At 72.0% G+C, this 56,640-nt stretch carries 48 protein-coding genes and 2 pseudogenes (2 of these 50 only partly in view); 25 read left to right on the top strand and 25 right to left on the bottom strand.

The genetic code is table 11. The features are described 5' to 3' along the window. A protein-coding gene (locus ABT232_RS10765) for a PhoX family protein (RefSeq protein ID WP_351838785.1) crosses the window boundary here: on the bottom strand, nt 1–295 show its 5' portion. The gene continues 1,775 nt to the left of window position 1, outside the view; the window shows 295 of its 2,070 coding nt (coding positions 1–295); its start codon is at nt 293–295; the stop codon falls past the left edge of the window. Between the two features lie 974 nt (nt 296–1,269). On the opposite strand from ABT232_RS10765, the gene ABT232_RS10760 reads away from it, so the two are divergent. From ABT232_RS10760 to ABT232_RS10750, 3 genes are all read left to right on the top strand, one after another. Further along, nucleotides 1,270–2,802: a VWA domain-containing protein gene (locus ABT232_RS10760; RefSeq protein WP_450871694.1), complete on the top strand. Its 1,533-nt coding sequence runs from the start codon at nt 1,270–1,272 to the stop codon at nt 2,800–2,802. Nucleotides 2,803–2,945: 143 nt separating this feature from the next. Next, nucleotides 2,946–4,673: a methionine--tRNA ligase gene (gene metG / locus ABT232_RS10755; RefSeq protein WP_351838781.1), complete on the top strand. Its 1,728-nt coding sequence runs from the start codon at nt 2,946–2,948 to the stop codon at nt 4,671–4,673. A 91-nt stretch (nt 4,674–4,764) separates the two neighbouring features. After that, entirely contained in the window at nt 4,765–5,130 is a 366-nt protein-coding gene (locus ABT232_RS10750; RefSeq protein WP_351838779.1) for a PH domain-containing protein, read from the top strand. An 85-nt stretch (nt 5,131–5,215) separates the two neighbouring features. Here ABT232_RS10750 and ABT232_RS10745 read toward each other — a convergent pair whose 3' ends face one another. Both ABT232_RS10745 and ABT232_RS10740 read right to left on the bottom strand, forming a co-directional pair. Further along, the gene (locus tag ABT232_RS10745) at nt 5,216–5,428 is read right to left on the bottom strand and encodes a DUF397 domain-containing protein (protein WP_351838777.1); all 213 of its coding nucleotides are present in this window, start codon (nt 5,426–5,428) and stop codon (nt 5,216–5,218) included. Further along, nucleotides 5,425–6,300: a helix-turn-helix domain-containing protein gene (locus ABT232_RS10740; protein ID WP_351838775.1), complete on the bottom strand. Its 876-nt coding sequence runs from the start codon at nt 6,298–6,300 to the stop codon at nt 5,425–5,427. Before ABT232_RS10740 ends, ABT232_RS10745 begins: the two co-directional genes overlap by 4 nt. Before the next feature lie 156 nt (nt 6,301–6,456). Between ABT232_RS10740 and ABT232_RS10735 the strand changes: the two are divergent. The 3 genes and pseudogenes from ABT232_RS10735 to ABT232_RS10725 all read left to right on the top strand — a co-directional run bounded on the left by ABT232_RS10735 (nt 6,457) and on the right by ABT232_RS10725 (nt 11,336). Further along, nucleotides 6,457–7,002 (top strand): annotated as a pseudogene (locus ABT232_RS10735) (ATP-binding protein). Nucleotides 7,003–7,150: 148 nt separating this feature from the next. Beyond that, nucleotides 7,151–8,107 carry a helix-turn-helix domain-containing protein gene (locus ABT232_RS10730; RefSeq protein WP_351838773.1) on the top strand — a complete coding sequence of 319 codons (957 nt, stop codon included), beginning with the start codon at nt 7,151–7,153 and terminating at the stop codon, nt 8,105–8,107. Between the two features lie 88 nt (nt 8,108–8,195). Continuing rightward, a complete protein-coding gene (locus tag ABT232_RS10725) occupies nt 8,196–11,336 on the top strand; it encodes an FG-GAP repeat domain-containing protein (RefSeq protein ID WP_351838772.1) in 3,141 nt (1,046 codons plus the stop codon). A gap of 30 nt (nt 11,337–11,366) precedes the next feature. On the opposite strand, the gene ABT232_RS10720 is transcribed toward ABT232_RS10725, so the two are convergent. Continuing rightward, on the bottom strand, nt 11,367–12,302 hold the full coding sequence (locus tag ABT232_RS10720; RefSeq protein ID WP_351838770.1) for an intradiol ring-cleavage dioxygenase: 936 nt from the start codon (nt 12,300–12,302) through the stop codon (nt 11,367–11,369). A 114-nt stretch (nt 12,303–12,416) separates the two neighbouring features. Then, the gene (gene aspS, locus ABT232_RS10715) at nt 12,417–14,180 is read right to left on the bottom strand and encodes an aspartate--tRNA ligase (protein ID WP_351838768.1); all 1,764 of its coding nucleotides are present in this window, start codon (nt 14,178–14,180) and stop codon (nt 12,417–12,419) included. A 149-nt stretch (nt 14,181–14,329) separates the two neighbouring features. On the opposite strand from aspS, the gene ABT232_RS10710 reads away from it, so the two are divergent. Then, nucleotides 14,330–16,504, top strand: a complete 2,175-nt coding sequence (locus tag ABT232_RS10710; protein WP_351838766.1) for a SpoIIE family protein phosphatase — start codon at nt 14,330–14,332, stop codon at nt 16,502–16,504. Here ABT232_RS10710 and ABT232_RS10705 read toward each other — a convergent pair. After that, entirely contained in the window at nt 16,453–17,520 is a 1,068-nt protein-coding gene (locus tag ABT232_RS10705; protein ID WP_351838765.1) for an AI-2E family transporter, read from the bottom strand. The two genes, ABT232_RS10710 and ABT232_RS10705, sit on opposite strands and share 52 nt — an antisense overlap. Nucleotides 17,521–17,665: 145 nt before the next feature. Here ABT232_RS10705 and ABT232_RS10700 point away from each other — a divergent pair, with 145 nt between their 5' ends. After that, the gene (locus tag ABT232_RS10700; RefSeq protein ID WP_351838764.1) at nt 17,666–18,643 is read left to right on the top strand and encodes a pirin family protein; all 978 of its coding nucleotides are present in this window, start codon (nt 17,666–17,668) and stop codon (nt 18,641–18,643) included. Nucleotides 18,644–18,722: 79 nt separating this feature from the next. Here the strand turns inward: ABT232_RS10700 and ABT232_RS10695 are convergent, their stop codons facing one another. Both ABT232_RS10695 and ABT232_RS10690 read right to left on the bottom strand, forming a co-directional pair. Beyond that, nucleotides 18,723–19,604: a BRO-N domain-containing protein gene (locus tag ABT232_RS10695; protein ID WP_351838762.1), complete on the bottom strand. Its 882-nt coding sequence runs from the start codon at nt 19,602–19,604 to the stop codon at nt 18,723–18,725. A 137-nt stretch (nt 19,605–19,741) separates the two neighbouring features. Then, complete coding sequence (locus ABT232_RS10690) at nt 19,742–20,212, bottom strand: SseB family protein (RefSeq protein WP_351838761.1); 471 nt, start codon at nt 20,210–20,212, stop codon at nt 19,742–19,744. Between the two features lie 161 nt (nt 20,213–20,373). Between ABT232_RS10690 and ABT232_RS10685 the strand changes: the two genes are divergently transcribed. The 4 genes from ABT232_RS10685 (at nt 20,374) to ABT232_RS10670 (ending at nt 24,221) form a co-directional block, all read left to right on the top strand. Then, complete coding sequence (locus ABT232_RS10685; RefSeq protein ID WP_351838759.1) at nt 20,374–22,200, top strand: acyl-CoA dehydrogenase; 1,827 nt, start codon at nt 20,374–20,376, stop codon at nt 22,198–22,200. Between the two features lie 125 nt (nt 22,201–22,325). Next, nucleotides 22,326–22,478 (top strand): hypothetical protein, encoded by a 153-nt coding sequence (locus ABT232_RS10680; protein ID WP_351838920.1) that lies wholly within the window; start codon nt 22,326–22,328, stop codon nt 22,476–22,478. Between the two features lie 73 nt (nt 22,479–22,551). Continuing rightward, a complete protein-coding gene (locus tag ABT232_RS10675; RefSeq protein WP_351838757.1) occupies nt 22,552–23,856 on the top strand; it encodes a M18 family aminopeptidase in 1,305 nt (434 codons plus the stop codon). 107 nt (nt 23,857–23,963) lie between these two features. After that, nucleotides 23,964–24,221, top strand: a complete 258-nt coding sequence (locus ABT232_RS10670) for a DUF6458 family protein (protein ID WP_351838755.1) — start codon at nt 23,964–23,966, stop codon at nt 24,219–24,221. A 32-nt stretch (nt 24,222–24,253) separates the two neighbouring features. Here ABT232_RS10670 and ABT232_RS10665 read toward each other — a convergent pair whose 3' ends face one another. Next, on the bottom strand, nt 24,254–26,116 hold the full coding sequence (locus ABT232_RS10665) for an NHL domain-containing thioredoxin family protein (RefSeq protein ID WP_351838753.1): 1,863 nt from the start codon (nt 26,114–26,116) through the stop codon (nt 24,254–24,256). A gap of 93 nt (nt 26,117–26,209) precedes the next feature. Between ABT232_RS10665 and ABT232_RS10660 the strand changes: the two genes are divergently transcribed. Then, entirely contained in the window at nt 26,210–26,929 is a 720-nt protein-coding gene (locus tag ABT232_RS10660) for a hypothetical protein (protein ID WP_351838751.1), read from the top strand. 12 nt (nt 26,930–26,941) lie between these two features. On the opposite strand, the gene ABT232_RS10655 is transcribed toward ABT232_RS10660, so the two are convergent. Beyond that, a complete protein-coding gene (locus ABT232_RS10655; RefSeq protein ID WP_351838749.1) occupies nt 26,942–27,337 on the bottom strand; it encodes a cupin domain-containing protein in 396 nt (131 codons plus the stop codon). A gap of 43 nt (nt 27,338–27,380) precedes the next feature. Here ABT232_RS10655 and ABT232_RS10650 point away from each other — a divergent pair, with 43 nt between their 5' ends. Both ABT232_RS10650 and ABT232_RS10645 read left to right on the top strand, forming a co-directional pair. Further along, nucleotides 27,381–28,382, top strand: coding sequence for a GlxA family transcriptional regulator (locus ABT232_RS10650; protein ID WP_351838747.1), 1,002 nt, complete (start codon nt 27,381–27,383; stop codon nt 28,380–28,382). Beyond that, complete coding sequence (locus ABT232_RS10645; RefSeq protein WP_351838746.1) at nt 28,379–28,873, top strand: LURP-one-related/scramblase family protein; 495 nt, start codon at nt 28,379–28,381, stop codon at nt 28,871–28,873. The genes ABT232_RS10650 and ABT232_RS10645 overlap by 4 nt, the downstream gene beginning before the upstream one ends. Nucleotides 28,874–28,946: 73 nt before the next feature. Here the strand turns inward: ABT232_RS10645 and ABT232_RS10640 are convergent, their stop codons facing one another. Further along, the gene (locus tag ABT232_RS10640; RefSeq protein ID WP_351838744.1) at nt 28,947–29,726 is read right to left on the bottom strand and encodes a carbon-nitrogen family hydrolase; all 780 of its coding nucleotides are present in this window, start codon (nt 29,724–29,726) and stop codon (nt 28,947–28,949) included. A 194-nt stretch (nt 29,727–29,920) separates the two neighbouring features. On the opposite strand from ABT232_RS10640, the gene ABT232_RS10635 reads away from it, so the two are divergent. Both ABT232_RS10635 and ABT232_RS10630 read left to right on the top strand, forming a co-directional pair. After that, the gene (locus ABT232_RS10635) at nt 29,921–30,745 is read left to right on the top strand and encodes a maleylpyruvate isomerase family mycothiol-dependent enzyme (RefSeq protein ID WP_351838742.1); all 825 of its coding nucleotides are present in this window, start codon (nt 29,921–29,923) and stop codon (nt 30,743–30,745) included. A 77-nt stretch (nt 30,746–30,822) separates the two neighbouring features. Continuing rightward, nucleotides 30,823–31,605 carry an SAM-dependent methyltransferase gene (locus ABT232_RS10630; RefSeq protein WP_351838904.1) on the top strand — a complete coding sequence of 261 codons (783 nt, stop codon included), beginning with the start codon at nt 30,823–30,825 and terminating at the stop codon, nt 31,603–31,605. An 11-nt stretch (nt 31,606–31,616) separates the two neighbouring features. Here ABT232_RS10630 and ABT232_RS10625 read toward each other — a convergent pair whose 3' ends face one another. After that, nucleotides 31,617–32,918 (bottom strand): MFS transporter, encoded by a 1,302-nt coding sequence (locus ABT232_RS10625; protein ID WP_351838740.1) that lies wholly within the window; start codon nt 32,916–32,918, stop codon nt 31,617–31,619. Then, on the bottom strand, nt 32,915–33,565 hold the full coding sequence (locus tag ABT232_RS10620) for a GntR family transcriptional regulator (RefSeq protein WP_351838738.1): 651 nt from the start codon (nt 33,563–33,565) through the stop codon (nt 32,915–32,917). The genes ABT232_RS10625 and ABT232_RS10620 overlap by 4 nt, the downstream gene beginning before the upstream one ends. Before the next feature lie 216 nt (nt 33,566–33,781). Between ABT232_RS10620 and ABT232_RS10615 the strand changes: the two genes are divergently transcribed. Continuing rightward, a complete protein-coding gene (locus ABT232_RS10615) occupies nt 33,782–34,699 on the top strand; it encodes a D-alanyl-D-alanine carboxypeptidase family protein (RefSeq protein ID WP_351838736.1) in 918 nt (305 codons plus the stop codon). Nucleotides 34,700–34,836: 137 nt separating this feature from the next. Here the strand turns inward: ABT232_RS10615 and ABT232_RS10610 are convergent, their stop codons facing one another. The 3 genes from ABT232_RS10610 to pdhA (ABT232_RS10600) are packed head-to-tail and all read right to left on the bottom strand — an operon-like array spanning nt 34,837 to nt 38,511. Continuing rightward, complete coding sequence (locus tag ABT232_RS10610; RefSeq protein ID WP_351838735.1) at nt 34,837–36,309, bottom strand: dihydrolipoamide acetyltransferase family protein; 1,473 nt, start codon at nt 36,307–36,309, stop codon at nt 34,837–34,839. A gap of 10 nt (nt 36,310–36,319) precedes the next feature. Further along, a complete protein-coding gene (locus tag ABT232_RS10605; protein ID WP_351838733.1) occupies nt 36,320–37,300 on the bottom strand; it encodes an alpha-ketoacid dehydrogenase subunit beta in 981 nt (326 codons plus the stop codon). A 2-nt stretch (nt 37,301–37,302) separates the two neighbouring features. Then, nucleotides 37,303–38,511 (bottom strand): pyruvate dehydrogenase (acetyl-transferring) E1 component subunit alpha, encoded by a 1,209-nt coding sequence (gene pdhA, locus ABT232_RS10600; protein WP_351838731.1) that lies wholly within the window; start codon nt 38,509–38,511, stop codon nt 37,303–37,305. Nucleotides 38,512–38,833: 322 nt separating this feature from the next. Between pdhA (ABT232_RS10600) and ABT232_RS10595 the strand changes: the two genes are divergently transcribed. Both ABT232_RS10595 and ABT232_RS10590 read left to right on the top strand, forming a co-directional pair. Next, nucleotides 38,834–39,493, top strand: a complete 660-nt coding sequence (locus tag ABT232_RS10595) for a response regulator (protein ID WP_351838728.1) — start codon at nt 38,834–38,836, stop codon at nt 39,491–39,493. 184 nt (nt 39,494–39,677) lie between these two features. Further along, nucleotides 39,678–40,694 carry a phosphotransferase gene (locus ABT232_RS10590; RefSeq protein ID WP_351838725.1) on the top strand — a complete coding sequence of 339 codons (1,017 nt, stop codon included), beginning with the start codon at nt 39,678–39,680 and terminating at the stop codon, nt 40,692–40,694. 49 nt (nt 40,695–40,743) lie between these two features. Here the strand turns inward: ABT232_RS10590 and ABT232_RS10585 are convergent, their stop codons facing one another. After that, a complete protein-coding gene (locus ABT232_RS10585; RefSeq protein WP_351838723.1) occupies nt 40,744–42,333 on the bottom strand; it encodes a protein kinase domain-containing protein in 1,590 nt (529 codons plus the stop codon). Between the two features lie 359 nt (nt 42,334–42,692). Here ABT232_RS10585 and ABT232_RS10580 point away from each other — a divergent pair, with 359 nt between their 5' ends. Beyond that, entirely contained in the window at nt 42,693–44,330 is a 1,638-nt protein-coding gene (locus ABT232_RS10580; protein ID WP_351838720.1) for a protein kinase domain-containing protein, read from the top strand. Nucleotides 44,331–44,393: 63 nt separating this feature from the next. Here the strand turns inward: ABT232_RS10580 and ABT232_RS10575 are convergent, their stop codons facing one another. Then, nucleotides 44,394–44,939 (bottom strand): bacterial proteasome activator family protein, encoded by a 546-nt coding sequence (locus ABT232_RS10575; protein ID WP_351838717.1) that lies wholly within the window; start codon nt 44,937–44,939, stop codon nt 44,394–44,396. 106 nt (nt 44,940–45,045) lie between these two features. Here ABT232_RS10575 and ABT232_RS10570 point away from each other — a divergent pair, with 106 nt between their 5' ends. Further along, the gene (locus tag ABT232_RS10570; RefSeq protein WP_351838715.1) at nt 45,046–45,708 is read left to right on the top strand and encodes a hypothetical protein; all 663 of its coding nucleotides are present in this window, start codon (nt 45,046–45,048) and stop codon (nt 45,706–45,708) included. Between the two features lie 36 nt (nt 45,709–45,744). On the opposite strand, the gene ABT232_RS10565 is transcribed toward ABT232_RS10570, so the two are convergent. Beyond that, nucleotides 45,745–46,725: an NAD(P)H-quinone oxidoreductase gene (locus tag ABT232_RS10565; protein WP_351838713.1), complete on the bottom strand. Its 981-nt coding sequence runs from the start codon at nt 46,723–46,725 to the stop codon at nt 45,745–45,747. 149 nt (nt 46,726–46,874) lie between these two features. Between ABT232_RS10565 and ABT232_RS10560 the strand changes: the two genes are divergently transcribed. Beyond that, nucleotides 46,875–47,873, top strand: a complete 999-nt coding sequence (locus tag ABT232_RS10560) for an ATP-binding cassette domain-containing protein (protein WP_351838711.1) — start codon at nt 46,875–46,877, stop codon at nt 47,871–47,873. Beyond that, on the top strand, nt 47,870–48,718 hold the full coding sequence (locus ABT232_RS10555; protein ID WP_351838708.1) for an ABC transporter permease: 849 nt from the start codon (nt 47,870–47,872) through the stop codon (nt 48,716–48,718). Before ABT232_RS10560 ends, ABT232_RS10555 begins: the two co-directional genes overlap by 4 nt. A 128-nt stretch (nt 48,719–48,846) precedes the next feature. Here the strand turns inward: ABT232_RS10555 and ABT232_RS10550 are convergent. Further along, nucleotides 48,847–49,569: pseudogene (locus tag ABT232_RS10550) on the bottom strand (potassium channel family protein); the annotation flags it as partial. A gap of 43 nt (nt 49,570–49,612) precedes the next feature. Here ABT232_RS10550 and ABT232_RS10545 point away from each other — a divergent pair. Further along, a complete protein-coding gene (locus tag ABT232_RS10545; RefSeq protein ID WP_351838706.1) occupies nt 49,613–50,728 on the top strand; it encodes a potassium channel family protein in 1,116 nt (371 codons plus the stop codon). Between the two features lie 73 nt (nt 50,729–50,801). On the opposite strand, the gene ABT232_RS10540 is transcribed toward ABT232_RS10545, so the two are convergent. From ABT232_RS10540 to pdhA (ABT232_RS10520), 5 genes are all read right to left on the bottom strand, one after another. After that, nucleotides 50,802–52,259: a molybdopterin molybdotransferase MoeA gene (locus ABT232_RS10540; RefSeq protein ID WP_351838703.1), complete on the bottom strand. Its 1,458-nt coding sequence runs from the start codon at nt 52,257–52,259 to the stop codon at nt 50,802–50,804. Beyond that, entirely contained in the window at nt 52,256–53,140 is an 885-nt protein-coding gene (locus ABT232_RS10535) for an NTP transferase domain-containing protein (RefSeq protein WP_351838700.1), read from the bottom strand. Before ABT232_RS10535 ends, ABT232_RS10540 begins: the two co-directional genes overlap by 4 nt. Nucleotides 53,141–53,266: 126 nt before the next feature. Next, nucleotides 53,267–54,709: a dihydrolipoamide acetyltransferase family protein gene (locus ABT232_RS10530; protein ID WP_351838698.1), complete on the bottom strand. Its 1,443-nt coding sequence runs from the start codon at nt 54,707–54,709 to the stop codon at nt 53,267–53,269. After that, nucleotides 54,709–55,713: an alpha-ketoacid dehydrogenase subunit beta gene (locus ABT232_RS10525; protein ID WP_351838696.1), complete on the bottom strand. Its 1,005-nt coding sequence runs from the start codon at nt 55,711–55,713 to the stop codon at nt 54,709–54,711. Before ABT232_RS10525 ends, ABT232_RS10530 begins: the two co-directional genes overlap by 1 nt. Next, a protein-coding gene (gene pdhA / locus ABT232_RS10520; protein WP_351838693.1) for a pyruvate dehydrogenase (acetyl-transferring) E1 component subunit alpha crosses the window boundary here: on the bottom strand, nt 55,710–56,640 show its 3' portion. 206 nt of this gene lie beyond the right edge of the window; only the last 931 of its 1,137 coding nucleotides appear in the window; the start codon falls outside the window, past its right edge; the stop codon is at nt 55,710–55,712. Before pdhA (ABT232_RS10520) ends, ABT232_RS10525 begins: the two co-directional genes overlap by 4 nt.

The raw sequence follows: 56,640 nt of genomic DNA, 5'->3' as shown, positions 1-56,640 counted from the left end.
CGCCCTTGCCCTTCGCGGCGGCCGAGGCGGCCGGGGCGGCGCTCGCCTGCGGGGCGCCGGCCACGCCCGCGGTCACGCCGACGGCGGCGGTCGCGGTCACCACGGCGGCGGCGCGCATCACGGAACGGCGGCTGAGCGCGGCGGCGATGACGTCGCCGACGTACGGGTTCGTGGTGGTGTTGGGCACCTCGTGGAAGCACGCGTCGCCACACCGGAACCGGCAGGTCAGCGCGGACCGGGCACCGGAGTGCGAGTCGGACGAGGTACTGATGATGGGCAGGCTGATGCGACGCACGTGATTCTTCTCCCCTGGCTTCCCCTTGATTCCAGCCACAGGGACGCTAGGAGCACGTTTGTGCGGGAGCGGGGCGAGCGCATGAACTCGGAGTGAACCCAGGGTGGCTGTGTAGCCCTTGACACCGCTCCGCCGCCCGTGTCAGACCCTCCCCAAGATCGCCACACGGGCCCGCTAACCTTACGTGTCCGTCCTGGCCAGGGATTTACGGGCTACAACTCACGCGAAGGGTTGCGCACATGGGCATTCTCAATCTCCTGCGAAGCGCATTCGGCCGAAACCGCAAGCCCCGCGAGGCCGAGCCGGAGACTGAGCCCCAGCTCCCCGCGCCGGACGCGACCACCACGGTCCCGGACCCCCGCCCGTCCGAGCCCACCCAGACACAAACCCCGACAATCCCGGACCCCCGCCCGTCCGAAACCGCGACAACCCCGGACGAACACGACCTCGTCGCCGCGGCGTTCGACAACGTGACGGTCCCGAAGCCGACGCGTTCGGTGGAGGGAGAGACGAAGGCCGAGCCTTCGGCGGAGCCGGTGGCTTCGGCTGCGGCGGAGGGGGAGGCGGAAGCTTCGACGGAGCCGGTGGCTGAGGCGAAGGCCTCGGCGGAGCCGGTGGCTGAGGCGGAGGCCCCGGCAGAGCCGGTGGCTGAAACAGAGCAGCAGGCGAAGACTTCGGCGGAGCCCGAGCCGGAGTCGGAGGCGAAGGCCGACGCTGAGCAGGAAGCCGCCGCTGAGGCGAAGGCCGAGGCCGAGGTGGAGCCCGAGCCGGAGGCTGAGCAGGAGCCCGCGGCTGAGGCGAAGGCCGATGCGACGGCGGAGCCGGTGGCTGAAACCGAGCCCAAGGCAGAGGCGGAGGCTTCGGTCGAGCCGGTGGCTGAAAGAGAGCCCCGAGCGGAAGCCGATGCGGCCGAGACTGCGGAGCCGGTGGCTCAGGCCGAGCCTGCCACCGAGCCCGAGGCGACGGCGGAGCCGGTGACTGAGCCGGAGACTGCCGCCGAGCTGGAGACTGCTGCCGAGTCGGAGACCGACGCTGAGACTGAGGCGCCGTCCGAGGCCGAGGCTGCGGAAACGCCGCAGGCAGAGGAGACCCCCGAGTCGGCGACGGACGTCGAGCCGGAGGCCGAGGCGACGGCGGAGGCCAAGGCGGAGCCCGTGGCTGAGGCGGAGGCGAAGGCCGACGTCGAGGCGGAGCCGGTGACTGAGACTGAGCCGAAGACCGACACCGAGGCCGAGGCGAAAGCCGACGTCGAGGCGGAGGCGGAGGCCAAGGTGGACGCGGCTGAGGCCGCGACTGACCCGAAGGCCGACGCTGAACCGGAGGCCGAGGCGGACGCCGAGGCTGAGCCCGTGGCCGAGGTTGAGCCCGAGGCCGACGCCGACGCCGAGGCGCAGCCCGAGGCGACGGCAGAGCCGGAGGCCGACGCCGAGGCGGAGCCGCAGGCGGACGCCACCCCCGAGCCGGCGGCCGCCGACGGCGAGCAAGCCCCGCAGGGGCCACCCGCACCCGACGACGAGACCCGCACGGGTGGTGCGGGTGGGAACACCGAGGCCGAAGGCGAAGCCGAGGCCGAGCCCACCCACCCGGCGGCAACGGAGCCCGAGGCCGAGTCCCACCCCGAGCCCAAAGCCGACCCCGAGCCCGCAACGGAGCCCGAGGCTGAAACCCACCCCGAGCCCCAGGCGGAGCCCGACGCTGAGACCCACCCCGAGCCCCAGGCGGAGCCCGACGCTGAGACCCACCCCGAGCCCCAGGCGGAGCCCGAGGCTGAAACCCACCCCGAGCCCCAGGCGGAGCCCGACGCTGAGACCCACCCCGAGCCCCAGGCGGAGCCCGAGGCGGAGCCCGCCCTCTCCCTCGCCGAGCTGAAGACCCGCGCCCCCAGCCTCACCACCGCCTACAAGGCCGCGACCACCACCCTCGAGAAGTCCGGCCTCGCCGGCACCCGAGCCAAGCTCCACCTCGTCCTCGACCGCTCCGCGAGCATGCGCCCGTACTACAAGGACGGTTCCGCCCAGGCCCTCGCCGAGCAGACCCTCGCCCTCGCGGCCCACCTCGACCCCGAGGCCACGGTCCACGTCACGTTCTTCTCCACGGAACTCGACGGCACCGGCGAGCTGACCCTCGCGGACCACGAGAACAAGATCGACGAGCTGCACGCCGGCCTCGGCCGGATGGGCCGTACCAGCTACCACGTGGCCGTGGAGGACGTCCTCGCGCACCACGACAAGACCGCCGGCGCCGACATCCCGGCCCTGGTGATCTTCCAGACGGACGGCGCGCCGGACGCGAAGACGCCCGCCACGCAGGCGCTGACCGAGGCCGCGCGGAGCCACCCGCACATCCACTTCGCCTTCGTCGCCTTCGGTGAGCACGACAACAAGGCGTTCGACTACCTCCGCAAGCTGAAGAGCGGCAACACGTCGTTCTTCCACGCGGGCCCGGCCCCGCGCGAGCTGACGGACGCCGAGCTGTACGAGGGCGTCCTGGAGAACTGGCGCCCGTAGGAACAGCACCCGCACCCGCGAAACCCACCGGCCGCCCCTTCCCACCCCGCAAAACGGGAAGCGGGCGGCCCACCCATGTCGGCTACGATTTCAAGGTTCGTAAGACCTGGGAACACAGAAGACCGACCTGGGAGCAGCCCCCGATGGCTCGACACCTCATCACCAGCGCCCTTCCGTACATCAACGGGATCAAGCACCTGGGCAACATGGTGGGGTCCATGCTCCCGGCGGACGTGTACTCCCGGTACCTCCGCCAGCGCGGCCACGACGTCCTCTACATCTGCGCGACCGACGAGCACGGCACCCCCGCCGAGCTGGCCGCGAAGGAGCAGGGCCTGCCGGTGGCGGACTTCTGCGCGCAGGCGCACGACGCGCAGAAGGCGGTGTACGACGGCTTCGCGCTGGCCTTCGACTACTTCGGCCGCAGCTCGTCCGCGCAGAACGTCGAGATCACCCAGCACTTCGCGCGCCGCCTGAACGAGAACGGCTTCATCGAGGAGCGCGCGATCCGTCAGGTGTACAGCCCGACGGACGGCCGTTTCCTCCCGGACCGCTATGTCGAGGGCACCTGCCCGCACTGCGGCTACGACAAGGCCCGCGGCGACCAGTGCGAGAACTGCACCCGGGTCCTCGACCCCACGGACCTGATCGACCCGCGCTCGGCGATCTCCGGCAGCACCGACCTGGAGGTGCGCGAGACCAAGCACCTCTTCCTGCTCCAGTCGAAGCTCCAGCACGAGGTCGAGGCGTGGGTGGCCCGCCACGAGGACGACTGGCCGCAGCTCGCCTCCTCGATCGCCCGCAAGTGGCTGAACGAGGGCCTGCACGACCGTGCGATCACCCGTGACCTGGACTGGGGTGTGCCGGTACCGGCGGACACCTGGCCGGAGCTGGCGGCCGAGGGCAAGGTCTTCTACGTCTGGTTCGACGCCCCGATCGAGTACATCGGCGCGACGAAGGAATGGTCGGACCAGGACCCGGAGAACCGCGACTGGAAGTCGTGGTGGTACGAGGCGGACTCCGGCGAGAACCCGGTCCGCTACACCGAGTTCATGGCGAAGGACAACGTCCCGTTCCACACGGTGATGTTCCCGGCCACCGAGCTGGGCGTGCGCGAGCCGTGGAAGAAGGTCGACTACGTCAAGGCCTTCAACTGGCTGACGTACTACGGCGGCAAGTTCTCCACCTCGCAGAAGCGCGGTGTCTTCACCGACCAGGCGCTGGAGATCCTGCCCGCGGACTACTGGCGCTACTTCCTGATCGCCAACGCCCCGGAGTCCGACGACTCGTCGTTCACCTGGGAGCACTTCACCGCCACGGTGAACAAGGACCTCGCCGACACCCTCGGCAACTTCGTCAACCGCGTGCTCTCCTTCTCCAAGAAGCGCTTCGGCGAGGAGGTCCCGGCGGGCGGCGAGCCCGGCGAGGCGGAGGCGCGGCTCGGCGAGGAGATCGCCCGCCTGCTCGCGGAGTACGAGCAGCAGATGGAGGCCCTCCAGTTCCGCAAGGCCGCCGCGGCGCTGCGCGCCCTGTGGTCCGCGGGCAACTCCTACCTGGAGGAGAAGGCCCCCTGGCTGGAGATCAAGACGAACAAGGACGGCGCGGCCCTCACGCTGCGTACGGCGATGAACCTGATCCACCTGTACGCGGTGGTCTCGGAGCCGTTCATCCCGTCCTCGTCGGCCGCGATGCGCGCCGCCTTCGACCTGGCGGACGACACCGCGTCCTGGGTCACCCCCGAGGAGGCCCGCGCGCTGACCGCCGTACCGGTCGGCACGCCGTTCACGGTGCCGCCGGTGCTGTTCGCCAAGCTGACGGACGACGACCTGGCCGCGTACAAGGAGCGCTTCGGCGGCGAGCCCGCGGCGTAGCACCCCTTTTCGGACCCCCCTCTCGCCAGGTATACCTGGCCAAGATCACATGAGTCCGTTCATGTGACGTTCGAGTGGGGGGTCCACTTTCATGGCACTTTTCGGCAACGCCCACAGCATCGACCCGGCGCAGGCCGCGCAGGACTACGCGCGACTGCTGGGCCAGGGGGAGCAGGTGCACGCCGCGTACCTGCTGATCCGCGACACCATCCTGTTCACCGACCGGCGTCTCATCCTGGTCGACAAGCAGGGCATCACCGGCAAGAAGGTCGAGTACCACTCGATCCCGTACCGCAGCATCACCCACTTCGCGGTGGAGACCGCCGGCACCTTCGACCTGGACGCCGAGCTGAAGATCTGGGTCTCGGGCAACTCGGTGCCGATCGAGAAGACCTTCACCAAGGGCGTGGACATCTACGAGGTGCAGGCCATCCTCACGCAGTTCGTGGCCCGCTAGTCCCGACGTCGGCGACGAGGCCGGCCGGGCCCAGCTGCCCGGCCGGCCACTGCCGGCCCCAGCGCCGGGGCATGTCAGTCGAGAGTCAGCGCCCGGACGCGTACGCCACGAAGTCCGCCCACGCCTCCGGCGCGAGGGCGAGGCGGGGGCCGATCTCCGGGTGCTTGGAGTCGCGGACGTGGATGGTGCCGGGGGTGGTGGCGACCTCGATGCAGGAGTTGCCGTCGCCGCTGCTGCTGTAGCTGCTCTTGAACCACGCCAGCGCGGAGCCGTCGCCGGAGGTGGGGTTGCCGCTCATGTTTCTCCAAGCATCTGCTCGATGAACGCCCGCGACTCTCGGGGCGTGAGCGCCTGGGCCCGGATCATGCTATAGCGCAGGTCAAGGATGCGGATCTGCTTCGGATCAGTCACCGGGCGACCGTTGAACGCTCCCTCGGAGCGCCCTACCGCCGCACCGTCAGGGAACTTCAGCACCTCGATGATCCCTCCCGTGCCGGGGTGTTCCTCGACGTCTGTCGGCATGACCTGGATCGACACATTCCGCAGATCCCCCAGCTCAAGCAAGCGTTCGAGCTGTCGACGCCACACCATTCTGCCCCCGACCGGCCGTCGGAGCGTCGACTCTTCCTGGACGAAGCTGAGCGTCGGCGCTGGCGACCGCTCGAAGATCGAACGGCGAGCCATGCGTGCGCCCACCATCCGCTCCGTCTCCTCGTCCGAGTAGGCCGGGAGCCACGCACCGAAGAGCGCCCGCATGTGCTCCTCGGTCTGCAGCAGACCCGCGACGTTGCTGTTCTCGTACACCCCGATCTCGACGGCCTTCGCCTCCATGTCCGCCAAGTCCCGCACCTTCTTCGGATACCGGACCTTCGCCACGTCCTCCTTCATCGCCGAGAGCAGCCCACCCGCCCCCAACACCTCGTCCGCCCTGTCCAGAAACTCCGGCCGGGGAATCCGCTTCCCACCCTCGATCTTGTAGACGAGGTCCTCGCCGTACCCCACGGCCTTGCCGAAGTCGCCGGCCCGCATTCCCACGGCCTCGCGCCGCAGCTTCACCTGCCGCCCCACGGTGGCCACGACGGCCACGCCCCACTCGTCGTCCGGGTCCACCTCCCAGCCCGGCTCGTCAGCCTCGGTCCTCAGCCGCCGAACCTCACCGTCCACCGACATGCGCGCCCCTCCGTCGTACCGTCTCGTCCCAGCCGCGCCCTACCCGTACGCACCGCCCCGACAAGCCCGGACACCACCGGACAAGCGCCGGACAGTCACCGTACGCAACCGCGACATCACTGCCCACGGTAGGCACTTCCGGCCACGCTGAGTGACGTGAATCCGAAACTCCCCCAACCCGACGGCACCATCCGCAACTTCAGCGTGCTGCTGTCCCCCACTCCCCGAGGAGCCCGCCTCGCCCGCCTGCTCGCCACGGAGCAACTGCGCACCTGAGGGCTGCCCTTGGACCCGGCGCAGCTCATCGTGGCCGAGCTGGCCAACAACGCCGCCACCCACGGCCGCGTCCCCGGCCGCAACTTCCGGCTCCTGCTCCACGTCGTCGGCCGGACCCTCCGCATCGAGGTGATGGACACGCGCGGTGACCGGCTTCCGCAGAGCCACCTCGCCACCCCGTGGGACGAGTCGGGCCGTGGTCTCACGCTCGTGGCCGCCCTGGCCCACCGCTGGGGAGTGGTCCCGGGCCTGCCGCCCCGCAAAACGGTCTGGGCCGAACTCACCCTCGCCACACCGCTGTCACCGGAGCATGACGGCCCATGCCCTGGCCGGACCTGCGCTCCCTATGCACTACCCACTGAGCAGAAAGGACCCCGCCAAGCCCCACCCCTCCCTCCCACCGGGCAGGCTCACTCCCGCGAGTGAATATGCCCAACTGGGCTCGATTTCGGCCCCGTTGCCTGCCTTACGCTCAGCGCCAGCAGCACTCCACAACCCCAGACATGCGACGGCCCCCGCCGGGAGTAGCGATCCCTGCGAGGGCCTGACCACCGAGGAAGTTAGGCCCTTCCTGATGGACACCGAGAACCGTAGCGCGCCCGCGCGCGCCCAGTCCCGTATCCCGGCGAAAAACCACCCCGACGGGCACCGCACCGCCGGCGTCGTCCACGACCATGTCCGCCACACCGAGAACTTCACGGTGATCGGCAACGACCTGGCCCAGCACCCCGAGCTGTCCCTGCTCGCCATCGGACTGGCCTGCTACATCCAGTCGGTGCGGCCGGGCACCGCCGTCGACATCAAGACCCTCGCCGCCCGCTTCCCCGAGGGCCCCACCCGCATCGCCGCCGCCCTGCGGGAACTCGAAGCCCACGGCTACCTGCGCCGCAGCCGCGAGCGCACCCCCACCGGCCGGATCGTCACCCGCACCGTTTCCTGCAACAGGCCCGGCCATCGAACCGCCGCCCGGGAAGCGCCCGCCCGCAGGTCCGCCGCCCGGCGCACGGCCCCGGAGGAGCCCGCGCCACGCAAACGCCTCCCCGCCGTCCCCCAGCCCTCGTACCCCGCCCCCGCCCTCCTCCAGACCGCCGTCGACGTCCTCGCCGGCCTCCGCCGCCACGACCCCCGCCTGCTCCTCTCCGCCGCCGACGCCGAGCACCTCGCCCCGGGTGTCGCCGCCTGGCTGGAACGCGACCTCACCCCCACCGCCGTACGCCACGCCCTGACCGCGAACCTGCCGGACGAGCCCCTGATCCGCCCGGCCGCCCTCCTCGCCCACCGCCTGACCGCCCAACTCCCGCCGCCACCGCCGTTCCGGCCACCGGCCTCACCGGCCCCCGAGCCACGTCACACCCTCCAGACCTGCGACGGCTGCGACCGCGCCTTCCGGGCGCCGTCCCCCGGCCGCTGCCGCGACTGCCGCATCGAGCCCAGCGAGACCGAGCACTCATCGAGTGAGAGGCAAGGCGCCGAGGAGGGCGTGGACGTCTACGAGGCGCAAGCCACCCTCACGCAGCGTGCGGCCCGCTAGCACTCCTGTTCGTACCAAGTGATCTCCCCCTGATAGCATCCGGCCACTTGTGCGAGGGCAGGAAGGCCCTCGCGGGGAGGGACCTCACGTGGGCAGACACGCCCTGGGACGCGGTGGCCTGACCGCCGCCGTCTCCTCGCTCGCCGTGGCCGTGGCGGCCGCGTCCGTCGTCGTCCTCACCGAGGGCGGCGACCAGGCCCGGGCGGCCACCACCGCCGCCCCGGCCACCACCCAGATCACGCTGACCGATCCCAGCTCGACCGTGCCGCGCACGGACCGCCCGCACGTGACCGGCGCGGACGGCTTCCTGCACCAGCAGTCCGGGATGCCGGGGCTGCTGTGGACGGACCATTCGGACGGCACCACCGTCACCGTGAGGAACGGCGACGGCAGCGTCTACGCGCCCGACGAGAGCTGCGCGGACTTCGACCCCGACTGCCGGGCGGCCTGGTACGGCTCGGACAGCGACCTGGTCGCGCTGCCGACGGGCACGTCCGCCACCTCGGTCGTCCTGTGGGACCCGGCGACGGGCAAGCGGACGAAGGTGAATCTCAGCCAGCCGTACAACATGCTGCCGTCCTACTACCGGGCGCTGGCCGGGCGGACGATCGTCACCACCCACACCCTCGCCGACATCGTCGACGGCTCGCTGCGCGAACGCCGGATCTCCGGCGAGTCCGTGAACATCGGGTACGACGAGGTCGTCGCCGCCGACTCCGCCGGTGTGCTGTGGCAGGAGAGCGACGAGGTGAAGTACGTCGACCTCGCGACGGCCGAGAGCACGACGGTCTTCACCGACACGTCGACGTCGTACGACCGGCCGGTGATGAACGCGGACCGCGTCGGCTGGTACCGGCCCGGCAGCGGTGAACTGCACTGGAAGCCGCGCACCGACCTCGCCGCCGAGGAGCAGGTCGTCAGCCTCATGCCGACGGCCGACCTCGCGGGCGACCCGGTACTGGTCGGCGACCGTCTGCTGCTGCCGCTCACCACGAGCACCGAGTACGACAAGCTCGTCGCCGTCTCGCTGACCGACGGCTCCACGCAGACCCTGCTCGCCCGCGCCGGGCAGTACGCCACGCCCGCCCGTGACGGCGCCGCCTTCGTCACCGGCGGCACCGGCGCCGACGACTGGTGGGTGCAGCGCGTCACGCAGGCCGCGGACGGCACGCTGAAGCTGGAGAAGGTGTACCAGGTCCCGGCTAAGGAGAACGCCAAGACGGGCCTCGCGCTCAACCGGGGCTCGCTGCGCGTCGCGGAGAAGAACCCGGCCTCCGCCTCCTCCGACACCACGTCCGTCCGTACGCTCAGCACCGACGGCTCCGGGCAGCTGACCGCGTCCGCCGCGACGGCGTCCAACACGCTGTCGTCCGCGGTGTGCCCGTACGCCGGTGCCGACTGCTCGGCGCTGTGGAGCAACACCGGCTGGGAGCTGCCGGGCGCCGACGTCTATCTGCGCACCACGAACTCGGAGACCGAGCAGAAGACCGACCTGCTGCTGGCGCTCGGCGAGCACACCCTGGACTTCGACGCCCCCGGTGGCGGCGCGATCGTCGACGTCTCCGACGGCTACGTCGTCTACAACTCCGGCGGCACCACCCCGGCGCAGTTCGTCGGTGAGTTCGGCCAGGGCCAGAAGCTCAAGCGCACGGTCCGCGCCGCCGCCCTGAACGGCTCCACCCTGTGGAGCGCCACCACCACCGCCGGCAAGCTCACCTCGTACAGCCTGGCCACGGACGAGACCCTCGCCACGGTGACGGTCCCGGGCCTCGGCTGCGTCCCGAGCGAGCTCCAGGCGGCGGGCCGCTGGGTGTACTGGGCCTGCGGGACCGCCTCGGCGGGCGTCTACGACACCAAGGCCGGCACGTCGGCCGCGGTGACGCCCGGCGATGTGCTGCTCGGCGACGGCTTCACCGTCCGCCACGACCACGACGCCGACACCCTGGTCCTCACCGAGGCGGCCGGCGGCGCCACCCGTGTGATCGCCTCGGGCCTGCCCGACTCGGGTCTCGCCGTGGACCGCCGGTACCGCTGGGCCGTCGACGAGTACACGGGCCTGGTCGCCTGGACCGACGAGTACGAGCGCGTCCGCGTCGCCACCACCGGCGTCACGCCGTCCGCGCCGACCGTCTTCGAGAACGAGGCCGGCCGGTACGCCGACCCGTCGTACTCGGAGCCGTGGTGGGGCACGTGGCTGTCCTCCCGGCCGGTGACCTCCTGGTCCCTCACCTTCACCTCGACGCAGAGCGGCGCCACCGGAAAGGCCACCCGGACGATCACCGGCGGCGCGAGCCCCGCCTGGCTGTCGGCGAGCTGGAACGGGAAGACCGCGAGCGGCGGCTACTTCCCGAACGGCCGCTTCACCTGGAGCCTGAAGGCCACCGCCCTCGGCACCTCGACGGTGTCCACGCTGGCCACCGGCGAGGGCTACCTGGACCACGGGGCGGCGGTGCGCCACGACTACGCCAGCATCGACGGCCCCGACGGCCGCGGTGATCTGCTCACCCTCAACTCCACCGGCGGGCTGACGTACCAGCACGGCACCGGCACCGGGAAGTTCGGCGAGAAGACCACCGGCACCGGCTGGCCCACCACCGCCCGGTTCATCCCGGTCGGCGACCTGTCCGGCGACCGCTGCAACGACGTCCTGGTCCGCTACAGCAACGGCGGTCTTCGCCTGTACAAGCCGGGCTGCAACGCCGCGCTCAAGCCGACCACGTCGTACTCCACCCTGGCGACCAGCGGCTGGACGCAGTACGACCTGCTCACCGCGCCCGGCGACGTCAGCGGTGACGGCCGGCCGGACCTGGTGGTGCGCACCGCCTCCACCGGCACGGTGTACCTCTACAAGGGCACCAGCACCGGGACGCTGTCCGCCCGGGTGAAGCTGTACGACAACTGGAAGGGCTACAAGAAGGTCATCGCCGCCGGAGACCTCGACGGCGACGGCATCGGCGACCTCCTCGCCCAGGACACCGCCAACACCCTGTACCGCTACAAGGGCAAGGGTGACGGCACCTTCGCGACCCGCGTGAAGCTGTTCGCGAACTGGGGCAGCTCCTACAACGCCGTCGTCGGCGTCGGCGACATCACCGACGACGGCAGGGCCGACCTGGTCTCCCGCGACACCAGCGGCACCGTCTGGCGCAACAGCGGCGACGGCAAGGGCTCGTTCGGCGGTCGGGTGAAGATCGCCACCGGCTGGAGCGGCTACAAGGCCCTGTCCTAGGCGCCGCTGTGTCCTAGGTGCCGGTGTGTCCTAGGCACCGGTGTGGGTGGCGTCCGGGTCGACTCCGACCGTGATGGAGGCCCGGACGCCCTTGGCGATCCTCTTCCTGTCGTACTTCAGCTCGAGGAGGCCACCCGTCGTGCCGGACTGGTCGTAGATCGTGTCCTCGTCGAGGGTGGTGCGCTCGGTCGTCGAGGTGGAGTACGGCTCCACCTCGGCGGAGGCGAGCACCGACTCCTCGTCGAAGAAGAACTGGCCGGTGTGGCAGGTGTTGCCGCCCTCGTACCCGGCGTCGGTCCACTCCCCGCCCACATGGACCTTGGTGTGGATGTGGACGCAGCGGCCCCGGTACCAGCCCGGGAAGATCGTCCGGAAGGTCACGAGACCGTGCCTGTCGGTCCGCCAGGTGCCGCGCAGATAGCGCTCGTCGTCGGTGGGCTCCTCGTGGCCGCCTCCGGTGCCACCGGACGGAGCACCGGAGGGCATGCCGGACGGCGGCTCACCCGTCGGGGTGCCGGAGGGCGCGTCGGTGGGCGCACCCGACGGCGCACCCGAGGGGGCGCCGCCGCCACCGCCGGTCGACAGGCTCTCGTAGCCCGAGTAGATGCCCAGCGCGTCGCAGTGCCAGATGTCGACGGCGACGTTCCGCAGCGGCTCGCAGGTCTCCGCGTCGATCACCTTGATCGTGAGGGCGAGCGGAATGCCCTCCTTGTCCTCGGTGATGTCCCGGCGCAGCTTGTCCGCGTCGATGTAGTAGGGGCCCTCGGTGGTCTCCGAGGTGAGCTTGTAGCAGCTCTCGGCCGTGGTGTCCGTACCGCTGCCGGTCGTCTCGTCGGCGAACGCGCCCGCCGCGAACGCACCGCCGACACCCATGGCGGCGACCGCGCCCGCTCCGGCGACGACGACCTTGCGCCGCGACAAGTCCTTTTTGTGCTTGGGCTGTTGAGTGTTGTGGTTCTCCGTCATGGGCCTGAACGCTAGGAGGTGCCACTGTTCGGAGCATGGGTGCGGGCTGTGGTCGCCTGTGAAAGCGGAAGGGCCCGGAACCGCTCACGGTTCCGGGCCCTTCGCTCACGACGCCTACTTGGGCTGCGGCTTGCGCACCGACAGGTGCAGCTCCTTCAGCCGCGCCTCCTCCAGCTCCGTCGGCGCGCCCATCATCAGGTCCTGGGCGTTGCCGTTGAGCGGGAAGGCGATGGTCTCGCGGATGTTCGGCTCGTCGGCCAGCAGCATCACGATGCGGTCGACACCGGGGGCGATGCCGCCGTGCGGCGGGGCGCCGAAGCGGAAGGCACGCAGCATGCCCGCGAACTTCTCCTCGACCGTCTCCCGGTCGTAGCCCGCGATCTCGAAGGCCTTGAGCATGATCTCCGGCTCGTGGTTCCGGATCGCACCGGAGGACAGCTCGACGCCGTTGCAGACGATGTCGTACTGCCAGCCGAGGATGTCCAGCGGGTCCTGGGTCTCCAGGGCCTCCAGGCCGCCCTGCGGCATCGAGAACGGGTTGTGCGAGAAGTCGATGGTGCCGGTCTCCTCGTCCTTCTCGTACATCGGGAAGTCGACGATCCAGCAGAAGCGGAAGACGTTCTCCTCGAACTGGCCGGCGCGCTTGGCGGCCTCGACCCGCACGCCGCCCATGATCTTCGAGACCTCGTCGAACTCGCCGGCGCCGAAGAACACGGCGTGGCCGGCCTCCAGGCCCAGACGCTCGGTGAGGACCTTGACGTTCTCCTCGGTGAGGAACTTGGCGATCGGGCCGGACAGCGTGCCGTCCTCGCCGACGCGCACCCAGGCAAGGCCCTTGGCGCCCAGCGAGACCGCGTAGTCACCGAGCTGGTCGAAGAACTTGCGGGGCTGGTCCTGGACGGCCGGGACGGGCAGCGCGCGCACGTGCTTGCCGGCGAAGGCCTTGAACTCGGAGGCCTCGAAGACGTCGGTGATGTCGACGAGCTCCAGCTTGGCGCGCAGGTCCGGCTTGTCGGAGCCGTACTTCAGCATCGCCTCGCGGAACGGGATCCGCGGGAAGGGGGAGGTGACGTGGCGGCCACCGCCGAACTCTTCGAACAGCTCGGTCATCAGCTGCTCGATCGGCCGGAAGACGTCCTCCTGCTCGACGAAGCTCATCTCGACGTCGAGCTGGTAGAACTCGCCCGGCGAGCGGTCGGCGCGGGCGTCCTCGTCGCGGAAGCAGGGCGCGATCTGGAAGTAGCGGTCGAAGCCGGAGATCATCAGCAGCTGCTTGAACTGCTGCGGGGCCTGCGGGAGGGCGTAGAAGCGGCCCGGGTTCAGGCGGGAGGGGACGACGAAGTCGCGCGCGCCCTCGGGGGAGGTGGCGGACAGGATCGGCGTGGCCATCTCGTTGAAGCCCAGCGCCGTCATCTTGTGCCGGATGGCGGAGATGACCGCCGTACGCAGCATGATGTTGCGGTGCATGCGCTCGCGGCGCAGGTCGAGGAATCGGTACTCCAGGCGGCGCTCCTCGTTGACGCCGTCCTCGGTGTTGATGGTGAAGGGCAGCGGGGCGGCGGCGCCCAGCAGCTCGACCTCGCCGACCTCGACCTCGATCTCACCGGTGGGCAGGTCCGGGTTCACGTTCTCGGTTCCACGTGAAACAACGCTGCCGTCGACGCGGACCGTGGACTCCTTGGAGACCTTGTCCAGCGCCTCGTACGCGGCGGTGCCGGGACGGGCGACCAGCTGCGTGATGCCGTAGTGGTCGCGCAGATCGATGAAGAGGATGCCGCCCAGGTCGCGCCGATTGTGCAGCCAGCCACTCAGCCGGACGTCGGTGCCGACGTCAGAGGCGCGGAGCTCGCCGCAGGTGTGGGACCTGTACCGATGCATCGTCGTTCATCCAGTCTTCGCGGATCGGGAATCTCCGGGGCCCGGTGCCCGGACTTTCCCAGGGTACCGGCCGCCTGGAGATCGCCCCGCCCCATTACCGGAGCGCCCATCGGTGGCAGCCTGCGAACACTTCTTCTTAGAGTGGGGCAATGCGCACTGGTGAGCCCCTGCCCGCCGTGGGGCAGGTCCTCGCCGCCCTCGCGACCGGTCTGTGGCACTGGGACACGGCCACGAAGCTGGTCTCGGTGGACGCCGAGGCCGCCCGGCTGCTCGGACTGCCCGAGGAACCGGCCACACTCACGGAGGCCCAGGTACGGTCCCGGCTGCATCCCGTCGACTGGAACGAGATCGTCAGCGTCGTCGGCCTGGCCACCGCCGAGGGCACCCTCGCCGAGGTCCGGGTGCGGATCATGGACGAGCGGGGCCGGGTCGTACGGATGACCCGCAGCCGTATGAAGCCGTCCTTCGACCCGCAGCGCCGGACCTACGAGCTGACCGGCACCCTCCAGGAGGTCAGCGAGCCGTCACCGGGCACCCCCGCCGGACGCAACGCGGTCACCGGCGACTGGCGGCGCTCCCGGGAGGCGTTCCTGCTGGACGCGGGCCGGGCGCTGGCCGAGGCGCGGTCCACGGCGGAGGTGCTGCGGGTCGCCGCGGGACTGTCCATGCCGGGGTTCTCACCGGAAGGGCTGGCCGTCTTCGGCGTCGAGGGCGACCGGCTGACGATCATCGGCCACCACGGACAGCGGCCCGGCGACGAGAGCCCCTTCTCGCACATGTCGCTGGAGACCGACTATCCGGCCGCCGAGGTGGTGCGCACCGGGCGGGCGGTGTACCTGTCCTCGCCGGAGCAGTACAAGGAGCGCTATCCGCTGACCTGGCCGCTGGCGGAGCAGTTCGGCCGCCAGTCGTGGGCGTTCCTGCCGCTGACCGTCGCCGGGCGGCCGATGGGCGCCTGGATGGCCGGCTTCGCCTACCCGGTGCGGTTCACCCCGGACGAGCGGTCGGTGCTGACGACCGTGGCCCGGATGCTCGCCCAGGCCCTGTCCCGGGCCGGTGCCGCCGAGACCCAGCGCGAGCTGACCGACGGCCTCCAGCGCTCCATGCTGCCCACGCTCGGCCCGGAGATCCCCGGCATGAACGTGGCCGCCCGCTATGTGCCGACCGGCGGCGGACTCCAGGTCGGCGGCGACTGGTACGACATGATCCCGCTGCCCGGCGGCCCCGCCCGCGCCAAGGACCGGGCCGGACGGTTCGCGCTGGTCATCGGGGACGTCCAGGGGCACGACGTCCGGGCGGCCGGGCTGATGGGCCAGCTGCGGATAGCGCTGCGCGCCTACGCCTCCGAGGGCCACCGGCCCGACGCCGTGCTCTCCCGGGCCTCCCGCTTCCTGCACGGCATGTGCTCCGCCGACGACGACCCCGGCGAGCTGCGCTTCGCGACCTGCCTCTATCTGGAGGTGGACCCGCTGTCCGGGGTGCTGGAGATCGCCCGCGCCGGGCACCCGGACCCGGCGATCCGGATGAGCGACGGCACCGTGCTCACCCGGCCGACGGCCGGCGGGCTGCCGCTCGGCATCGACCCGGACGCCGACTACCCCACCACCCGGCTCGCGCTGGAGCCCGGCGAGACCATGCTGCTGTGCACCGACGGCCTCATCGAGACCGGCGGGCACGACCTGGAGTCGGGCTGGAAGCGGGTCCGCGCCATCCTGGAGGAGCACGACGGCGACCTGGAGGCGCTGGCCGACGCCCTGGTCCAGGCCGTGCACGGCCCCTCCTCGCACCACACCACCGGCCCGCTCGCCGACCGTCGCGAGGACGACATCGCCGTGCTGCTGCTGCGCCGGAGCGCCGACGGGTGCGGCCGCGGCGACGCCGGCACCGCGCGTCCGCGGGTGCGGCGCACCGTGCTGACCGTCGCGCAGGCCGAGCCGGAGCGGATCGCGGTCGCCCGCCAGCAGCTGCGCGAGCTGCTCCACGACTGGGCGTCGGACGACCAGGTCGACTCGGCGGTGCTGCTGCTGTCCGAGATGCTCACCAACGTCCTCGTGCACACCGACACCGACGCGCTGCTGGTCGCCGAGATCACCGGAGAGGGGCGGGACCGGCGGATGCGGGTGGAGGTCACCGACGCCAGCGACGACCTGCCGCACAAGCGCCGGCCGGGCGAGCTGGCCTCCTCCGGGCGCGGTCTGATGCTGATCGAGCTGCTGGCGCACGCCTGGGGGGTCGACCCGCGCGGCGAGGGCAAGAGCACCTGGTTCGAGCTCTACGAGTCCGAGGAGCGGGGCGGCTCGGCGGAGGGCGCCGGCGTGCTGTAGCGGGCCCGCAGCTCGTGCAGCACGCCGAAGGCGGCGGCGGCCAGCGGCAGGGCCAGCAGCATGCCCAGGACGCCGGCGACCGACGCCCCGGCGGTGATCGCGAGCATCACCACCGCCGGATGCATCTGCACGGTGCGGCTCTGGATCACCGGCTGGAGCACATGCCCCTCCAGCACCTGCACGGCGAGCACCACGCCGAGCGCCCACAGCGCGATCACGAAACCCCGGTCGGCGAGCGCCACCAGCACGGCCACCGCGCCGGAGAGGAAGGCGCCGAGGTAGGGGATGTAGGCGCCGACGAAGACCAGCGCGCCGAGCCCGACGGCGCCCGGCACGTCGAGGACGAGCAGGCCGACGGTGATGCAGAGGGCGTCGATCAGCGCGATCAGGGTGGTGCCGCGCATGAACCCCTCGACGGCGCGGAAGGCGCGCCGCGCCATGGCCTCCACGCTGTCCGCGGAGCCGCGCGGGGACAGGGCGCGCAGGGTGCCGACGGCGAGGTGGGAGTCGCGCAGGAAGAAGAAGACGAGCAGCAGGGCGAGCACCGCCATGGCGATGGTCTCGCCGACCACGCTCACCCCGCTGATCACTCCGGAGGCGGCCGTCCCGCCGAACTTGCCGAGAAGCTCGCGGGAGTTGGCGGCGAGGTCGTCCAGCGAGTTGCCGGCGGCGCCGAAGTGGTCGCTGAGGTCCCGGGCCGCGCTGCGGAGGGAGGTGACGATCTGGTTGCCGTTCTCGATGAGCGCGGCCACGACGAGGTACACGGCGCCGCCGACGACGGCGACCACGGCGACGCAGGTGAGTCCGGCGGCCAGCGAGCGGTTGACCCGTGCCTTGACCAGCCGGCGGTGCAGCGGGCCCAGCAGCGCGGTGCCGAGCAGGGCGAGCAGCACGGGCACGACGGCCGTACGGAACTCCACACACAGCCGGATCCCGATGTAGCCCACTCCGGCGACCAGCAGAATGACGGCGCACCAGGCGGCGAGCCGGCGCGCGGGGAGGGGGAGGAGCTGCACGGATCCAGCGGATCACGCACCGGGCGGGCTGTCCCGCGCGGGCGTCCAGCCGGGGGAATGCGCGACGCGCCGCCCCTGTTACAGGTGGCAGAAAGTTCAACGCTCAACTAAAGTGGGACGCACGTCGCCCGAGGAGGTACGGACCATGCCTGCAGTGACCGTCGAGAACCCGTTGACGCTGCCCCGTGTCAGCGCGCCCGCAGACGCCGTGGCACGCCCTGTGCTCACCGTCACGACCGCGCCGAGCGGGTTCGAGGGCGAGGGCTTCCCGGTGCGCCGGGCGTTCGCCGGGATCAACTACCGCCATCTCGACCCGTTCATCATGATGGACCAGATGGGCGAGGTGGACTACGCGCCGGGCGAGCCCAAGGGCACCCCGTGGCACCCCCACCGCGGCTTCGAGACCGTCACCTACATCATCGACGGCATCTTCGACCACCAGGACAGCAACGGCGGCGGCGGCACCATCACCAACGGCGACACCCAGTGGATGACCGCGGGCTCCGGCCTGCTGCACATCGAGGCCCCGCCGGAGCACCTGGTGATGTCCGGCGGTCTCTTCCACGGCCTCCAGCTGTGGGTGAACCTCCCGGCCGAGGACAAGATGATGGCCCCGCGCTACCAGGACATCCGCGGCGGCAACGTCCAGCTGCTCACCACCCCCGACGGCGGCGCGCTGCTGCGCGTCATCGCCGGCGAGCTGGACGGGCACGCGGGCCCCGGCGTCACCCACACCCCGATCACGATGATCCACGCCACCCTGGCGCCGGGCGCGGAGATCACCCTGCCCTGGCGCGAGGACTTCAACGGCCTCGCCTACGTCCTCGCGGGCCGCGGCTCGGTCGGCACCGAGCGCCGCCCGATCCACCTGGGCCAGACGGCGGTCTTCGGCGCCGGCTCCGCCCTGACCGTCCGCGCCGACGAGAAGCAGGACTCCCACACCCCCGACCTGGAGGTCGTCCTCCTCGGCGGGCGTCCCATCCGCGAGCCCATGGTCCACTACGGCCCGTTCGTCATGAACACCAAGGACGAACTGATGCAGGCCTTCGAGGACTTCCAGAAGGGCCGCCTGGGGACGATCCCGGCGGTGCACGGGATGACGGAGGAAGGGCCCGAGGCCTGAGAACCCGCTAGGGTACGGAGAGGCCCGAAGCCGCAAGTTCGAGTTGCGACTTCGGGCCTTTTCGTTCCTCAGGGGCTCACTACGGCAGGACGTACACCGGCGCCCCGTCCGCGGCACATCCGACCTGCCGCACACAGCCCCGCTTCAGCAGCATCCGCAGACAGTCGTGAACCCGGTCCAGCGGCAGCCCCGTACGGCCGGCGATCTCCTCCACCCGGTAGCTCGCCTCGCCCCGCACCAGCGCGGGCGCCAGACAGGCGGCGACGGCGTGGACGTCCTCGGTGACGACGAGGTTCTTCCGCTTCCAGGCGGCGAGGAGGTCCGGCGGGGTCAGATCCGGCGCGGGCCGCGGCCGGGTGGCGCGAGGAGCGCGGAGCGCGTCCGCGATGTCCCGGAGACTGTGGCTGATGTCCTTCAGCATGTCGTTCGTCCGGATGTTCCGCTCCTCCAGCCGGACGATCGCGTCGACGACCTGCTGCGGCATGACGTACGCGGTGCCGCCGGCGGGAGCGGGCTGCACCGGCGCCGGTTCGAGGGAGTAGGAGCCGTCGCGCTGGATGGTGGCGATGACGTCGGCGACCCAGGTCTTGAAGGGTTCGCACTCGGGCTTGGTGCAGCCGTTCACCAGACTGATGAGCCCCTTGAGGTTCACCACTTTCATCGACTTCTTGAGCCCGGGACCTGTGATCCTGCGCGAAGCGTCTGCTCCGTAGACGCCTTGTGCAAGATCGCCCAAGGTCGTCTGCCACTCCGCTGCGACATGCAGGATGAGTGCCTGACGGGTGTTCGTGTAGCCGAGGTTCCCGGCAACGTCCGCCGCCACGAACCAGTGCTCCCCCGCAGGGGTCGTCAGCCTCCGCAGCCGCGATCCCGTCGCCGCGAACACGAAGTCGCCTACGTCGATCGCGTCCCGCTTGTGTGCCGTCGACTCGTCCGACGGCGTGTTGTTCTGCTCGTACATCGAGCATCACCTCCGCCGCGGAACCTAGGTACGCGGTGGAACAGTGCGCCGAAGTTGCACGGGCGTTCACCCGTCAGGGTGCGAAAGCAACGATTCTGCACAGGCGTGAACCAAGTCTCACGCCCCGTTTCCACACCTCAGCCGTACATCCGCCGCATGGCGAAGTCCACCATCTCCTCGACCGCCTTCGCGTCGAAGACGATGCGGTGTTCGCCCTCCATGTCGAGGACGAAGCCGTAGCCGGTGGGGAGGAGGTCGATGACCTCGGCGCCGGTGATGACGAAGTACTTGGACTCCTTGCCCGCGTAGCGGCGCAGTTCCTTCAGCGAGGTGAACATGGGGATCACCGGCTGCTGGGTGTTGTGCAGGGCGAGGAAGCCGGGGGTGTCGCCGCGCGGGCAGTAGACCTTCGAGGTGGCGAAGATCTGCTGGAAGTCCTCGCCGGTCAGCTGGCCGGTGGTGAAGGAGCGCACCGCGTCCGCGAGCGACGGCGGGGACGGCTCGGGATAGAGCGGCGGCTGCTGGCCGTAGCCCCCGGCGCCGGGCATCTGCTGCTGCGGCGGGGCGTACTGCGCTTGCGCTCCGGCGCTCTGGTCGTAGCCGTACATGCAGGCAAGGGTATCGACCGCCGCAGAGGGCTGGGTCACAGATGGCCGGATCGGGGTTGCGCCTTATTACTGACGGGTAGCATATTGGTAGCTACTTGTTGGTACGTGAACTAGCGCGAGGATCCAGTGCCTCGCCGATCTCTCTCTACGGAGCCGTCGCCATGGGGCACTACAAGTCGAATCTCCGCGACATCGAGTTCAACCTCTTCGAAGTACTCGGGCGCGACAAGCTGTACGGCACCGGCCCGTTCGAGGAGATGGACACCGACACCGCGAAAAGCGTCCTGGAGGAGCTGACGCGCCTCGCGGAGAACGAGCTGGCCGCGTCCTTCGCCGACGCCGACCGCAACCCGCCGGTCTTCGACCCGGAGACCAACACCGCGCCGGTCCCCGAGTCCTTCAAGAAGAGCTACCAGGCCTTCATGGACTCCGAGTACTGGCGCCTCGGCCTGCCCGAGCCGATCGGCGGCACCACCGCCCCGCCGTCGCTGATCTGGGCGTACGCGGAGCTGATCCTCGGCTCGAACCCGGCCGTGTGGATGTACTCCTCCGGCCCGGCCTTCGCCGGCATCCTCCACGACGAGGGCAACGACACCCAGAAGAAGATCGCCCAGATCGCGGTCGAGAAGCAGTGGGGCTCCACCATGGTCCTCACCGAGCCGGACGCCGGCTCGGACGTGGGCGCCGGCCGCACCAAGGCCGTGCAGCAGGAGGACGGCTCCTGGCACATCGAGGGCGTGAAGCGCTTCATCACGTCCGGTGAGCACGACATGTCGGAGAACATCCTCCACTACGTCCTCGCCCGTCCCGAGGGCGCCGGCCCCGGCACCAAGGGCCTGTCCCTCTTCCTCGTCCCGAAGTACCTCTTCGACTTCGAGACCGGCGAGCTGGGCGAGCGCAACGGCGTCTACGCCACCAACGTCGAGCACAAGATGGGCCTGAAGGCGTCCAACACCTGCGAGATGACCTTCGGCGACCGCCACCCCGCCAAGGGCTGGCTGATCGGCGACAAGCACGACGGCATCCGCCAGATGTTCCGCATCATCGAGTTCGCCCGCATGATGGTCGGCACGAAGGCGATCTCCACGCTGTCGACGGGCTACCTCAACGCGCTGGAGTACGCCAAGGAGCGCGTCCAGGGCCCCGACCTGGCGAACTTCATGGACAAGACCGCGCCCAAGGTCACCATCACCCACCACCCCGACGTCCGCCGCTCGCTGATCACGCAGAAGGCGTACGCCGAGGGCATGCGCGCCCTGGTCCTCTACACGGCGTCGGTGCAGGACGCGATCGCCGTCAAGGAGGCCGCCGGCGAGGACAGCTCCGCCGAGCACGCGCTGAACGACCTGCTCCTGCCGATCGTCAAGGGCTACGGCTCCGAGAAGGGCTACGAGCAGCTCGCCCAGTCGCTGCAGACCTTCGGCGGCTCCGGGTTCCTCCAGGAGTACCCGATCGAGCAGTACATCCGCGACGCCAAGATCGACACCCTCTACGAGGGCACCACCGCGATCCAGGGCCAGGACTACTTCTTCCGGAAGATCGTCCGCAACCAGGGCGCCGCGCTGAACTCGCTCGCCGAGGACATCAAGAAGTTCCTCGCCCTCGGCACCGGCGGCGAGGCGCTGGCCGGCGCCCGTGAGCACCTGGCCAAGGCGGCCGTGGAGCTGGAGGCGATCGTCGGCCTGATGCTGACCGACCTCGCGGCCACCGAGCAGGACGTCAAGAACATCTACAAGGTGGGCCTGAACACCACCCGCCTGCTGCTGGCCTCCGGTGACGTGATCGTCGGCTACCTGCTGCTGAAGGGTGCCGCGGTCGCGGCGGAGAAGCTGGAGACGGCCTCCGCCAAGGACAAGGCGTTCTACGAGGGCAAGATCGCGGCGGCGAAGTTCTTCGCGGCCAACGTCCTGCCGGGCGTCACGCTGGCCCGCAAGGTCTCCGCGAACGTGGACCTGGAGCTGATGGAGCTGGACGAGGCCGCGTTCTGATCCGCGTCCCGATCCGCGTCCCGATCCGCGTCCCGATCCGCGTTCCGATCGCGCGCTGATCCGGCGCCGATCGCTCGCCGATCCCTCGCCCGCCGATCCCTCGCCCGCCGATCCCTCGCTCGCCGATGTCGGCGGCCCGCGCCTCCTCACCGGAGGGGCGGGCCGCCGCTTCCGCGTCCCCGGGGGCCGCCGACGGCCTGGCGACCGGTGGGCCGGCCGGGGTGTACCCGGCCTGGCGGGCGGCCCGCATCCAGCCGGTGGAGGCGCTGCGGCGGTGAGCACTCCGCCCAGCGGCGGACATCCCCGGCAACCCTTGGGGCCGCCGGGCCGCCGCCCCTTATGGTGGCTGCCATGAGCGAACCCTCCCGCTTCGATCGCGGCCACACCGACGACCTGATGTCCTTCCTGGCAGCCAGTCCGTCGCCGTACCACGCGGTGGCGAACACCGCAGAGCGGCTGGAGAAGGCGGGCTTCCGGCAGGTCGCGGAGACGGACGCCTGGGACGGGACGAGCGGCGGCAAGTACGTCCTGCGCGGCGGCGCGATCATCGCCTGGTACGTCCCGGAGAACGCCACCCCGCACACCCCGTTCCGGATCGTCGGCGCGCACACCGACTCCCCCAACCTGCGGGTCAAGCCGCTGCCGGACACCGGAGCGCACGGCTGGCGCCAGGTCGCCGTGGAGATCTACGGCGGACCGCTGATGAACTCCTGGCTCGACCGCGACCTCGGCCTGGCCGGCCGGCTCACCCTGCGGGACGGCTCGACCCGCCTGGTGAACGTCGACCGCCCGCTGCTGCGCGTCCCCCAGCTCGCCATCCACCTGGACCGGTCGGTCTCCGCGGAGGGCCTGAAGCTCGACAAGCAGCGCCACATGCAGCCGGTGTGGGGCCTCGGCGACGACGTCCGCGACGGCGACCTGATCGCCTTCCTGGAGGAGGCCGCGGGCCTGTCCGCGGGCGAGGTCACCGGCTGGGACCTGATGACCCACTCCGTCGAGGCGCCCGCCTACCTCGGCCGGGACCAGGAGCTGGTCGCGGGCCCGCGCATGGACAACCTGCTGTCCGTGCACGCGGGCACGGCCGCCCTGGTGGCGGTGGCGTCCGGCTCCGGCGCCGCCGACCTGCCGTACATCCCGGTGCTGGCCGCCTTCGACCACGAGGAGAACGGCTCCCAGTCCGACACCGGCGCCGACGGTCCGCTGCTCGGCAGCGTGCTGGAGCGCTCGGTGTTCGCGCGCGGCGGGACGCTGGAGGACCGGGCGCGCGCCCTCGCGGCCACCGTCTGCCTGTCCTCCGACACCGGCCACGCCGTCCACCCCAACTACGCGGAGCGGCACGACCCGACGCACCACCCGCGCATCGACGGCGGCCCCATCCTGAAGGTGAACGTCAACAACCGTTACGCCACGGACGGTTCGGGTCGCGCCGTGTTCGCCGCCGCCTGCGAGAAGGCGGGTGTGCCGTTCCAGTCGTTCGTGTCCAACAACTCCATGCCGTGCGGCACCACGATCGGCCCGATCACCGCCGCCCGGCACGGCATCCGCACCGTCGACATCGGCGTGGCGATCCTGTCGATGCACAGCGCGCGCGAACTGTGCGGTGCGAAGGACCCGTATCTGCTGGCGAACGCGCTGGTGGCGTTCCTGGAGGGCTAGCCGTCGCGGCGGCTCGAGCACAAGTAGGCGTGTCCCGCCAGGCCTTGGGTACCCGACGTCCACCGGAAGCACCGGAAAACACCGGACCGGACAGGAGGCGACAACTCATGGGCCTCGGCGGGTGCATCATCCTCATCGCCGTGGGAGCCATCCTCGCGTTCGCGACCGACTGGGACATGCAGGGGGTCAACCTCGACCTGGTCGGCATCATCCTGATGATCGTCGGACTGATCGGCGTCACGACGTTCAGCAGCATCGCGCGGCGCCGGCGGGTGGTGGTGCCACCGACGACACCAGTCGTCGACGAGCAGCCTCCCACCCACCACCACCGGCGCGACGGCTACAGCGACGGATACGGCGTGTAGAGCACGACAGCGGCCTCACTCGCGGCGCCCGGTCAGGCGCCGGAGTCGTCCATTCCCGCCAGCACCAGGGGCAGTCGGTCCGCCGCGCCCTCGGTGAGGCGGACCGGGACACCCCAGTCCTGCTGGTGGACATGACAGGCCGGATACGGATTGGCCGGGTCGTCGTCGCAGGAGGCGGCCATCGCGGAGACGTGCAGGACACCCTCCGGCACGGCCGGATCCAGTTCGAGGGCGCGGGAGAGGTCGGTCCCCGCGCCCTCTCCGGCGCGCAGCAGCTCGGGCGGGGTGGCGGAGACCAGCAGCCGGGTGGACGGGCCGTACCGGGTGTCCAGCTTCTGGCCGGCCGGTGCCTGGAAGACGACGTCCAGCCGGAGCCGGCCGGGCGCGACCTCGGTCGCGGCGCGCTGGGTGCGGTGCGCGACGCCGTCGACCCGGACCGCCTCCTCCGGCAGCCGCAGCCGGGTCAGCCGGTGCCGGGCGGACTCCACCACCACGATGTCGTCGCCGTCCAGCACGGCGTCGCTGGGCTCGCGCAGGTCCGTGGCCAGGGTGGTGACCTCGCCGGTCGCGGGGTCGTAGCGGCGCAGCGCGTGGTTGTAGGTGTCGGCGACCGCGACCGAGCCGTCGGGCAGCGCGGTCACCCCCAACGGGTGCTGGAACAGGGCCTGTCCGGCGGCACCGTCCCGGTGGCCGAAGTCGAACAGGCCGGTGCCGACGGCGGTGTGGACGGCGCCGTCCGGGTCGACCCAGCGCAGCGCGGAGGTCTCCGAGTCGGCGAGCCAGAGCCGGTCGGCGGTGGCCGCGAGGCCGGACGGCTGGGCGAACCAGGCCTCGGCGCCGGGACCGTCCACCAGACCCTCGTTGGTGGTGCCGGCGGTGACGCCGACCGTGCCGGCGGCCGGGTCGTACGCCCACAGCTGGTGCACGCCGGCCATCGCGATCCACACCTTGCCGCGCCACCAGGCCACGTCCCACGGCGAGGACAGGTTCACCTCCCGCGCGGGCCCCGAGGCGGCCTCGCCCTGCATCCACTGCCGGCCGGTCCCGGCCAGCGTGGCGACCTCGCCGGAGGCGAGGTCCAGCCGGCGCAGCGCGTGGTTGACGGTGTCGGCGACGACGACCGCCGCCCCGTCCTCCACCAGCGCCAGCCCCTGCGGCTCGCTGAACGCCGCGTCCCGGGCCGGCCCGTCCACGAAGCCGCGCGCCCCGGACCCGATCCGCCGCACCACGCTCTCCCCGTCGGGCAGCAGCTCCACCACCTGGTGCCGGGTCGTGTCGCTGACCAGCAGGTTCCCGGACGGCAGCCGCAGCACCTTCCCCGGGAACCGCAGCTGCGAAGGCTCCGGCTCCGGTGCCACGTACGGCCCGTCGCCGCGCCGCAGCGTCCCCTTCGCCGTGTGCTCCTCCTCCAGCTCCGTCACCAGCCGCTCGATCGCGTGCACATGCCCCTCACCGGCGTGCTGCGCGACGACGTAGCCCTCCGGGTCGATCACCACCAGCGTCGGCCACGCCCGCACCGCGTACTGCTTCCACGTCGTGAGCTCCGGGTCGTCCAGCACCGGGTGCTCCACGCCGTACCGTTCCACCGCGTCCACGACCGCCTGGTGCTCGGCCTCGTGGACGAACTTCGGCGAGTGCACCCCGACGACCACGAGGGTGTCCCGGTGCTTCTCCTCCAGTTCCCGCAGCTCGTCGAGGACGTGCAGGCAGTTCACGCAGCAGAAGGTCCAGAAGTCCAGGACGACAATGCGTCCTCGCAGGTCGGCGAGGGTGTACTGGGTGCCGCCGGTGTTCAGCCAGCCGCCCTTGCCGATCAGCTCGGGGGCACGGACACGGGCACGGCGGCGGGGCGCGGGAGCGGGCGCGGGGGTGGGCGCCGGGACGGCATCGTTCATGGTTCAAGCTTGCCATCCTGGTATGAACGCCGGGTCAACGCGCGCGGCGGCGTACGGCGGACCACGGCGAGGCCGGCAGCGAGGAGGCGACGGGTGACCGCGGACGGGAACGGGACGGCGGCCGGTGACACGGCCGGGCGGGCGGAGCGCGCCTTCATGGCGCTGCCGGGGCGCACGGAGGACGCGCGGGAGGAGTTCGCCGGGCGGGTCGCCGACGTGGTGCGGGTCCTCGCGCTCGACGTCCCGCCCGAGGCGGAGGCCGGCGACCGGCGGACCTGGGTGCAGCGCGTCCGGACGGCGCTCCGGGACGCCTGCCGCCGCGGCCTGGTCCTCTCCGAGGAGTCCTTCGACGTACTGGTCGCGGCGGCCGTCCACGATCCGGATCCGAGCTTCAACCGTCAGTTCGTCGAGCCGGCCCTGAACGCGTTCGGGACCCGCCGGGTGCGCGAGGCGCTGCTCGGCTGTCTGCGGACGGGCACGGACCGTGAACGGGCGGGCGCCGCCCGGGCCTGGTACTGGTCGGCCCTGCCGCCGCGCATGCCCCGCGTCCGGGCGGCGGGGGGCGGCGCCGGCGCCCCTGACGCGCCGGGCGACGCCTCGGCCGTGGTGGCCGAGTGGAACGAGGCCGCGCTGCGCGAGTTCGTGCGCAACGAGGACCTGGACGTCCGGCGCTGCCTCCTGCCGGGTCTGCCCCTGCGGAAGTCGGCCTACCCGCCGGAGCTGCACCACCTGGTGGACGCGGCGGTGGCGGCGGCCCGCTCCCACCCGGACGACTACATCCGCCACCGCGTGGAGCACCAGGTCGGCGACTGACCCGTCCCGGGGTCAGCTCAGAGCGTGCCCCGCCGTCACGTCCACATGGGACGGGACGGTGTCGTGGCGGTCGCCGACGGTCATGGTGCCGGTCGGTTCGAAGAGCAGGATCTGCGTGGGGACGGGCGCGTACGGCTTGTGCTCGATGCCGCGGGGGACGGTGAAGACGGAGCCCCTGGGCAGGACGACGGTGCGTTCCCCGGCCGGTTCGCGCAGGCCGATGTGGAGTTCGCCGTCGAGGACGAGGAAGAACTCGTCGGTGTGGTCGTGGACGTGCCACAGGTGCTCGCCCTCGACCTTGGCGACGCGGACGTCGTAGTCGTTGACGGCGGTGACGATGCGGGGGCTCCACCGCTCCGAGAAGGAGGCGAGGGCGGCGGAGAGCGCGATGGGTTCCATGCGGTTCATCGTGCGGGTGACGGGCGGCCCGCACGAGTGCTAGGAATCGCATATGCCGCAAGGATCCTCTCAGCGACCGGCCCGAGTCCTGCTCGTCGTCGACGAGAACTCCAACCCCTTCGAGATGAGCTGCGCGATCGAGATCTTCGGCCTGCCACGGCCCGAACTCGGGCGGCAGCTGTACGACTTCCGGCTGTGCGCGGCCGGTGCGCACACCCGGATGCGGGACGGGTTCTTCACACTGACCGGGGTCGCGGGACTGGACGCGGTGGACACGCTGGCGGCGGGCGACACGCTGATCGTGCCGAACCGTCCCGACACCGGCACCCCGCGCTCCCGCGCCGTCCTCGACGCGATCCGCGAGGCGCACGCGCGGGGAGTGCGGCTCATCGGCTTCTGCTCGGGCGCGTTCACGCTCGCCGAGGCCGGGCTGCTGACCGGGCGGCGGGCGGCCTGCCACTGGATGTGGGCGGAATCCTTCCGGGAGCGGTTCCCGCGGGTGCGGCTGGAGCCGGACGTGCTGTTCGTCGACGACGGCGACATCCTCACCGCCTCCGGCAGCGCCTCCGCGCTGGACCTCGGCCTGTACGTGGTGCGGCGGGACCACGGCGCCGAGATCGCCAACCACGTCTCCCGGCGGCTGGTCTTCGCCGCCCACCGCGACGGCGGCCAGCGGCAGTTCGTGGAGCGCCCGCTGCCCGAGATCCCCGACGAGTCGCTGGCGCCGCTGCTCGCCTGGGCCCAGGAGCGGCTGGCGGAGCCGCTGACGGTGGCCGGTCTCGCGGCCCGCGCGGCGGTCTCCCCGGCCACCCTGCACCGACGCTTCCGCGCGCAGCTCGGCACGACACCGCTCGCGTGGCTGACCGGCGAGCGGGTGGCACTGGCCTGCCGGCTGATCGAGCGCGGCGAGGAGCGGCTGGACGTGGTGGCCGCGCGCAGCGGTCTGGGCACGGCGGCCAATCTGCGGGCCCGGCTGCGCCGGGAGACGGGGCTCAGCCCGTCGGCCTACCGGCGGCGTTTCGGGACGGCCGCCGGGGAAGCGGTGGTGACATGAGATACCTCGTGCGCGACCGGCTCCTGTCCTTCGGCGACGACTACTGGATCGAGGACGAACGCGGTGACAAGGCGTTCCTCGTCGACGGCAAGGCCATGCGGCTCCGTGACACCTTCGAGCTGAAGGACGCGGAGGGCCGGATCCTGATCGACATCCGGCAGAAGATGTTCGCCCTGCGCGACACCATGCTCATCGAGCGCGACGGCGACGCCCTGGCCACCATCCGCCGCAAACGCCTGTCCCTGCTCCGCAACCACTACCGCGTCACCCTGGTCGACGGTACGGAACTCGACGTCAGCGGCAAGATCGCCGACCGCGAGTTCGCCATCGAGTACGACGGCGAACTCCTCGCCGTCATCTCCCGCCGCTGGCTGCACGTCCGGGAGACCTACGGCGTCGACGTGATCCGCGAGGACGCCGACCCGGCGCTGCTGATCGCGGTGACGGTGTGCGTGATCCACCTGGCGGAGAAGGACCGGGAGGACGACTGACCGGGACGACGACCGGATCAGGCCACGGCAGGCCGGCCTGGGAGCGTCGCGTCCTCCCGGGCCACCGGGGTCGTCACCTTCCCAGCACCCGGTCCTTCAGCGCCGGGAACTGATCCCGGGTCGCCGCGACCCTGGCGGGGTCGAAGTCCACCGTGAGGACCTGCTCGTCGGGGCCGGCCTCGGCGAGGACCTCGCCCCACGGGTCCACCACGATCGAGTGACCGGCCTGGGGAACCCGCGCGTGGGTGCCGGCCGTTCCGCAGGCGAGGACGAAGGTCTGGTTCTCCACGGCCCGGGCCTGCGCGAGCAGGGTCCAGTGCGAGCGGCGGCGTTCGGGCCAGCCGGCCGGGACGACCAGGGTCTCGGCGCCGGCGTCGACGAGGCCGCGGAAGAGTTCGGGGAAGCGGAGGTCGTAGCAGGTGGCAAGGCCCAGAGTGGTCTCGGGCAGACGGACCGTCACCAGCTCGCGTCCGGCGCCCATCAGCACGGCCTCGCCCTTGTCGAAGCCGAAGCGGTGGATCTTGCGGTAGGCGGCGGCCCGCTCGCCGTCGGGGGAGAGGACGAGGGAGGTGTTGTAGAGGGTGCCGTCCGGGGCGCGTTCGGGGATGGAGCCGGCGTGCAGCCAGACGCCCGCGTCGCTCGCCGCCTTGGCCATGGCCTCGTGGGTCGGGCCGTCCAGCGGTTCGGCCTCGTTCGCGAACTCCTGGTAGGCGAAGGCGCCGGTGGTCCACAGCTCCGGCAGGACGACGAGATCGGATCCGGCTTGTTCGCGTACGAGGGAGGCGACCCGGCGACGGCGGGATTCGACCGATTCGCCCTCGTCTACGGCGATCTGGATCAGAGAGGCGCGCACAGTACCACCGTCCTGGCATTCGAGCCGTCCACAAGGGCGTCCACACAGGCCTACGATCGTCACACGAAAGGCCTGCCGGGGTGCCTCACAGCAGCGTAACTTAGCGTTTCGAGACACCCGCCGACAGCCGCCACCTCCCACTGGCAACGCCGCCACCACCGCCCGTGTACCGACCGCCGAGGGGTCCCGTTCCCGTGAGTCTGCATCCCACTCTCCAGCCCTACGCCGACGCCTGGACCCACTCCATCGAAGCGATATCCGAGCTGGTGCTGCCGCTTGTGGAGGCCGACTGGAACCGCCGCACCCCCTGTCCGGGCTGGTCGGTGCGGGACATCGTGTCCCATGTCATCGGCCTGGACTGCGAGATGCTGGGCGATCCGCGCCCCATCCACACCCTGCCGCGGGACCTGTTCCACGTCACCAACGAGCACCAGCGGTACATGGAGATGCAGGTCGACGTCCGCCGTCATCACACGGCGCCGGAGATGACCTCCGAGCTGGAGTACACGGTCATCCGCCGCAACCGGCAGCTGCGCAACGAGTCCCGTGACCCGGGGACGAAGGTGCGCGGTCCGTTCGGTGCCGAGCTGACCCTGGAGCAGTCGATGCGCCGGCACGCGTTCGACGTGTGGGTGCACGAGCAGGACCTGCGCACCGCCCTGGGCCGCCCCGGCAACCTGGACTCCCCGGGCGCCCATGTCGCGCGGGACGTGCTGCTGGCGGCGCTGCCCGACGTGGTCGCGGTCAAGGCGCAGGCGCCGCGCAGTTCGGCGATCGTGTTCGACGTGCACGGGCCGATCGAGTTCCTGCGCACGATCCGCGTGGACATCCAGGGCCGCGGCACCCTGGAGACGGCCCCCGCGCTGGGCCCCGCCGCCACGCTGACGCTGGACTGGGAGACGTACGTACGGCTGGCCTGCGGCCGGGTGAGCCGGGAGGCGGTCGCGGACCGGGTGAAGCTGGAGGGCGACCCGGACCTGACGGCGGCGATCCTGCGCCACTTCGCGGTGACGCAGTGAGCGACGGCGGCGACGCGGTGAACGGTGGAGCGGTGAACGGCGGCGCGGGGAGCGTCGAGGCCGTGAGCGGTGTCGCCGTGAGCGGTGTCGCCGGGTCCGGTCCGGGCGAGGGGCCGCCGCGGCTGACCCGGCTGACCTTCCACAGCCCGCTCTCCGAGGCCCGCGCGGCCACCCTGGTCCGGCGGCTGTCCGCGTCCTCCCCCGCCACGGTCCTCGACCTGGGCTGCGGCTGGGCGGAGCTGCTGCTGCGGGTGCTGGCCGCCGTACCGGGCACCACCGGCACCGGCGTCGACATCAACGGCGACGACCTCGACCGGGCCCGCCGCGCGGCACGGCAGCGGGGGCTCGCCGAGCGGGTGACGTTCGCCGAGGAGTCCGCCGTGGACAGCCGGCGCGGGCCCGCCGACCTGGTGCTGTGCGTGGGCTCCAGCCAGGCGCTGACCGACGTGGAGCCGCCGAAGCATCTGCCGCGGGCGCTGCGCGCCCTGCGCGAACTGGTCTCCGACGACGGCCGGGTGCTGCTCGGCGAGGGTTTCTGGCAGCGCCCGCCCACCGCCGCGGAACTGGCCGGCATGTGGCCGGGTGCCGCCGTCGACGACCATCCGGGGCTGGCCGCCCTCGTCGACCTGGCGATCGAGGCGGGCTTCCGGCCGGAGTACGTGGAGACGGCGAGCCTGGAGGAGTGGGAGGAGTTCGAGTCGGCGTACCAGGCGGACGTGGAGGTGTGGCTGGCCCGGCACCCCGGCCATCCGCTGGCCGCCGAGACCCGGGCCCGCGTCGACCGGCACCGCTCCCAGTGGCTGCACTACCGGGGCGTCCTGGGCCTCGCCTATCTCACCCTGGTGCCGGTGGCGCGCTGAGCACCGCCGGCTCAGGCCGGCACGTGCACCGTCTCCACCCGGCTGGCCACCAGCCGCTCCCGCTCCCGCCGGGCCGCCCGACCGCGCAGCCGCAGGATCTGGCTGACGCCGAGCGCCTGGAGGACGAAGACGGCGGAGAAGGCGACGGTGTAGTCGTCGCCGGTGGCGTCCAGCAGCACGCCGATCGCGAACAGGGTCGTCATCGAGGCGACGAAACCGCCCATGTTGGTGATGCCGGAGGCGGTGCCCTGACGCTCCGGCGGGTTCGCCGGACGGGCGAAGTCGAAGCCGATCATCGAGGCGGGCCCGCAGGCGCCGAGCACCGCGCACAGCACCAGCAGCAGCCACATCGGCGCCCGCTCGCCGGGCCAGGCGAGGGTCGTCGCCCACAGCGCGGCCGTCGCGCCGACCGTGCCGAGCGCCAGCGGCAGCCGCGCCTCGTGGTGCCGGGCGACGATCTGGCCGTAGACCAGGCCGATCGCCATGTTGGACAGCACCACCAGGGTCAGCATCTCCCCGGCCGTGGCGCGGGACAGGCCCTGGGCCTCCACCAGGAACGGCAGGCCCCACAGCAGCAGGAACACCATCGCCGGGAACTGCGTGGTGAAGTGCACCCACAGACCGAGCCGGGTGCCGGGCTCCCGCCAGGACGCGGCGATCTGCCGGCGGACGTAGGCGGCGCCCTGGTGCGGTATCGGCTCCGGTTCGTGGCCCTCGGGGTGGTCCTTCAGGAAGAGCAGCAGCAGGACCAGGACGACCACTCCCATGACCGCGCTGCCCGCGAACGCCGCCTCCCAGCCGATGCCGTGCAGCAGCCGGGCGAGGACCAGGGTGGAGACCAGGTTGCCGGCCATGCCGACCAGTCCGGCGAGCTGGGCGATCAGCGGTCCGCGCCGGGCCGGGAACCACCGGGTGCCGAGCCGCAGCACGCTGATGAACGTCATCGCGTCGCCGCAGCCCAGCAGCGCCCGCGAGGCGAGCGCCATGCCGTACGACGGGGAGAACGCGAAGCCCAGCTGGCCGGCCGTGAACAGCACCACGCCGAAGGCCAGCACCTTCTTGGTGCCGAGCCGGTCGACCAGCAGGCCGACGGGGATCTGCATCCCGGCGTAGACCAGCAGCTGGAGGATGGAGAACGTCGACAGGGCGGAGGCGTTGACGCCGAAGCGGTCCGCGGCGTCGAGGCCGGCCACCCCCAGCGACGTACGGAAGACGACGGCGACGAAGTAGACGGCGACGCCGATGGACCAGACGGCGACCGCGCGCCGGCCGCCGGGCGGATCGCCGGGCAGGGTGGCCGACGGCGAGCTCATCGGACCTCACCTCGCGCCAGGTGCGAGAACCAGCCGACGTGCCGGTGGACGACCGCGACCGCGGCCTCGGCGTCACCGGAGCGCAGCGCGTCCAGGATCTCCCGGTGCTCGTCGAGGTTCTTGGCGATGCGGTCGGGATGGGAGTGCATCACGGCGACGCCCATCCGCAGCTGACGGTCGCGCAGCTGGTCGTAGAGGCGGGAGAGGATCTCGTTGCCGCCGCTGCGCACGATCTCGGCGTGGAAGCAGCGGTCGGTGACGGCGACGGCGGCCAGGTCCCCGGCGGTGGCCTGCTCCCGCTGCTGGTCCAGCAGCCGCTCCAGGCGGGCGACGAGGGCGGGCGAGGCGGGGACGGCCTTGCGGGCGGCGTGCTCCTCCACCAGCAGGCGGGTCTCGACGACATCGGCGATCTCCTGTGCGGAGACCGGCAGCACCAGCGCGCCCTTCTTGGGATAGAGCTTGATCAGCCCCTCGGCCTCCAGCCGCAGCAGCGCCTCGCGCACCGGGGTGCGGGAGACCCCGACGGCCTCGGCCAGCTCGCCCTCGGTGAGCAGCGTCCCGCCTTCGTAGCGGCGGTCCAGGACGCCTTGCTTGACGTGGGTGTAGACGCGGTCGGCGGCGGGCGGTTGCTTCACGGCCAAGGTCATGCCGACAGGATAGATACATCACGTACGCATGAGGAGGGGCGTCCAGCATGCGGACGTGCCGCCCATCTCACAGCTCTTTCCGAGTTCGCGTACAACCCTTCGCGGTAGTCACGAGTCACACATGTGCGGCCGCACTCTCTTCGCCACCAGTGCCAGCCACAGACCTGTCAACTCGGCCGTACCGCAGGGGCATTCAACGTAATCGGGGTATCTCACTTGATAACCGCCATCAAGGGCATCAGCACCAAGGGCGTCCGCATCCGCAGAGCCGCCGCTGTCAGCCTGACCACGGGTGCGCTCATCGCCGCCGGCGCCCTCGGCGCGGCGCCCGCCCAGGCCGTCACCACCCCCACGATCGCCGCCAAGGGCGGTTTCGTGATGAACAACGCCGACGGCAAGACGCTGTACAACAAGGCCGCGGACACCCGGCGTTCCACCGGCTCCACGACCAAGATCATGACCGCGAAGGTGGTGCTGGCCCAGTCGAACCTGAACCTGGACGCCAAGGTCACGATCCAGAAGGCGTACAGCGACTACATCGTCTCCAAGAACGCCTCGTCGGCCCGGCTCATCGTCGGCGACAAGGTGACCGTCCGTCAGCTGCTGTACGGGCTGATGCTGCCGTCGGGCTGTGACGCCGCCTACGCGCTCGCCGACAAGTTCGGCACCGGCACCACCCGCGCCGCCCGCGTGAAGTCGTTCATCGGCAAGATGAACGCGCAGGCCAAGAGCCTTGGCCTGACCAACACGCACTTCGACTCGTTCGACGGCATCGGCAACGGCGCCAACTACTCGACGCCGCGGGACCTCACCAAGCTCGCCCGCAGCGCGATGAAGAGCACCACCTTCCGCTCGATCGTGAAGACGAAGTCGTACACCGCGAAGACCATCACCAAGACCGGCAGCGTCCGGACGATGGCCCCGTGGACCAACACCAACCCGCTGCTCGGTTCCTACACCGGCGCGACCGGTGTGAAGACCGGCTCCGGCTCGGTCTCCGGCTACTGCCTCGTCTTCTCCGCCACTCGCGACGGCAAGACGGTCTACGGCGCGATACTCGCCTCGACCAACGCGACGACCCGCAAGTCGGACGCGACGAAGCTGCTGAACTACGGCTTCGCCAAGATCGGCTGACGGACCGTCCTGTCCGCCCGCGTCACGAACGCCCGCGCGCGTCACGAACGCTGGCACGGAGAACGGCCCCCGCTCACGAGCGGGGGCCGTTCTCGTTCAGCCGGCCGGACGGCCCGGGGCCCGGACGGCCCCCGACGTCACGCCCAGGTGATCAGCCGCTTGGGCTGCTCCAGGATCGCCGCCACATCGGCCAGCACCTTGGAGCCCAGCTCGCCGTCGACCAGGCGGTGGTCGAAGGAGAGCGCCAGCGTGGTGACCTGACGCGGCTTCACCTTGCCCTTGTGCACCCACGGCTGGAGCTTGATCGCGCCGACCGCGAGGATCGCGGACTCGCCGGGGTTGAGGATCGGCGTGCCGGTGTCGACGCCGAAGACGCCGACGTTGGTGATGGTGACCGTGCCGCCCTGCATGGCGGCGGGGGACGTCCTGCCCTCGCGCGCCGTGCCCACCAGCTCGCCCAGCGACTCCGCCAGCTGCGGCAGCGTCTTGGCGTGGGCGTCCTTGATGTTCGGGACGATCAGCCCGCGCGGGGTGGCCGCGGCGATGCCCAGGTTGACGTAGTGCTTGACCACGATCTCCTGAGCCGCCTCGTCCCAGGACGCGTTGATGTCCGGGTTGCGCTTGATCGCCACCAGCAGGGCCTTGGCGATCAGCAGCAGCGGGTTCACCCGCAGGCCGTTGAACTCCTTGTCCTGCTTCAGCTCCTCGACCAGCTTCATGGTGCGGGTGACGTCGACCGTCACGAACTCCGTGACGTGCGGCGCGGTGAACGCCGAGCCGACCATGGCCGCCGCGGTCGCCTTGCGGACGCCCTTGACCGGGATCCGGGTCTCGCGCGCCGCGTCGTACGCGGCGACCGGGGCCGGAGCCTGGGCCTGGGCGGGCGCCGGGGCCGCGGGGGCGGCGGCCGGGGCCTGCTCGGGAGCCTGCGGCGGGGCCGCCGCCGCGTGCACGTCCTCGCGGGTGATGATGCCGTCCGGGCCGGTCGGCGTGACCGTGGCCAGATCGACGCCGAGGTCCTTGGCCAGCTTGCGCACCGGGGGCTTGGCCAGCGGGCGCTCCGCCGGGGTGGCGGAGGCCGCCGGGGCCGGGGCGACGGGGGCCGCCGGGGCCGGGGCGGCGTGGCCGTTCAGCTCCGCCTGGATCCCCGCCGGGGCCTGCTGGAGAGGCACCTCGGGGGTCTTGCGGGGGCGGCGGCGCGTGGACGAGGCCGCCACCCCGTAACCCACCAGGACCGGCTGGCGGCCCGAGCCCTCCGGCTTCGGCTCCTCGGCGGCGGCCGGGGCGGCCTCCACCGCGGCGGCCTCGGCCGGGGCGGCCGGCGCGGGAGCGGCCGGCGCGGACGCCCCGCCGCTCACGTCGACCGCGATGATCGACGTGCCCACGTCGACCGTGGTGCCCTCGGGGAAGTGCAGCGCGCGGACCACGCCGTCGTACGGGATGGGCAGTTCGACGGCGGCCTTGGCCGTCTCCACCTCGCAGACCACCTGACCGTCGGTGACCGTGTCCCCCGGCTGGACGTACCACTTGAGGATCTCGGCCTCGGTCAGGCCCTCGCCGACGTCCGGCATCTTGAACTCGCGTACGGACGCATCCGTCATCGTCGTCACGACCCTCTCCTCAGTACGCCAGGGCACGGTCGACGGCGTCGAGCACCCGGTCCAGGCCCGGCAGGTACTCCTCCTCCAGGCGCGCCGGCGGGTACGGGGCGTGGTAGCCGCCGACCCGGAGCACCGGGGCCTCCAGGTGGTAGAAGCAGCGCTCGGTGATCCGGGCGGCGATCTCCGCGCCGGAGCCGAAGAAGACCGGCGCCTCGTGGACGACGACCAGGCGGCGGGTCTTCTCGACCGAGGCCTGGATGGCGTCGAAGTCGAGCGGGGAGATCGAGCGCAGGTCCAGGACCTCCAGGGACTTGCCCTCCTCGGCGGCCGCGTCGGCGACCTCCAGGCAGGTCTTCACCATCGGGCCGTAGGCCACCAGGGTGAGGTCGGTGCCCTCGCGGGCCACCCGCGCGCCGTGCAGCGGGCCGGGGATGGCCTCGGTGTTGACCTCGCCCTTGTCCCAGTAGCGCCGCTTGGGCTCGAAGAAGATCACCGGGTCGTCGCTCTGGATGGCCTGCTGCATCATCCAGTACGCGTCGGAGGCGTTGGAGGGGCTGACCACCTTGAGGCCGGCCACGTGCGCGAACAGCGATTCCGGGGACTCGGAGTGGTGCTCGACCGCGCCGATGCCGCCGCCGTAGGGGATGCGGACGACGACGGGCATCTTGACCTTGCCCAGGGAGCGGGCGTGCATCTTCGCGAGCTGCGTGACGATCTGGTCGTACGCCGGGAAGACGAAGCCGTCGAACTGGATCTCCACCACCGGGCGGTAGCCGCGCAGCGCGAGGCCGATCGCGGTGCCGACGATGCCGGACTCCGCGAGGGGGGTGTCGATGACGCGGCTCTCGCCGAAGTCCTTCTGGAGGCCGTCGGTCACCCGGAAGACACCGCCGAGCTTGCCGACGTCCTCGCCCATGACGAGGACCTTCGGGTCCGTCTCCAGGGCGCGGCGCAGCGACTCGTTGATCGCCTTGGCCAGAGCCATCTTCTCCGCTGCCATGATCAGACCCCCGAACCCGCGGCGAAGCCGCTGTCAGACTCCGTGGCGAACGACGCCTGGTAGGCGGCGAACTGAGCTCGCTCCTCGTCGACGAGCGCGTGCCCGTCCGCGTACGCGTTCTCGAAGATGGCGAAGTGGTCCGGGTCCGGCATGGCGCGGACCGCCTCGCGCACTCGTCTGCCCAGCGCCTCGCTCTCCGCCTCGAGTTCCGCGAAGAATGCCTCGTCCGTGTGGTTCGAGGCCTCCAGGTGCCGGCGCAGACGCAGGATCGGGTCCTTCGCCTCCCAGGCGACCCGCTCGTCGTCGTGGCGGTAGCGGGTGGGGTCGTCGGAGGTGGTGTGGGCGCCCATCCGGTAGGTGTACGCCTCGACGAGGGTGGGGCCCTCGCCGTTGCGGGCCCGCTCCAGGGCCCACCGGGTGACCGCGAGGCAGGCGAGGACGTCGTTGCCGTCGACGCGGACACCGGGGAAGCCGAAGCCCTGCGCGCGCTGGTAGAGCGGCACACGGGTCTGCTTCTCGGTGGGCTCGGAGATCGCCCACTGGTTGTTCTGGCAGAAGAACACCACGGGGGCGTTGTAGACCGCGGAGAACGTGAACGACTCGGCCACGTCGCCCTGGCTGGAGGCACCGTCGCCGAAGTAGGCGATGACCGCGCTGTCGGCGCCGTCCTTGGCGATGCCCATGGCGTAGCCGGTGGCGTGCAGGGTCTGCGAGCCGATGACGATCGTGTAGAGGTGGAAGTTGTTGCCGTTCGGGTCCCAGCCGCCGTTGTTCACGCCGCGGAACATGCCGAGCAGGTTGGTCGGGTCGACCCCGCGGCACCAGGCGACGCCGTGCTCGCGGTAGGTCGGGAAGACGTAGTCGTCCTCGCGGGTGGCACGGCCGGAGCCGATCTGGGCGGCCTCCTGGCCGAGCAACGAGGCCCACAGGCCCAGCTCGCCCTGGCGCTGCAAGGAGGTCGCCTCGGCGTCGAAGCGCCGGGTGAGCACCATGTCGCGGTAGAGACCGCGCAGCTCCTCGGGGGTGATGCCGGCGACGTACTTGTCGTACTCGGCGTTCTTGACGCGCTTGCCCTCGGGCGTCAGCAGCTGCACGAGCTCAGGGTCGGTGCCCTTGGCGCTCGCGCTGGGGGTGCGCTTGGTGCCGGTGGCGCCGGCCTTGCTTCCGGCGCTGCGTCGCGGCTTGCGCGCGGCAGTGCTCTCCACGCTCACGTGTGCTCCTCCGTCGGTCCGGCCCCCGGGTTCGCCGGTGGGCCAGTGCGGCTCACCTGTTCCGACCACCGGGCACGGGGTGGGTGCCACTCGGCCGGGAACAGGCGTGACAGGTGCCCCGGCGAGCGCCCTGCAAGAATCACGTTACCCAGTGCTCCACATTTCTGTGAAACACCTCCTGACCTGCGATTTTGCTTGGAAATCCAAGTAAATCGAAAAGCCGGGAAGGAACCCTGGTCACAGCCTTGCAGGGGGCCGGAACACCGGCACGTTATCCCGCTCACCCAGGTCACGGGAAGAGCCGGTGTGTGACACTGATCCCGTGCGCGAAGACGGAAAAATCAGAGTATTTCTCCTGGACGACCATGAGATCGTGCGCCGCGGGGTCCATGAGCTGCTGTCCGTGGAGGACGACATCGAGGTCGTCGGAGAGGCCGGTACGGCCGCCGACGCGCTGGTCCGGATTCCCGCCACCCGCCCGGATGTGGCGGTGCTCGACGTGCGGCTGCCGGACGGCAGCGGCGTCGAGGTCTGCCGTGAGGTGCGCTCCGCCGACGAGCGTGTCGCCTGTCTGATGCTGACCTCCTTCGCGGACGACGAGGCCCTGTTCGACGCGATCATGGCAGGTGCCTCGGGCTATGTCCTGAAGGTCATCCGGGGCCCGGAGCTGCCGACCGCCGTCCGTGACGTGGCCGCGGGCAAGTCCCTGCTGGACCCCGTCGCCACCGCGCGCGTGCTGGAGCGGCTGCGGGACGGCGGCGCCGGCCGGGGCGACGACCGGCTCGCCCACCTGACCGGCCAGGAGCGGCGGATCCTCGATCTGATCGGCGAGGGGCTGACCAACCGGCAGATCGGCGAGGAACTCCATCACGCGGAGAAGACGATCAAGAATTACGTTTCCGGTCTGCTCTCGAAACTCGGTATGCAACGGCGTTCCCAGGCGGCCGCTTACGTGGCGCGGATGCAGGCCGGGAAAGACTGAGCGGCCCAAGAATTCCCGATCATTTCCCGTCCGCGCGGTGCGACGGGTACGTCTCCGGGAAACCGTGGACGATCTCCTGTGACCGAAAGCGATCATCGACGACTTCCTGTGACAACGCCCAGCTCACAGCCTCGTCCGGTGCCCTAGCATCTGGCGCGTGCCGCGCCGCTGTGTACCACCCCCCGTGCCCCTCGCGCCCCCGTTGAGCGCCCTTCTGCGTCAGTACGCCGCGGGCTCCGCGCTCGCCTGCGAACCGGTCGACCAGGGGCTGCTGAACCGCGGCTACCGGCTGTGCACCACCCGCGGCCGCTATTTCCTCAAGCACCACTTCGACCCCGACACCGCCGATCCCGCGGCCATCGAACGCCGGCACCGCGCCACCCAGCGGCTGGCCGCCCTGGGCGTCCCGGTGGCGCCGCCGCTGGCCGGGCGGGACGGGCGCACGGTCGCGGTCGTCGGCGGCCACGCCTACGCCCTGCACCCGTGGATCGACGGCCGGCACCGCCACGGCGGCCAGCTCACCGCCGGCCAGTGCGCGCGGCTGGGGGCGCTCCTGGGCGCCGTCCACGCGAGCCTGGAGCGCGTGATGCCGCCCAAGGGGCGCACGCCCCCGGCGACCAGCCCGCACCCGGTGGAGAGCGCCGACCCGGCCGACACGTTCGTGCTCATCGACGACCTCCTCGCGCGCGTGCGCCGGCACCGTCCCGCCGACTCCTTCGACGAGCTGGCCCGGCACCGGCTGCTGGAGCGGCGCGCGCTGCTGGAGCGGCACGCGGACCGCCGGCCCCCGCGCGGCGGCTCGGTGGGCTGGGTGCACGGCGACTTCCACCCGTTCAACGTGCTCTACCGCGGGGACGCCCCGGCCGCGATCGTCGACTGGGACCGGCTCGGCGTACAGCCCCGCGCGGAGGAGGCCGTACGGGCCGCCGCGATCTTCTTCGTGCGGCCGGCGGGGACCCTGGACCTGCCGAAGGTGCGGGCCTACGCGCGCGCGTACCGGCGCGCGGGCCAGGCCACGCCGTCGGAGCTGGCGGCGGCCGTGCACCGGGTGTGGTGGGAGCGCCTCAACGACTTCTGGATGCTGCGCTGGCACTACGAGCGCGGCGACACCCGCGCGGATCCCCAGTTCCCGGCCGCGTCGGCGCTCGCGGTGTGGTGGACGCGCGAGTACGACGCGGTGTGCGCGGCGTTCGTGGAGTGAGCCCCCGCGCGGGGAGCGCGGGAGGCGCGAGCGCGGGGGCGCGGGCGGGTCAGACGCCGCCGCCCCCGTCGGCGCCGCTGGTGACGCCCTCGATCGTGCCGCCGCCGTCGGTCGGCTCGGTGTCGGTCGGCTCGGTGTCGGTCGGCTCGGTGTCCGTCGGCTCGGTGTCCGTGGGCTCCGTGTCGGTCGGCTCGGTGTCCGTCGGCTGGTCCGTCGGGCGCTCGCTGTAGGAGGGGGACGGCGAGTACGACGGGGTCGGCGTGGGCGAGTAGTCCCAGTCGTTGCCGTTGCTGGTGCCGTCGTCCGTGGAGGTGTCGGTGGACTCCTCCGTCGCCTCGTCGCTCGGCGACTCGCTGGCCGTCTCGTCGTCGGTGGTCTTGGTGTCGGTCGGGGACTGCGTGGTGCCCGGGCCGGGGTTCTTGGAGTTGTCGCCGTTCACCGCGAGCGCGACGCCCGCCGCGATGGCGATCACCGCGAGGACGGCGAGGATCCACAGCTTGCCGCGGCCGCTGCCCCGGTTGCCGTGCCCCTCGAAGCCGCCGTCGTCCCGCCCGCCGCCGTAGTTCGGCATCACCTGCTGCGGGATCTGGGTGGTGCCGGAGGCGTCCGGGTGCGGCAGCACGGCCGTGCCCGCGAGACCGCCGACGGGGGTGTGCCGGCCCTCGTGCGCGTCGACCGGGCCGGTGTTCCAGGTGCCGGTGTGGCTGCCCTGCTCGTACAGCATCTGAAGGCCGTACTGGACCAGCCCGCGCATCTCCTCGGCGGTCTGGAAGCGGTCGTCGGGCTCCTTGGCGAGCGAGCGCATGACGAGGCCGTCCAGCTCCGGCGGGGCCCCGTCGGAGACCTCGGACGGCGGCGTCGGGATGTCCTGGACGTGCTGGTAGACCACCGACAGCGGCGTCTCGCCGACGAACGGCGGGCGCAGCGCGAGGAGTTCGTAGAGCAGGCAGCCGGTGGCGTACAGGTCGGAGCGGTGGTCGACGGCCTTGCCGAGCGCCTGCTCCGGGGAGAGGTACTGCGGCGTGCCCATGACCATGCCGGTCTGCGTCATCGTGGTGGACGCGCCGTGCAGGGCGCGGGCGATGCCGAAGTCCATCACCTTCACCGCGCCGTTGTGCGTGATGATGACGTTGGCCGGCTTGATGTCACGGTGCACGATGCCGTGCTGGTGCGAGTAGGCCAGCGCCTCCAGCACCCCGGAGACGATGATCAGGGCCTGCTCGGGGCCCGGCGCCTCGGCGTTGTGCAGCAGGTCGCGGATGGTCCGTCCCTCGACGATCTCCATCACGATGTACGGCACGGACTGGCCGTTGACGAAGTCCTCGCCGGAGTCGTACACGGCGACGATCGAGTGATGGTTGAGGCCGGCCACGGACTGGGCCTCGCGCGTGAAGCGGGCCTTGGACACCGGGTCCTCGGCGAGATCGGCGCGCAGCAGCTTGACCGCCACGGTACGGCCGAGCCGTACGTCCTCGGCCGCGAACACCTCGGCCATGCCGCCGCGGCCGAGCCGGCGGGTCAGCCGATACCGGCCGTCGCCTACCAGCCCGCCATTACCCCACGTCTCGGGCGCATCTGACATTCCGCCGCCAGTCGCCTCGGGGTCGGACGGGCCCTGAGCGCGCTGCTGCTGTGCCATCAGTCCTCGCCGTCGTTTCTGCCCGCGGTGCGCGCGGTGTTGTTACGGTCTCCGTCGGCCACGCTACAGCCTCCGCGCAAGCCACCGGTCCGGGACGGGCGCCGCGACCGGCACGAGACGGACCGGCCATGAAACCGTGCGCCCGCGCGGTCGTGCAAATCCTGTGTACCGGGAGTACGGCCGCTGTAACGCTTCCGCGACGCTTCTTTCGCGTACGGTCACGGAACGGGCACCGAGCTTGACGTGTCAGTGCCCTCGGGCAGACTTGGCCGGGAATAACACTTTCGATCAACAGCACACCAGCAACTTCCACGACAACAGTTGCCGCTGTCGCCGGTGCCTATGGGGGACACAGAGAGATGAGCCAGGACGGCGCACAGGACCGGTACGCGGGGCGCGCGCTCGCCGGCGGCCGCTATCAGCTGCGTGATCTGCTGGGTCAGGGCGGCATGGCCTCCGTCCATCTCGCCTACGACGCCGTGCTGGACCGTCAGGTCGCGATCAAGACACTGCACACCGAGCTGGGGCGCGAGCCGGCCTTCCGCGAGCGGTTCCGCCGCGAGGCCCAGGCGGTGGCGAAGCTCACCCACACCAACATCGTCTCGGTCTTCGACACCGGCGAGGACGACGTCGACGGCATGACGACGCCGTACATCGTCATGGAGTACGTCGAGGGCCGCCCGCTGGGCTCGGTGCTGGAGGAGGACATCCGCCAGGCCGGCGCGATGCCCGCCGACCGGGCGCTCAAGGTCACCGCGGACGTGCTGGCGGCCCTGGAGATCAGCCACGAGATGGGGCTGGTCCACCGGGACATCAAGCCGGGCAACGTGATGGTGACGAAGCGCAACGTCATCAAGGTCATGGACTTCGGCATCGCGCGCGCCATGCAGTCCGGCGTGACCTCGATGACGCAGACCGGCATGGTCGTCGGCACCCCGCAGTACCTCTCCCCCGAGCAGGCCCTGGGCCGCGGCGTGGACGCCCGTTCCGACCTGTACTCGGTCGGCATCATGCTGTTCCAACTGGTCACCGGCCGGCTGCCGTTCGAGGCGGACTCGCCGCTGGCGATCGCGTACGCGCATGTGCAGGAGGAGCCGGTCGCGCCGTCCTCCATCAACCGCTCCCTGCCGCCGGCCGTGGACGCGCTGGTCGCCCGCGCGCTGAAGAAGAACCCGAACGAGCGTTTCCCGACCGCCGAGTCGATGCGGGACGAGTGCCTGCGGGTGGCGGCCTCCTTCCAGCCGGCCCCGCCGAGCATCGTGCCCGGCACCCCGACGCAGAGCGGCGCCGGCGTCGGCTCCGCGGTGTTCCCGCCGGTCGGCCAGACCACCTCGCCGCCGGTGAGCGGCGTGCAGACGCCGTACCAGCCGTCGCCGGCCCCGAACCCGTACGGCAACCCGACCCCGCCGCCGCAGCCCCAGCCGTCGTACGGCTATCCGCAGCAGGGCGGCTACCAGACGCCGACGCCGTACCCGAATCCGCAGACGCCCGCCTACAACCTCTCCCCGCAGCCCCCGGCGCCGTCCTCCTCGGGCGGCCGCAGGAGCAACAAGGCGGTGCTGCTCGGCTCCGCCGTGGTCGCCGTGCTGGCGGTCGGCGGACTGATCGCGGCGCTGACCCTGAGCGGCGGCGACGGCGAGGAGCAGGGCAAGGGCGGCGGCGCGAGCCCGTCGGCGTCGGCCTCGGACTCCAAGAAGCCGGGGTACCGGGGTCCGGACACCTCTCGGGTGATCGACGAGACCGAGTGCACGGAGCCCGAAGAGGCCTACAACGACCCTGACAAGATCAGGATGCCCGACTTCCAGTTCAAGAACATCACGTCGGTCAAGGCGTGCCTGCAGGCCGCGGGCTGGCAGCTGGACATCAAGGACCAGGACGAGAACACCTACGGCGACGGCACCGTCATGAACCAGTTCCCGGCCGCGGGGACGGATGTCGACCCGACGGAGGACGTCGAGGTCCAGCTCTACGTCTCGACCGGCAATCCGGCGTCCTGAGAGACCTCATGGAAGAAGGCCCGGCTCGTGCCGGGCCTTCTTCGTGCGTACGCTCCAGGTGGTCTACAGGTACGGGCCGCCCTGACGGCCGCCCGCGCGGGGGTCGTCGTGGCCGTCGCCGCCGACGCCGGGCGGGAGGGCGCGGCGCATCTGCTCCAGCTGGGCCCGCGCGGCCATCTGCTGGGCGAACAGCGTCGTCTGGATCCCGTGGAAGAGGCCTTCCAGCCAGCCCACCAACTGGGCCTGCGCGATCCTGAGTTCGGCGTCGGACGGGGTCGCGTCATGGGTGAACGGCAGGGAGAGCCGCTCCAGCTCCTCGACCAGCTCCGGGGCCAGACCGTCCTCCAGCTCCTTCACGGAGCTGGCGTGGATCTCCTTGAGCCGGACCCGGCTGGCCTCGTCCAGAGGTGCCGCCCGGACCTCCTCCAGCAGCTGCTTGATCATGCTGCCGATCCGCATCACCTTGGCCGGCTGCTCGACCTGGTCGGTCAACGGGGTCTCATGGGGTTCCTCGTCCCCACCGCCGCCGCTGAGCGCCATGCCGTCCTGGCCCACGACCAGGATCCGCTGGGGGTTCTCCGGCGACCTATCGTTCCTCGGCGTCTCCATGCGGCCATTCTCTCCCACCGGTGACGCTCACCGGTTTGCCCGGTCCCGCCAACCGCCTGGCGGTATCCGGAATGCCATGGTCTGCCGGAGATGTGACGCTGACCGCGTGACTCCATGGCTGCGGGCACTGAGCGCGGCGGGACTGGGAGCGGTACTGGTCCTGCCGGGTGGTGGTGCGTCGTACGGGGCCGTACCGAGCTACGGCTCCTCCTCGTACGGCTCCCCTCCGTACGGCTCCTCTCCGTACGCCTCCTTCCCGTACGGCGTGGCGGCGACGCGCGGGCCGGTGGCGCCGGGCGAGGCCGTCGCGACGTCCGGACCCGCACCGGCGTACGTCCCCGGATCGACGTTCCGGCCCGTGTCCCCCTACACCCCCGGCTCCACGTTCCGGCCCATGTCCACGTACGCCCCCGCCCCCGGGTACGCCGTCGTCGCGACGCCCGTCGGCCGCTCGCCCTCGGCGAAGTCGCCCTCGCCCTCGCTCAGCCGTGCCGGGAATCCGGCGGGTGAGGGGCGGAAGCGGCCGGGACGGAGGGAGGAGCCGGTGGAGCCGAGCCGGCCGCCGGTGCCGCCCCCGGTGGAGCCGGAGGCCGAGGAGACCCCGGCGTACGAGGCCACCGCCGTACCGCCCGAGGCCGCTGTGGTGGACGGGGAGCGGGCCGGCGAGCCCGTGCTGCGGATCCTGCCGCTCGGCTCCGGGATGGTGCTGATCGGGCTGGGGCTCGGGCTCGCCTTCGTCGGGCTGCGGGTGCGACGCGACCAGGTCTGACGGCCCCGGCTCGCTATCAGGGCCGACGGCCCCGGCTCACTCCGTGACCAGCAGGACCTTCCCGATGTGGCTGCTCTCCTCCAGCAGCCGGTGCGCGGCGGCGGCGTCGCTCATCGGCAGCTCGCGGTCGACGACGGGCCGCACGTGCCCGGCGTCCAGCAGCGGCCACACGTGCTCGCGTACGGCCGCCACGATGGTGGTCTTCTCGGCCGGCGGCCGGGCCCGCAGCGAGGTCGCGCTGATCGCGGCGCGCTTGGCGAGCAGGGCGCCGATGTTCAGCTCACCCTTGACGCCGCCCTGCATGCCGATGATCGCGAGCCGGCCGTTCACGGCGAGCGCCCTGACGTTGCGGTCGAGGTACTTGGCGCCCATGTTGTCGAGGATGACGTCGGCGCCCTTGCCGCCCGTGGCCGCCTCGATCTCGGCGACGAAGTCCTGCTCCCGGTAGTTGATCAGGATGTCGGCGCCCAGCTCGGCGCAGCGGTCCAGCTTCTCCCGGGTGCCGGCGGTGACGGCGACGCGGGCGCCGACGGCCTTGGCGAGCTGGATGGCCATGGTGCCGATGCCGCTGGAGCCGCCGTGCACGAGCAGGGTCTCGCCCGGACGCAGGTGGGCGACCATGAACACGTTCGACCAGACCGTGCAGGTCACCTCGGGCAGCGCGGCGGCCTGGACGAGGCTCAGGCCCTTGGGCACCGGCAGCAGCTGGCCGGCCGGGACGACGACCTGCTCGGCGTAGCCGCCGCCGGAGAGCAGCGCGCACACCTCGTCGCCCACGGACCAGCCGCCGACACCGGAGCCGAGCGCGGCGATCCGTCCGGAGCACTCCAGGCCGGGGTAGGGAGAGGCGCCGGGCGGCGGCGCGTAGTGGCCCTGCCGCTGGAGGAGATCGGCGCGATTGACGGCACCGGCCGCCACCTCGATGAGGACCTCGCCCTCGCCGGGCTTCGGATCCGGCACCTCGGACCAGGTCAGCGCCTCGGGACCGCCGGGTTCGGGAATCGTGATCGCATACATGGGAGCGACGCTACTCCTCGGCCCCGGGGCGGAGGGGCCTGGGCCATTGGGCGGATCCGCGGGGAAACCCGTGTGCGCGACCGATGAGTTTGCGCGACCGTGGAGGTCTTCCCCTGCGTCACCCCCGTACGCGGAAGGACAACCCCACCATGAGCCAGCACACCGCCGGCCTGGCCATCGAGACCGCGGGCCTGGTGAAGACGTTCGGCGAGACCAGGGCGGTGGACGGCGTGGACCTCGCCGTCCCGACCGGCACGGTCTACGGCGTCCTCGGCCCGAACGGCGCAGGTAAGACGACCACGGTCAAGATGCTCGCCACGCTGCTGCGGCCGGACGGCGGCGAGGCCCATGTCTTCGGCCACGACGTGGTCCACGAGGCCGACAAGGTGCGCGGCCGGGTGAGCCTCACCGGGCAGTACGCGTCGGTGGACGAGGACCTGACCGGCACCGAGAACCTGGTCCTGCTGGGCCGGCTGCTCGGGCACGGCAAGAAGGCGGCCCGGGAGCGCGCCGCGCAGCTGCTCGCGGCGTTCGGGCTGAGCGAGGCGGCCGGAAAGCAGGTCAAGCAGTACTCCGGCGGTATGCGGCGCCGGATCGACATCGCCGCGTCCATCCTGAACACCCCGGACCTGCTGTTCCTCGACGAGCCGACCACCGGTCTCGACCCGCGCAGCCGCAACCAGGTGTGGGAGATCGTCCGCGCGGTCGTCGCGCAGGGCACCACCGTGCTGCTGACCACGCAGTATCTGGACGAGGCGGACCAGCTGGCGTCCCGGATCGCCGTCATCGACCGCGGCAAGGTGATCGCCGAGGGCACGAAGGGCGAGCTGAAGGCGTCGGTCGGGGCCGGGTCGGTCCATCTGCGGCTGCGGGACGCCGAGCAGCGGCCGCTCGCCGCGGACGTGCTGCGCCGGACCCTGGACGCGCGGATCCAGGAGGAGCCCGACCCGGTGGCGCTGACCGCCCGGCTCGGCAGGGCGGCGAGCGACGACACCGCGGCCGAGGAGGCCGCGCGGGCGCTCGGCGAGCTGGCCCGCGCCGGAATCACCGTCGACAACTTCTCGCTGGGCCAGCCCAGCCTGGACGAGGTGTTCCTCGCCCTGACCGGACACGACACCCAGGCCCCGAAGGACGAGGTGGCGGCATGAGCACCACGGCGACCACGGAGACCAAGGAACTCGCCCCCGTCAGCGCCGAGTCGCTGGCCGAACTGCTCGTCGCCAAGGAACGTCCGCCGCGGCCGAGCGCCTGGTCGGCGTCGCTGACGTTCGGCTGGCGGGCCGTACTGAAGATCAAGCACGTTCCTGAGCAGCTGTTCGACGTCACCGCCTTCCCGATCATGATGGTGCTGATGTACACGTACCTGTTCGGCGGGGCGCTGGCCGGGTCGCCGAAGGAGTACATCCAGTTCCTGCTGCCGGGCATCCTGGTGATGTCGGTGGTGATGATCACGATGTACACCGGTGTCTCGGTCAACACCGACATCGAGAAGGGCGTCTTCGACCGGTTCCGGTCGCTGCCCATCTGGCGGCCGTCGACGATGGTCGGCTATCTCCTCGGCGACGCCCTGCGCTACTCCATCGCGTCGGTCGTGATGCTCACCGTCGGCATGATCCTCGGCTACCGCGCGGACGGCGGGGTGGGCGGCGTGATCGCCGGGATCGCGCTGCTGATCGTCTTCTCGTTCTCGTTCTCGTGGATCTGGACGATGTTCGGGCTGCTGCTGCGCACCGAGAAGTCGGTGATGGGCGTCAGCATGATGGTGATCTTCCCGCTGACCTTCCTGTCCAACGTCTTCGTCGACCCGAGCACCATGCCCGGCTGGCTCCAGGCGTTCGTCAACAACAGCCCGGTCACCCATCTGGCCTCGGCGGTACGGGGTCTGATGGCGGGTGACTGGCCGGCCGCCGAGATCGCCTGGACCCTGGGGTGGGCGGCCCTGTTCGTGCTGGTCTTCGGTCCGGTCACGATGCGGCTGTACAACCGGAAGTAGAGGCACGAGCGGCCGACGACGTCGGTGCCGTGCGGCGCTGACGTCGGTGCCGTGCGGCTTCCGGTGCGGCGGCGCCGTCGGTGCGGCGGCGCCGTCGGAGCGGCGCTGACGTCGGTGCGGCGGCGCCGTCAGTGCTGCAAGCCGTGGGGCAGGGCGGGCCGTTCCTCCGGTTCGGCGGCCTGCACGATGGTGATCACCCGGTCCGTCAGCTCCAGCGTCCCGACGGCCGGGTCGTCGTAGCCGAGCATCCGGTGCCCGCGGACGACGCTCACCACCAGGTCCTCCGTCTCCCGGGGGCTGAGACCCACCTCGGCGCGGGTCACCGGCCGTTCGACGACGTCCAGGCCGCTGTCCTGCCGGATCAGGTCCTCCATCACCCGGCCCGCCGCCGGACTGAGCACGGACAGCCCGAGCAGCCGGCCGGCCGCCCCGGCGCTGGTGATCACCTCGTCCGCCCCGGACTGCTTCAGCAACGGCGCGTTCTCCTCCTCGCGGACGGCGGCCACGATCTTCGCGCCGGCGTTGAGCTGCCGGGCCGTCAGCGCCACCAGGACGGCCGTGTCGTCGCGCTGGGTGGCGATGATGATCTGGCCCGCCCGCTGCACCTCGGCCCGCCTCAGCACCTCGCTGCGGGTCGCGTCCCCGACCACGCCCGCGTATCCCTCGGCCGTCGCGGCCTCGATCGCCTTGCCGCTGGGATCGACCACGACGACCCGCTCCTTGCGCAGCCCGGTGGCGCAGACGGCGCGGATCGCCGACCGTCCTTTCGTACCGAAGCCGACGACGACGGTGTGGTCCCGCAAGACAGGCCTCCAGCGTGTGCGTTGTGACGGACGCGTGTGCGTCGGCAACCATGGTGCCGACAGTACGGATCAGCGTCACAGGGGGCACACGATGAAGGGCGACGAAAAGCCGCACGCGCAGCGGACGGGAGTGTCTCTGCTGAGATCCCTCTGGTACCGCTCGCGCAAGGAGGCCCGTGACGACGCGGAGGCCGGCCGCTCCATCACCATGCCCACGCAGAGCGCCGTACCGCCGCTCCAGCAGGTCCTCAAGCGCCTGTTCATGGCGTTGATGGTGCTGCTCGTCACCATCCTGATCGTCTATCTCGACCGCAGGGGCTACAACGACAACTCCGACGGGTCGGTGGACCTCGTGGACGCGGCGTACTACGCCACCGTCACCCTCTCCACCACCGGGTACGGAGACATCACGCCCGTGAGCACCGGGGCCCGGCTGATCAACATCTTCGTCATCACCCCGCTGCGCGTGCTGTTCCTGATCATCCTGGTCGGCACCACCCTGGAAGTCCTCACCGAGCGCACCCGCCAGCAGGTCCGCATCCACCGCTGGCGCTCCCGCACCCGGGACCACATCGTGCTCATCGGCTACGGCACCAAGGGCCGCCATGCCGTGCAGACGCTGGTGGGGCAGGGCATCGCCAAGGACCGGATCGTCGTCGTGGACGCCCAGTCCAAGGCGACGACGGCGGCCGCCGACGACGGCCTGGTGACCATCACCGGGGACGCCACGGCCTCCGAGACCCTGCTCAAGGCCGAGCTGCACCGCGCCTCGCAGGTGATCGTCGCCCCACAACGTGACGAGACGGCCACGCTGATCACGCTCACCGCCCGCCAGCTGAACCGGCGCGCCACCATCGTCGCGGCCGTCCGTGAGGACGAGAACGTGCCTCTGCTCAAGCACAGCGGCGCGGACACCGTGGTGACCAGCTCCAGCTCCGCCGGCCGGCTGCTCGGCACCTTCATGGCCAGCCCGCCAGCGGCCCGGGCCCTGGAGGATCTGATGACCCTCGGCAGCGGCCTGGACCTGATCGAGCGGAAGGTCACCCCGGAGGAGGTCGGCCGCACCCCTCGCGAATGCGCCGACCTGGTCCTGGCGGTCCTGCGCGACCGCAGGCGACTGGACTACGCCGTCGGCTGGCGCACGGAGCTGCGAGAAGGCGATCGGGTGATCACGGTCAGCCGGCCGGTGACGGAGGCGGTGGAGTAGGGCCGCCCGCGCGGCGGCTAGGCCGAGGGGTGCGCGGCGCGTGTTTCACGTGAAACACGCGCGCAGGCGTCGCTCACGCACCGCTTCCGGCCGTCGCCCACGGCAGGTCCAGGATCTCCGTCTCCTGCCCGGGCTCGGCCCCGCCAGGCGGCACGACGGCCAGCGCGTCGGCCGCCGCGACACCCCGCAGCATGGCCGGACCGTTGTAGTGCAGCGGCACGGCCCGGTCGCCGCGCAGGGTGACGGGGACCAGGCGGGTGTCGTACGGGTGCCCGTGCGCCCCGTCCTTGAGCGGCAGCGCGTATCGCTGTGGGGCCGGATGACCGGCCAGCGCCCGCAGCAGCGGCTCGGCGAGGGTGAGCAGGCCGGAGACGGCGGCGAGCGGGTTGCCGGGCAGGCCGACGAGGTGCTGCCGCTCGCCGGTGCGGGCGAGCAGCATCGGGTGTCCCGGGCGCACCTTGACGCCGTCGACCAGCAGCTCCGCGCCGATCCCGCGCAGGGTGGGGTGGACATGGTCGACGGGGCCCGCGGCGGTGCCGCCGGTGGTGACGACGAGGTCGGCCTCGCTGCCGGTGATCGCCCGGTGCAGCGCGTCGGCGTCGTCGCCGAGCCGCCGGACCGAGGTCACCTCGGCGCCGAGCGCCCGCAGCCAGGGCGGCAGCATCGGGCCGAGGGCGTCCCGGATCAGCCCGTCGTGCGGCAGGCCCGTGGTGAGCAGTTCGTCGCCGAGGATCAGGACCTCGACGCGGGGGCGGGGGAGCACCGGGAGGGTGTCGTATCCGGCCGCCGCGGCCAGTCCGAGGACGGCGGGCGTGACGCGTGTCCCGGCCGGCAGCAGCTGGTCGCCGCTGCGGCACTCCTGGCCGCGCGGGCGGATGTCCTGGCCGTGCCCGAGGTCGCGGGTGGGGTGGAGCCGGTTCTTGTCGTCCGTGATGCCGTGTTCGCTGCGCAGGACGGCCGTGGTGTCCTGCGGGATGCGGGCGCCGGTGGCGATGCGGACCGCCTCGCCGTCGGTGAGCCGGCCGGTGTGCCCCTGTCCGGCCAGCACTCCGTCCTCGCGCAGGGCCCAGGGGCCGGGCCCGGCGACGGCCCAGCCGTCCATGGCCGAGGTGTCGAAGGAGGGCAGGTCGGTCAGGGCGGCCAGGGGGGCGGCGAGGACCAGGCCGAGCGCCGCGTCCAGGGGCAGGGCGGCGGACGCACGACGGCCGGCGCCGGACGGGTCGTGCGGGTGCCGGGCGCTGGTCCGGCCCGCCCGGCCGGCGATCGCGCGGGCCTCCGGCCAGGGGGTGGCGCGGTGATGGGTGTCCGTCTTGGCGGCGGGCGCGCCGTCCTGCGGTCCGCCGCCCTGCCGTCCGCCGCCCTCGGATCGGCCGCCCTCGGGGGCGGTCTCGGGGGCGGTCTCGGCGCGGGCCGGCGGTGCGGGGACGCGGTCGCCGGGGGTGCGGGCGTGGGGTCCGTTCACGAGGGCCAGTGCCTCCTCGACGTCGAGGTCGTCGGCTTCCTCGCCGGCCCGGGTGCCGGGGGCGGTCATCCGGCGTCCGGGCCAGGCTCGGGCGTGGCGTCGGCGGCTTCCTCGTCCGCCCAGCGCAGGGCCAGGGCCGCGGCCTTGCGGGAGGCTTCGGCGACGGCCTCGGGGCCGCCCTCGGCGCGGGCGGCGGCGTAGCCGACCAGGAAGGTGGTCAGCGGGGCCGCGGGACGCGCCACGCCGTGGGCGGCGTCGCGGGCCAGGTCGAGCAGAAGGCCGGTGTCGACGTCGAGGTCGATGCCCAGCTCGTCCTTGACTGCGGAGATCCATTCATCCAACACGTGCCCATGCTCCCTGATGCGTGCCCTTGCGGCGGCGATGTCGTCCCAGGTGTCGCAGTCGATGGAGGCGACGGGGTCCGGGACGCGGACGAGGTCGAGCGCGCCGGTCAGCCGGCGCAGCGGCAGGCCGGTGAGTGTGCCGTGCTCGGCGGTGAGCGCGGACAGCTCGCGGCGCAGCGCGGCGGTGCGGTAGGCGGCGACGAGCGGCTGGTCGCGGCCGTCGGCGTCGGTGAGCAGCGCGCCCTCGGCGCCGCCCGTGGCCAGGGCGGCGCGCAGCCGCCCCAGGGTGTCCTCGCCGAGGAACGGCAGGTCCGCGGAGAGCAGGACGACCTGCTCGGCGGTGGTGTGCCGCAGCCCCGCGTCGAGGGCGGCGAGCGGGCCCGCGCCGGGCGGCTCCTCGCGCGCCCAGTTCACCGGCCGCGCGGTGGGGCGGGGGTCGGCGACGACGACGGTGGCTCGGGCGCCGGCGCAGGCGGCGAGGACGCGGTCGAGCAGCGCCCGGCCGCCCACCCGCACTGCGGGCTTGTCGGCGCCGCCCAGGCGCCGCGCGGCTCCGCCGGCGAGCACGACGGCGTCGTACGCGGCGGCGGGCTCGTACGAGGTCATTCCCCGAGTATGAGCGCCGGGAAGATCGTTGCCACCCCTGCGCACAGCATGTGGACAGGGGTGGCGGGGCGGGCGGCGGGGCCGGTCACCGTGGCGGTGGGTGGTGCCGGTGGCGGTGTGGGCCCGTCACAGGGTGCGCAGCAGCACCGCCGGCTGTTCGACGCAGTCGGCGACGTAGCGCAGGAAGCCGCCGGCGGTGCCGCCGTCGCAGACGCGATGGTCGAAGGTGAGCGAGAGCTGCACGACCTGGCGGACGGCCAGCTCGCCCTCGTGCACCCAGGGCTTGGGGATGATGCGGCCGACGCCGAGCATGGCGGCCTCGGGGTGGTTGACGATCGGCGTGGAGCCGTCGACGCCGAACACGCCGTAGTTGTTCAGCGTGAAGGTGCCGCCGGTGAGTTCACCGGGCGTCAGCGTGCCCGCGCGGGCGGCCTCGGTCAGCCGGGCGAACTCGGCGGTCAGGCCCTCGGCGTCGCGGGCGTGCGCGTCCCGGACGACGGGGACGACCAGCCCTCGTTCGGTCTGGGCGGCGAAGCCCAGGTGGACGTGGTCGAGCTGGACGACCTCGCGGGCCGCCAGGTCGACGGTGGAGTTCAGCTCCGGGAACCGGGCGAGCGCGGCGGTGCAGATCCGGGCCAGCAGGGCGAGCAGGGAGATCTTCGGTGCGCCGGCCGCGTTCATCGCGGTCCGCGCCCGCATCAGCTCGGTCGCGTCGGCGTCCACCCAGCAGGTGGCGTCCGGGATCTCGCGGCGGCTGCGGGAGAGCTTGTCGGCGACGGCGCCGCGCACCCCCTTGAGCGGGACGCGGGTGCCACCGCCGAGGGCGGCGGAGGAGGCGGGGGCCGCGGCGGGCGGCTGCGGGACCACGCGGGCGGGCTGCCCGGTCGTCTGCGGCGCGGCCGTCCGGCCCTGTACGGCGGCGGCGCGCAGCGCGTACTCCACGTCCGCGCGCAGGATCAGCCCGTCGGGGCCGGAGCCGGTCATCTCCCGCAGGTCCAGTCCGTTCTCGCGGGCGAGCCGGCGCACGAGCGGGGAGATCACCGGGATCGGGCCGTCGCCGTTGACGCGGTCGCCCGCGGCGGGGGCCGCCCCGGAGGTGACGGGGGTGCCGTGGGCGGGTGCGGCCGGTACGGGCTCGGGTGCCGCCGCGGGTGTGCCGGTCACCGGCGGCTGCGGCCGGACGCGGGGGCGGCGGGCCGGGGGCGCGCCCGTGCCGTAGCCCACGAGGACGTTGCCGGAGCCCTCGCTCGTGCCCGCCCGCGGGCCGGTGCGCTCGGCCGGGGCGGCGGCCGGGGTGTCCGCGTCCTGGGTGTCGGAGGCGGGTGCGCCGACCGCGACGGTGATCAGCGGCGCCCCGACGGGCAGCTCGGTGCCCTCCTCGCCGAAGCGGGCGGTGACCACACCGCCGTAGGGGCAGGGGACCTCGACCATCGCCTTGGCCGTCTCGACCTCGACGACCGGCTGGTCGACGGCGACGACATCGCCGACCTGCACCAGCCAGCGCACGATCTCCGCCTCGGTGAGTCCCTCGCCGAGGTCGGGGAGCTTGAACTCCAGCACCTGTGCCATCAGCTCTCGGCCTCCCATTGCAGACGCGCCACGGCGTCCAGGATCCGGTCGACGCCGGGCAAATGATGCCGCTCCAGCATGGGCGGCGGATAGGGGATGTCGAATCCGGCCACGCGCAGCACCGGCGCCTCCAGGTGGTGGAAGCAGCGCTCGGTGACCCGGGAGGCGATCTCTCCGCCCGGCCCGCCGAACCCGCCCGACTCATGGACGACGACCGCTCGCCCGGTCCGCCGCACCGAGGCGCAGACCGTCTCGTCGTCGAACGGCACCAGGGTGCGCAGGTCGACGACTTCGAGGTCCCACCCCTCGGCCCGCGCGGCCTCGGCGGCTTCGAGGCACACGGGTACCGACGGCCCGTACGTGATCAGCGTGGCGCTCCGGCCGGAGCGCCGCACCACCGCGCGGCCGATCGGTTCAACGTGCTGCGGCTGCTCCGGGTTCCAGGAGTCCTTCGACCAGTACAGCCGCTTGGGCTCCAGGAAGACGACCGGGTCGTCGGAGGCGATGGCGGCGCGCAGCAGGCCGTAGGCGTCGGCGACGGTGGCGGGCGTGACGACATGGAGCCCCGGGGTCGCCATGTAGTACGCCTCGGAGGAGTCGCTGTGGTGCTCGACGCCGCCGATGCCGCCGCCGTAGGGGACGCGGATGGTGAGGGGCAGCGGCATCTTGCCGCGGGTGCGGTTGCGCATCCGCGAGACATGGCTGATCAGCTGTTCGAACGCCGGGTAGGCGAAGGCGTCGAACTGCATCTCCACGACGGGCCGCAGCCCGTACATCGCCATGCCGACGGCGGTGCCGAGGATGCCGGCCTCGGCGAGCGGGGTGTCGGTGCAGCGGTCCTCGCCGAACTCCTTGGCGAGGCCGTCGGTGACCCGGAAGACACCGCCGAGCGTGCCGACGTCCTCACCGAGGACGTGGACGTCCGGGTCGGCGGCCATGGCGTCGCGCAGCGCGCGGGTGAGGGCCTGCGCCATGGTGGCCGGCTTGACGGCGACGGTGGTCATCGGTGGGTCCCTTCCTGCCCGGCCGCCAGCTCCGCCCGCAGCTGGGCCTGCTGCTCGCGCAGTTGCGGGGTGGGCTCGGCGTAGACGTGGGCGAACAGGTCCATCGGGTCGAGCGTGGCGTCCTGGTTCATCCGGGCGCGCAGGTCGGCGGCCATGGCCTCGGCGTCCTCCCGCGCGGTCCGCATGGCGTCCTCGTCGAGCAGTCCGCGGCCGGTCAGCTCGCGCTCCAGCAGCTGGATCGGGTCGTGGTCGCGCCAGGTCTCGACCTCGGCGTCGGTGCGGTAGCGGGTGGCGTCGTCGGCGTTGGTGTGGGCCTCGACGCGGTAGGTGACCGCCTCGACGAGCGTCGGTCCGCCGCCGGCCCGCGCGTGCCGTACGGCGTCGGTCAGCACCTCGTGCACGGCGGCCGCGTCGTTGCCGTCGACCAGGCGGCCCGGCATGCCGTATCCGACGGCCTTGTGGGCCAGGGACGGGGCGGCGGTCTGCTTGTCGAGCGGGACGGAGATCGCGAAGCCGTTGTTCTGCACCAGGAAGACGACGGGGGCCTGCCAGACGGCGGCGAAGTTCAGCGCCTCGTGGAAGTCGCCCTCGCTGGTGCCGCCGTCGCCGACCATCGCCAGCGCGACCACGTCGTCGCCCTTGAGGCGGGCGGCGTGGGCGAGGCCGACGGCGTGCGGCAGCTGGGTGGCGAGCGGGGTGCTCAGCGGGGCCACACGGTGCTCGTAGGGGTCGTAGCCGGTGTGCCAGTCGCCGCGCAGCAGGGTCAGGGCCTCGACGGGGTCCACGCCGCGGGCGACGACCGCGAGGGTGTCGCGGTAGCTGGGGAAGAGCCAGTCGCGCTCCTCCAGGGCCAGTGCGGCGGCGACCTCGCAGGCCTCCTGACCGGTGCTGGACGGGTACACGGCGAGGCGGCCCTGCTTGGTGAGG

The organism is Streptomyces sp. NPDC001532 (assembly GCF_040298625.1).
Taxonomy (GTDB): domain Bacteria; phylum Actinomycetota; class Actinomycetes; order Streptomycetales; family Streptomycetaceae; genus Streptomyces.
The sequence above is the reverse complement of the archived record's forward strand: the minus strand, read 5'-3'. Positions and strand labels throughout refer to the sequence as shown.

What these genes read in the sequence shown, in the direction of transcription:
- ABT232_RS10525 (WP_351838696.1), bottom strand. Translation starts at nt 55,713, where the DNA reads ATGACCACCGTCGCCGTCAAGCCGGCCACCATGGCGCAGGCCCTCACC.
- ABT232_RS10670 (WP_351838755.1), top strand. Translation starts at nt 23,964, where the DNA reads ATGGGCCTCGGCGGGTGCATCATCCTCATCGCCGTGGGAGCCATCCTC.
- ABT232_RS10675 (WP_351838757.1), top strand. Translation starts at nt 22,552, where the DNA reads ATGAGCGAACCCTCCCGCTTCGATCGCGGCCACACCGACGACCTGATG.
- ABT232_RS10745 (WP_351838777.1), bottom strand. Translation starts at nt 5,428, where the DNA reads ATGAGCGGCAACCCCACCTCCGGCGACGGCTCCGCGCTGGCGTGGTTC.
- ABT232_RS10650 (WP_351838747.1), top strand. Translation starts at nt 27,381, where the DNA reads ATGCCGCAAGGATCCTCTCAGCGACCGGCCCGAGTCCTGCTCGTCGTC.
- ABT232_RS10605 (WP_351838733.1), bottom strand. Translation starts at nt 37,300, where the DNA reads ATGGCAGCGGAGAAGATGGCTCTGGCCAAGGCGATCAACGAGTCGCTG.
- ABT232_RS10680 (WP_351838920.1), top strand. Translation starts at nt 22,326, where the DNA reads ATGTCGGCGGCCCGCGCCTCCTCACCGGAGGGGCGGGCCGCCGCTTCC.
- ABT232_RS10730 (WP_351838773.1), top strand. Translation starts at nt 7,151, where the DNA reads ATGGACACCGAGAACCGTAGCGCGCCCGCGCGCGCCCAGTCCCGTATC.
- ABT232_RS10665 (WP_351838753.1), bottom strand. Translation starts at nt 26,116, where the DNA reads ATGAACGATGCCGTCCCGGCGCCCACCCCCGCGCCCGCTCCCGCGCCC.
- ABT232_RS10620 (WP_351838738.1), bottom strand. Translation starts at nt 33,565, where the DNA reads ATGACCTTGGCCGTGAAGCAACCGCCCGCCGCCGACCGCGTCTACACC.
- ABT232_RS10740 (WP_351838775.1), bottom strand. Translation starts at nt 6,300, where the DNA reads ATGTCGGTGGACGGTGAGGTTCGGCGGCTGAGGACCGAGGCTGACGAG.
- ABT232_RS10720 (WP_351838770.1), bottom strand. Translation starts at nt 12,302, where the DNA reads ATGACGGAGAACCACAACACTCAACAGCCCAAGCACAAAAAGGACTTG.
- ABT232_RS10565 (WP_351838713.1), bottom strand. Translation starts at nt 46,725, where the DNA reads ATGTATGCGATCACGATTCCCGAACCCGGCGGTCCCGAGGCGCTGACC.
- ABT232_RS10685 (WP_351838759.1), top strand. Translation starts at nt 20,374, where the DNA reads ATGGGGCACTACAAGTCGAATCTCCGCGACATCGAGTTCAACCTCTTC.
- ABT232_RS10555 (WP_351838708.1), top strand. Translation starts at nt 47,870, where the DNA reads ATGAGCACCACGGCGACCACGGAGACCAAGGAACTCGCCCCCGTCAGC.
- ABT232_RS10545 (WP_351838706.1), top strand. Translation starts at nt 49,613, where the DNA reads ATGAAGGGCGACGAAAAGCCGCACGCGCAGCGGACGGGAGTGTCTCTG.
- ABT232_RS10585 (WP_351838723.1), bottom strand. Translation starts at nt 42,333, where the DNA reads ATGGCACAGCAGCAGCGCGCTCAGGGCCCGTCCGACCCCGAGGCGACT.
- aspS (WP_351838768.1), bottom strand. Translation starts at nt 14,180, where the DNA reads ATGCATCGGTACAGGTCCCACACCTGCGGCGAGCTCCGCGCCTCTGAC.
- ABT232_RS10535 (WP_351838700.1), bottom strand. Translation starts at nt 53,140, where the DNA reads ATGACCTCGTACGAGCCCGCCGCCGCGTACGACGCCGTCGTGCTCGCC.
- metG (WP_351838781.1), top strand. Translation starts at nt 2,946, where the DNA reads ATGGCTCGACACCTCATCACCAGCGCCCTTCCGTACATCAACGGGATC.
- ABT232_RS10560 (WP_351838711.1), top strand. Translation starts at nt 46,875, where the DNA reads ATGAGCCAGCACACCGCCGGCCTGGCCATCGAGACCGCGGGCCTGGTG.
- ABT232_RS10655 (WP_351838749.1), bottom strand. Translation starts at nt 27,337, where the DNA reads ATGAACCGCATGGAACCCATCGCGCTCTCCGCCGCCCTCGCCTCCTTC.
- ABT232_RS10580 (WP_351838720.1), top strand. Translation starts at nt 42,693, where the DNA reads ATGAGCCAGGACGGCGCACAGGACCGGTACGCGGGGCGCGCGCTCGCC.
- ABT232_RS10700 (WP_351838764.1), top strand. Translation starts at nt 17,666, where the DNA reads ATGCCTGCAGTGACCGTCGAGAACCCGTTGACGCTGCCCCGTGTCAGC.
- ABT232_RS10540 (WP_351838703.1), bottom strand. Translation starts at nt 52,259, where the DNA reads ATGACCGCCCCCGGCACCCGGGCCGGCGAGGAAGCCGACGACCTCGAC.
- ABT232_RS10695 (WP_351838762.1), bottom strand. Translation starts at nt 19,604, where the DNA reads ATGTACGAGCAGAACAACACGCCGTCGGACGAGTCGACGGCACACAAG.
- ABT232_RS10530 (WP_351838698.1), bottom strand. Translation starts at nt 54,709, where the DNA reads ATGGCACAGGTGCTGGAGTTCAAGCTCCCCGACCTCGGCGAGGGACTC.
- ABT232_RS10750 (WP_351838779.1), top strand. Translation starts at nt 4,765, where the DNA reads ATGGCACTTTTCGGCAACGCCCACAGCATCGACCCGGCGCAGGCCGCG.
- ABT232_RS10690 (WP_351838761.1), bottom strand. Translation starts at nt 20,212, where the DNA reads ATGTACGGCTACGACCAGAGCGCCGGAGCGCAAGCGCAGTACGCCCCG.
- ABT232_RS10710 (WP_351838766.1), top strand. Translation starts at nt 14,330, where the DNA reads ATGCGCACTGGTGAGCCCCTGCCCGCCGTGGGGCAGGTCCTCGCCGCC.
- ABT232_RS10645 (WP_351838746.1), top strand. Translation starts at nt 28,379, where the DNA reads ATGAGATACCTCGTGCGCGACCGGCTCCTGTCCTTCGGCGACGACTAC.
- ABT232_RS10575 (WP_351838717.1), bottom strand. Translation starts at nt 44,939, where the DNA reads ATGGAGACGCCGAGGAACGATAGGTCGCCGGAGAACCCCCAGCGGATC.
- ABT232_RS10625 (WP_351838740.1), bottom strand. Translation starts at nt 32,918, where the DNA reads ATGAGCTCGCCGTCGGCCACCCTGCCCGGCGATCCGCCCGGCGGCCGG.